Annotated in this window: 58 protein-coding genes and 2 tRNA genes; 16 read left to right on the plus strand and 44 right to left on the minus strand. The window is 60.0% G+C overall.

The window, feature by feature from the left end; genetic code table 11:
- Positions 1–106 precede the first annotated feature (106 nt).
- Genes folE through K3180_RS08795 form a run of 3 tightly spaced genes read right to left on the minus strand, consistent with a single transcriptional unit; the run spans position 107 to position 2,771 of the window.
- Entirely contained in the window at positions 107–718 is a 612-nt protein-coding gene (gene folE / locus K3180_RS08785) for a GTP cyclohydrolase I FolE (RefSeq protein WP_221540049.1), read from the minus strand.
- Positions 715–2,277: a phospholipase D-like domain-containing protein gene (locus tag K3180_RS08790; RefSeq protein ID WP_221540051.1), complete on the minus strand. Its 1,563-nt coding sequence runs from the start codon at positions 2,275–2,277 to the stop codon at positions 715–717. Before K3180_RS08790 ends, folE begins: the two co-directional genes overlap by 4 nt.
- A 2-nt stretch (positions 2,278–2,279) precedes the next feature.
- Positions 2,280–2,771, minus strand: a complete 492-nt coding sequence (locus tag K3180_RS08795; protein WP_221540053.1) for a hemerythrin domain-containing protein — start codon at positions 2,769–2,771, stop codon at positions 2,280–2,282.
- Positions 2,772–2,863: 92 nt separating this feature from the next.
- Between K3180_RS08795 and K3180_RS08800 the strand changes: the two genes are divergently transcribed.
- Positions 2,864–3,262, plus strand: coding sequence for a metallopeptidase family protein (locus tag K3180_RS08800; protein WP_221540055.1), 399 nt, complete (start codon positions 2,864–2,866; stop codon positions 3,260–3,262).
- Positions 3,263–3,408: 146 nt separating this feature from the next.
- On the opposite strand, the gene K3180_RS08805 is transcribed toward K3180_RS08800, so the two are convergent.
- Positions 3,409–3,485: transfer RNA gene (locus tag K3180_RS08805), tRNA-Arg, on the minus strand.
- A gap of 44 nt (positions 3,486–3,529) precedes the next feature.
- Entirely contained in the window at positions 3,530–3,952 is a 423-nt protein-coding gene (locus tag K3180_RS08810; protein WP_221540057.1) for a (deoxy)nucleoside triphosphate pyrophosphohydrolase, read from the minus strand.
- Between the two features lie 47 nt (positions 3,953–3,999).
- Between K3180_RS08810 and K3180_RS08815 the strand changes: the two genes are divergently transcribed.
- Both K3180_RS08815 and K3180_RS08820 read left to right on the plus strand, forming a co-directional pair.
- A complete protein-coding gene (locus K3180_RS08815) occupies positions 4,000–4,215 on the plus strand; it encodes a Flp family type IVb pilin (RefSeq protein WP_221540059.1) in 216 nt (71 codons plus the stop codon).
- Positions 4,216–4,345: 130 nt separating this feature from the next.
- On the plus strand, positions 4,346–4,528 hold the full coding sequence (locus K3180_RS08820; RefSeq protein WP_221540061.1) for a Flp family type IVb pilin: 183 nt from the start codon (positions 4,346–4,348) through the stop codon (positions 4,526–4,528).
- A 92-nt stretch (positions 4,529–4,620) separates the two neighbouring features.
- Here the strand turns inward: K3180_RS08820 and K3180_RS08825 are convergent, their stop codons facing one another.
- From K3180_RS08825 to K3180_RS08845, 5 genes are all read right to left on the minus strand, one after another.
- On the minus strand, positions 4,621–6,099 hold the full coding sequence (locus K3180_RS08825; protein ID WP_221540062.1) for a M48 family metalloprotease: 1,479 nt from the start codon (positions 6,097–6,099) through the stop codon (positions 4,621–4,623).
- A gap of 119 nt (positions 6,100–6,218) precedes the next feature.
- Positions 6,219–7,163, minus strand: coding sequence for an acetyl-CoA carboxylase carboxyltransferase subunit alpha (locus tag K3180_RS08830; protein ID WP_221540064.1), 945 nt, complete (start codon positions 7,161–7,163; stop codon positions 6,219–6,221).
- Positions 7,164–7,173: 10 nt separating this feature from the next.
- Positions 7,174–8,052 (minus strand): tyrosine recombinase, encoded by an 879-nt coding sequence (locus K3180_RS08835; RefSeq protein ID WP_221540066.1) that lies wholly within the window; start codon positions 8,050–8,052, stop codon positions 7,174–7,176.
- A 1-nt stretch (position 8,053) separates the two neighbouring features.
- The gene (locus K3180_RS08840; protein WP_221540069.1) at positions 8,054–9,901 is read right to left on the minus strand and encodes a hypothetical protein; all 1,848 of its coding nucleotides are present in this window, start codon (positions 9,899–9,901) and stop codon (positions 8,054–8,056) included.
- Positions 9,898–10,038, minus strand: coding sequence for a hypothetical protein (locus K3180_RS08845; protein ID WP_221540071.1), 141 nt, complete (start codon positions 10,036–10,038; stop codon positions 9,898–9,900). Before K3180_RS08845 ends, K3180_RS08840 begins: the two co-directional genes overlap by 4 nt.
- A 70-nt stretch (positions 10,039–10,108) precedes the next feature.
- On the opposite strand from K3180_RS08845, the gene K3180_RS08850 reads away from it, so the two are divergent.
- From K3180_RS08850 to K3180_RS08860, 3 genes are read left to right on the plus strand one after another with little or no spacing between them, the layout of a single operon-like run.
- On the plus strand, positions 10,109–10,678 hold the full coding sequence (locus K3180_RS08850; protein ID WP_247710436.1) for a shikimate kinase: 570 nt from the start codon (positions 10,109–10,111) through the stop codon (positions 10,676–10,678).
- Positions 10,669–11,778: a 3-dehydroquinate synthase gene (gene aroB / locus K3180_RS08855; RefSeq protein ID WP_221540074.1), complete on the plus strand. Its 1,110-nt coding sequence runs from the start codon at positions 10,669–10,671 to the stop codon at positions 11,776–11,778. Before K3180_RS08850 ends, aroB begins: the two co-directional genes overlap by 10 nt.
- Before the next feature lie 11 nt (positions 11,779–11,789).
- On the plus strand, positions 11,790–12,266 hold the full coding sequence (locus K3180_RS08860) for a GNAT family N-acetyltransferase (protein WP_221540077.1): 477 nt from the start codon (positions 11,790–11,792) through the stop codon (positions 12,264–12,266).
- On the opposite strand, the gene K3180_RS08865 is transcribed toward K3180_RS08860, so the two are convergent.
- From K3180_RS08865 to K3180_RS08915, 11 genes are all read right to left on the minus strand, one after another.
- Positions 12,263–12,520, minus strand: coding sequence for a hypothetical protein (locus tag K3180_RS08865; protein WP_221540078.1), 258 nt, complete (start codon positions 12,518–12,520; stop codon positions 12,263–12,265). The two genes, K3180_RS08860 and K3180_RS08865, sit on opposite strands and share 4 nt — an antisense overlap.
- Before the next feature lie 181 nt (positions 12,521–12,701).
- A complete protein-coding gene (locus K3180_RS08870) occupies positions 12,702–14,768 on the minus strand; it encodes an acetyl-CoA carboxylase biotin carboxylase subunit (RefSeq protein ID WP_221540080.1) in 2,067 nt (688 codons plus the stop codon).
- 82 nt (positions 14,769–14,850) lie between these two features.
- On the minus strand, positions 14,851–15,285 hold the full coding sequence (locus K3180_RS08875; RefSeq protein ID WP_221540083.1) for a hypothetical protein: 435 nt from the start codon (positions 15,283–15,285) through the stop codon (positions 14,851–14,853).
- Between the two features lie 135 nt (positions 15,286–15,420).
- Positions 15,421–16,203 (minus strand): heme-dependent oxidative N-demethylase family protein, encoded by a 783-nt coding sequence (locus K3180_RS08880; RefSeq protein ID WP_221540217.1) that lies wholly within the window; start codon positions 16,201–16,203, stop codon positions 15,421–15,423.
- Between the two features lie 118 nt (positions 16,204–16,321).
- Positions 16,322–17,332 carry a biotin synthase BioB gene (bioB, locus tag K3180_RS08885; protein ID WP_221540085.1) on the minus strand — a complete coding sequence of 337 codons (1,011 nt, stop codon included), beginning with the start codon at positions 17,330–17,332 and terminating at the stop codon, positions 16,322–16,324.
- Entirely contained in the window at positions 17,329–17,547 is a 219-nt protein-coding gene (locus K3180_RS08890) for a hypothetical protein (RefSeq protein ID WP_221540088.1), read from the minus strand. The genes bioB and K3180_RS08890 overlap by 4 nt, the downstream gene beginning before the upstream one ends.
- The gene (gene scpA / locus K3180_RS08895; protein ID WP_221540089.1) at positions 17,544–19,706 is read right to left on the minus strand and encodes a methylmalonyl-CoA mutase; all 2,163 of its coding nucleotides are present in this window, start codon (positions 19,704–19,706) and stop codon (positions 17,544–17,546) included. The genes K3180_RS08890 and scpA overlap by 4 nt, the downstream gene beginning before the upstream one ends.
- A gap of 117 nt (positions 19,707–19,823) precedes the next feature.
- Positions 19,824–20,273: a methylmalonyl-CoA epimerase gene (gene mce, locus K3180_RS08900; protein ID WP_221540090.1), complete on the minus strand. Its 450-nt coding sequence runs from the start codon at positions 20,271–20,273 to the stop codon at positions 19,824–19,826.
- Between the two features lie 160 nt (positions 20,274–20,433).
- Positions 20,434–20,691: a hypothetical protein gene (locus tag K3180_RS08905; RefSeq protein ID WP_221540091.1), complete on the minus strand. Its 258-nt coding sequence runs from the start codon at positions 20,689–20,691 to the stop codon at positions 20,434–20,436.
- 9 nt (positions 20,692–20,700) lie between these two features.
- Positions 20,701–22,233 (minus strand): acyl-CoA carboxylase subunit beta, encoded by a 1,533-nt coding sequence (locus tag K3180_RS08910; RefSeq protein WP_221540092.1) that lies wholly within the window; start codon positions 22,231–22,233, stop codon positions 20,701–20,703.
- A 67-nt stretch (positions 22,234–22,300) separates the two neighbouring features.
- Positions 22,301–23,038 carry a TlyA family RNA methyltransferase gene (locus tag K3180_RS08915; RefSeq protein WP_221540093.1) on the minus strand — a complete coding sequence of 246 codons (738 nt, stop codon included), beginning with the start codon at positions 23,036–23,038 and terminating at the stop codon, positions 22,301–22,303.
- A 49-nt stretch (positions 23,039–23,087) separates the two neighbouring features.
- Between K3180_RS08915 and K3180_RS12970 the strand changes: the two genes are divergently transcribed.
- Both K3180_RS12970 and K3180_RS08925 read left to right on the plus strand, forming a co-directional pair.
- Positions 23,088–23,648, plus strand: coding sequence for a hypothetical protein (locus K3180_RS12970; protein ID WP_282098553.1), 561 nt, complete (start codon positions 23,088–23,090; stop codon positions 23,646–23,648).
- Positions 23,649–24,049: 401 nt separating this feature from the next.
- Positions 24,050–25,129: a branched-chain amino acid aminotransferase gene (locus K3180_RS08925; RefSeq protein ID WP_221540094.1), complete on the plus strand. Its 1,080-nt coding sequence runs from the start codon at positions 24,050–24,052 to the stop codon at positions 25,127–25,129.
- On the opposite strand, the gene K3180_RS08930 is transcribed toward K3180_RS08925, so the two are convergent.
- Complete coding sequence (locus tag K3180_RS08930; RefSeq protein WP_221540095.1) at positions 25,126–26,055, minus strand: LysR family transcriptional regulator; 930 nt, start codon at positions 26,053–26,055, stop codon at positions 25,126–25,128. The two genes, K3180_RS08925 and K3180_RS08930, sit on opposite strands and share 4 nt — an antisense overlap.
- 106 nt (positions 26,056–26,161) lie before the next feature.
- On the opposite strand from K3180_RS08930, the gene K3180_RS08935 reads away from it, so the two are divergent.
- Positions 26,162–26,878 (plus strand): pirin family protein, encoded by a 717-nt coding sequence (locus tag K3180_RS08935; RefSeq protein WP_221540097.1) that lies wholly within the window; start codon positions 26,162–26,164, stop codon positions 26,876–26,878.
- Between the two features lie 15 nt (positions 26,879–26,893).
- Entirely contained in the window at positions 26,894–27,487 is a 594-nt protein-coding gene (locus K3180_RS08940; RefSeq protein WP_221540099.1) for an FMN-dependent NADH-azoreductase, read from the plus strand.
- A 60-nt stretch (positions 27,488–27,547) separates the two neighbouring features.
- Here K3180_RS08940 and K3180_RS08945 read toward each other — a convergent pair whose 3' ends face one another.
- The 5 genes from K3180_RS08945 to K3180_RS08965 form a co-directional block, all read right to left on the minus strand.
- Complete coding sequence (locus tag K3180_RS08945) at positions 27,548–28,435, minus strand: DMT family transporter (protein WP_221540101.1); 888 nt, start codon at positions 28,433–28,435, stop codon at positions 27,548–27,550.
- Between the two features lie 12 nt (positions 28,436–28,447).
- On the minus strand, positions 28,448–30,514 hold the full coding sequence (locus K3180_RS08950; protein WP_221540103.1) for an NAD(+) synthase: 2,067 nt from the start codon (positions 30,512–30,514) through the stop codon (positions 28,448–28,450).
- On the minus strand, positions 30,514–31,032 hold the full coding sequence (locus K3180_RS08955) for a CinA family protein (RefSeq protein ID WP_247710437.1): 519 nt from the start codon (positions 31,030–31,032) through the stop codon (positions 30,514–30,516). The genes K3180_RS08950 and K3180_RS08955 overlap by 1 nt, the downstream gene beginning before the upstream one ends.
- Positions 31,033–31,128: 96 nt before the next feature.
- Entirely contained in the window at positions 31,129–32,142 is a 1,014-nt protein-coding gene (locus K3180_RS08960) for a sensor histidine kinase (protein WP_221540106.1), read from the minus strand.
- A gap of 130 nt (positions 32,143–32,272) precedes the next feature.
- A complete protein-coding gene (locus tag K3180_RS08965) occupies positions 32,273–33,274 on the minus strand; it encodes a DNA topoisomerase IB (RefSeq protein ID WP_221540108.1) in 1,002 nt (333 codons plus the stop codon).
- 94 nt (positions 33,275–33,368) lie between these two features.
- Between K3180_RS08965 and yghU the strand changes: the two genes are divergently transcribed.
- Together yghU and K3180_RS08975 are read left to right on the plus strand one after the other, a co-directional pair.
- On the plus strand, positions 33,369–34,220 hold the full coding sequence (gene yghU / locus K3180_RS08970; protein ID WP_221540109.1) for a glutathione-dependent disulfide-bond oxidoreductase: 852 nt from the start codon (positions 33,369–33,371) through the stop codon (positions 34,218–34,220).
- A gap of 63 nt (positions 34,221–34,283) precedes the next feature.
- Positions 34,284–34,358, plus strand: a tRNA-Gln gene (locus K3180_RS08975).
- Between the two features lie 651 nt (positions 34,359–35,009).
- Here the strand turns inward: K3180_RS08975 and K3180_RS08980 are convergent.
- The 16 genes from K3180_RS08980 to K3180_RS12920 all read right to left on the minus strand — a co-directional run bounded on the left by K3180_RS08980 (position 35,010) and on the right by K3180_RS12920 (position 48,327).
- Entirely contained in the window at positions 35,010–35,408 is a 399-nt protein-coding gene (locus K3180_RS08980; RefSeq protein WP_221540111.1) for a response regulator, read from the minus strand.
- 26 nt (positions 35,409–35,434) lie between these two features.
- Complete coding sequence (locus K3180_RS08985) at positions 35,435–36,475, minus strand: sensor histidine kinase (protein WP_221540113.1); 1,041 nt, start codon at positions 36,473–36,475, stop codon at positions 35,435–35,437.
- Positions 36,476–37,067: 592 nt separating this feature from the next.
- Entirely contained in the window at positions 37,068–37,253 is a 186-nt protein-coding gene (gene ccoS / locus K3180_RS08990) for a cbb3-type cytochrome oxidase assembly protein CcoS (RefSeq protein WP_221540115.1), read from the minus strand.
- The gene (locus K3180_RS08995; RefSeq protein WP_221540118.1) at positions 37,250–39,367 is read right to left on the minus strand and encodes a heavy metal translocating P-type ATPase; all 2,118 of its coding nucleotides are present in this window, start codon (positions 39,365–39,367) and stop codon (positions 37,250–37,252) included. The genes ccoS and K3180_RS08995 overlap by 4 nt, the downstream gene beginning before the upstream one ends.
- An 8-nt stretch (positions 39,368–39,375) precedes the next feature.
- Positions 39,376–39,825, minus strand: a complete 450-nt coding sequence (locus K3180_RS09000) for a FixH family protein (RefSeq protein WP_221540120.1) — start codon at positions 39,823–39,825, stop codon at positions 39,376–39,378.
- Positions 39,822–41,432: a cytochrome c oxidase accessory protein CcoG gene (gene ccoG, locus K3180_RS09005; RefSeq protein WP_221540122.1), complete on the minus strand. Its 1,611-nt coding sequence runs from the start codon at positions 41,430–41,432 to the stop codon at positions 39,822–39,824. Before ccoG ends, K3180_RS09000 begins: the two co-directional genes overlap by 4 nt.
- A complete protein-coding gene (gene ccoP / locus K3180_RS09010; RefSeq protein ID WP_221540124.1) occupies positions 41,419–42,330 on the minus strand; it encodes a cytochrome-c oxidase, cbb3-type subunit III in 912 nt (303 codons plus the stop codon). The genes ccoG and ccoP overlap by 14 nt, the downstream gene beginning before the upstream one ends.
- The gene (locus K3180_RS09015; RefSeq protein WP_221540126.1) at positions 42,320–42,499 is read right to left on the minus strand and encodes a cbb3-type cytochrome c oxidase subunit 3; all 180 of its coding nucleotides are present in this window, start codon (positions 42,497–42,499) and stop codon (positions 42,320–42,322) included. Before K3180_RS09015 ends, ccoP begins: the two co-directional genes overlap by 11 nt.
- Positions 42,496–43,248, minus strand: a complete 753-nt coding sequence (gene ccoO, locus K3180_RS09020) for a cytochrome-c oxidase, cbb3-type subunit II (protein WP_221540128.1) — start codon at positions 43,246–43,248, stop codon at positions 42,496–42,498. Before ccoO ends, K3180_RS09015 begins: the two co-directional genes overlap by 4 nt.
- An 11-nt stretch (positions 43,249–43,259) precedes the next feature.
- Positions 43,260–44,936, minus strand: coding sequence for a cytochrome-c oxidase, cbb3-type subunit I (gene ccoN / locus K3180_RS09025; protein WP_221540130.1), 1,677 nt, complete (start codon positions 44,934–44,936; stop codon positions 43,260–43,262).
- A gap of 87 nt (positions 44,937–45,023) precedes the next feature.
- On the minus strand, positions 45,024–45,773 hold the full coding sequence (locus tag K3180_RS09030) for a helix-turn-helix domain-containing protein (RefSeq protein ID WP_221540132.1): 750 nt from the start codon (positions 45,771–45,773) through the stop codon (positions 45,024–45,026).
- 76 nt (positions 45,774–45,849) lie between these two features.
- Positions 45,850–46,347: a group III truncated hemoglobin gene (locus K3180_RS09035; protein ID WP_247710438.1), complete on the minus strand. Its 498-nt coding sequence runs from the start codon at positions 46,345–46,347 to the stop codon at positions 45,850–45,852.
- On the minus strand, positions 46,344–46,682 hold the full coding sequence (locus K3180_RS09040; protein WP_221540134.1) for a TehB family protein: 339 nt from the start codon (positions 46,680–46,682) through the stop codon (positions 46,344–46,346). Before K3180_RS09040 ends, K3180_RS09035 begins: the two co-directional genes overlap by 4 nt.
- A gap of 1 nt (position 46,683) precedes the next feature.
- Positions 46,684–47,019: a DNA-binding transcriptional response regulator gene (locus K3180_RS09045; protein WP_221540136.1), complete on the minus strand. Its 336-nt coding sequence runs from the start codon at positions 47,017–47,019 to the stop codon at positions 46,684–46,686.
- A gap of 29 nt (positions 47,020–47,048) precedes the next feature.
- Positions 47,049–47,738 (minus strand): alternative oxidase, encoded by a 690-nt coding sequence (locus tag K3180_RS09050; protein WP_221540138.1) that lies wholly within the window; start codon positions 47,736–47,738, stop codon positions 47,049–47,051.
- Positions 47,739–47,847: 109 nt separating this feature from the next.
- Positions 47,848–48,327, minus strand: a complete 480-nt coding sequence (locus K3180_RS12920; protein WP_247710439.1) for a hypothetical protein — start codon at positions 48,325–48,327, stop codon at positions 47,848–47,850.
- On the opposite strand from K3180_RS12920, the gene K3180_RS09055 reads away from it, so the two are divergent.
- The 4 genes from K3180_RS09055 to K3180_RS09070 all read left to right on the plus strand — a co-directional run bounded on the left by K3180_RS09055 (position 48,295) and on the right by K3180_RS09070 (position 53,672).
- Positions 48,295–49,368 carry a sensor histidine kinase gene (locus tag K3180_RS09055; protein ID WP_247710440.1) on the plus strand — a complete coding sequence of 358 codons (1,074 nt, stop codon included), beginning with the start codon at positions 48,295–48,297 and terminating at the stop codon, positions 49,366–49,368. The genes K3180_RS12920 and K3180_RS09055 overlap by 33 nt on opposite strands.
- Positions 49,358–49,981, plus strand: coding sequence for a response regulator FixJ (fixJ, locus tag K3180_RS09060; protein WP_221540141.1), 624 nt, complete (start codon positions 49,358–49,360; stop codon positions 49,979–49,981). The genes K3180_RS09055 and fixJ overlap by 11 nt, the downstream gene beginning before the upstream one ends.
- A 220-nt stretch (positions 49,982–50,201) precedes the next feature.
- Positions 50,202–52,454: an adenosylcobalamin-dependent ribonucleoside-diphosphate reductase gene (locus K3180_RS09065; protein WP_221540143.1), complete on the plus strand. Its 2,253-nt coding sequence runs from the start codon at positions 50,202–50,204 to the stop codon at positions 52,452–52,454.
- A gap of 21 nt (positions 52,455–52,475) precedes the next feature.
- Positions 52,476–53,672 carry an NnrS family protein gene (locus K3180_RS09070; RefSeq protein ID WP_221540144.1) on the plus strand — a complete coding sequence of 399 codons (1,197 nt, stop codon included), beginning with the start codon at positions 52,476–52,478 and terminating at the stop codon, positions 53,670–53,672.
- Between the two features lie 236 nt (positions 53,673–53,908).
- Here K3180_RS09070 and K3180_RS09075 read toward each other — a convergent pair whose 3' ends face one another.
- Positions 53,909–55,924 (minus strand): site-specific integrase, encoded by a 2,016-nt coding sequence (locus tag K3180_RS09075; protein WP_221540146.1) that lies wholly within the window; start codon positions 55,922–55,924, stop codon positions 53,909–53,911.
- Positions 55,925–56,090: the final 166 nt, after the last annotated feature.

Below are 56,090 nucleotides of genomic sequence, written 5' to 3' on the forward strand. Positions count from 1 at the left end.
CGCCTCAACAAGCTAAGCTCAGTTCAAATTATCCCTTGCCAACGGAGAGCCGTCCACACAGGCGTCGTTAGCGGACAGTCCGCAATCGGCCCCGCGCCCCGCCTTTTCAGCCGTAGCCCATCAGTTTGAGCACTTCCTCGCGGCTGCGCGGATCGTCGAGGAAGGTGCCCATCATGCGGCTGGTGACCATGCCGACGCCGGGCGTGCGCACGCCGCGGGCGGTCATGCAGCTGTGTTGGGCATCGATGACCACGGCCACGCCCTGCGGCTTGAGATGTTCCCAGATGCAATCGGCCACTTCGGCGGTCAGCCGTTCCTGCACCTGCAGGCGCCGGGCAAAACCGTGGAGCACGCGGGCCAGTTTCGAAATACCCACCACCCGGTCATTCGGCAGATAGGCGATCGCCGCCTTGCCGATGATCGGCGCCATGTGGTGTTCGCAATGCGACTGGAACGGGATGTCTTTCAGAAGAACTATCTCGTTGTACCCGCCGACTTCCTCGAACACACGGTCCAGGTGCACGGCGGGATCCTCGTCATAACCGACGCAATATTCCTTCCACGCACGCGCGACGCGCTGGGGCGTATCGAGAAGGCCTTCACGGGTCGGGTCGTCCCCCGTCCATTCGATCAGGGTACGGATTGCATCCTGAACGTGCTGCGGCACGGGCGGTTTGCCGCGGGGATCGTCCTCATCGGGTCCTACAAGGCTACTCACTTGCCGTTTTTCCTCCTGAACCTGGAGCGAAAGCGCTCGAGGCGGGATCCCTTGCGGAAAAGACCACCCTTTGCAAACGGCTCGAACATATCATCCGGATGTTCGGGGTCGAGCAATCCGCTTTCGGCGAGCTTTTCTTCGGCGCCATTGAGCTCCGGTGGATGATAGCGGAGGAGGTTGCGCCCGTCCTCGGTAATCGAATGATCGATGACGGCCGCCATCGAACCGTACCGTTCGAGCAATCCGCCGATCTCGCCTTCGTCCAGCCCGCAATGTTCGGCCAGCAAGGACAGGCGGATCTTCTCGATCGCCGCGGAGGCATGCTCATTGCCTTCGCGATCGCAGTCGACAAACACGTCGCATTCGCTGTCCAGCCCCATCGAACGGTTGTTCATGTTTGCCGACCCGATGCGGAATATCCGGTCGTCGACGATCATTATCTTGGCATGGACGTAGATCGGCGTCGTGCCCGTGTAAGGGTTCCAGATGCCGAACCGGCCCTTGTGATCGGCTTCGGATATGCTCCTTACGAATTCTGCGCGCGCATGATCCATCGCCTGCTGTTCCAGCCAGCCGTCGGCATTGCGGGGATGCACGATAACGATTTCCGGCGGGTCATCCTCGGTCATCCTTTCGCAGATGGCCTCGCATATGGCGCGCGAGGCGAAGTACTGGCTTTCGGCATAAATGAACTTCCTTGCGCGCCTGATGTGTTCGACGAACAGGTGCTCGATCTCCCTGACCGCTTCCCAGTCGCGATAGGCTGCGCGTGTGCGCGCTATGCCGATTTCCACATTCTCGAAGTCTGCTTTCAGGCCATCGGGCCACAGACTGTCCTCACGCGCCTGGATCGGCACGAGCGGCGTGCCTCCGGCGCGGATCCACCGATCGCGCCCCAGATCGCTCAACGCGTCGGCGATTTCGCCTTCCATCATCATGGATGCATCGTGCCAGGGTCCGTATTCGTGACCGTTCGGCGTAGTGCGATGTTCGTCCGTTTCCTTGTGATCGCGCGTGTCCCAGCGCTTTATCGTCATGTCGATCCCGCCGCACACCGCAAGCCGGTTGTCGAGGACGGCAATTTTCTGGTGATGGCTGCATCCGGTCGGGTGGGCGCTGTCGAACTTGAAGTCGATCCGGCGATGGCGGGCCCAGCGCACGAGATCCCACCACATCGATCCGCGCACCACGAATTTGAAAATCCCGAAGCTCCATTTCAGGATGCGGACTTCAAGCGTCGGCCGATGCCGCACCAGCCAGCCGATGAAGCTGCCAAGACGTACGGGGTATTTGTCCGAGTAGCTTCGCTGCCACCAGCGCCGCCCTTCTGCCAGGTGGATGCGCGTGTCGAAATCCCAGCCGATCAGGAATATGCGGTGGCGCGCGTTCAGCATCGCGGCCTGCATGGCGGCGAAATAATCCGCCGCGTCGATCAGTACCGCTGCGCGCTCCACCTTCGCATAACGCCAGACGCTGGACGATTCGCCGTCCTCAAGACGGGATACCCGTTCCGGATTGGGCGTTTCCTCGCCCGGCTTTTCGGCCCCCTCCTCCAGCATGCCTATTCCTTGGCATCCTCTTTCTTTTCGGGAGTGATCTCCGCCTCGGATTTCTCCTCTTTCTTGCGTCGCTCGAAGACCGAGCGCATGTGCTCCATGTCTTCTTCGGTCAGATGTTTGGCGAAATCGGGGAAGTGGTCTTGCTCCTCCTCGTCGATATGGTGACGATAGTCGTGGTCGAAGGTCTTGAACTTCGTCAGCCATCCGCCTTCGGACATATCGGTTGCGGCAAGATCGTTCAGCGCTTCCTCGATCTCGTGATGCTCGGCCACCGAATGCCGCGTTTCGTCCGTGGTAGGCGGCTTGCGCAGCATGGTCGAATAAAGCGCCTGCTCTTCGGCCGAAGCGTGGCTCTTGAGTTCCTTCGTCAGTTCTTCGAACAGGGATTTGCGCTCGCCGCTGTCGCCGCTCGTTTCAAGCAACTTGTCGAGCAGGGCGCGATGCCTGTCATGATCCTGCTTCAGTCGATCGAAGATTTCCCGAGAGTCGGTCATTGATGCTGTTCTCCTTTGCATTGAGAACAGGCAGGGGCTCGCCGGGTTCCGCTGTTCTTGAAGCGAGGTGCAGATAAGCTCATATCCCCGGCATGATGCACTCGAAAGACGGCCCCACCCCGGCGCAGATGCAGCAGATGGCCGAGGCGGTCGTGGCTTCGCTACCGGACGAATTCCGCGCGCAGATGGGGGACATCGTACTGCGGGTGGAGGATTTCGCGACGCCGGAACAACTGGCGGCTGTGGACCTCGACGACAAATGGGAGTTGAGCGGGCTTTACGAAGGGGAGGCGCTGCCCGACCGGTCGATCTGGCAGAGCCACCGCATGCCCGCCCGGATCTGGCTGTTTCGCGAACCGCTGATCGCCGAATGGCGCGAAACCGGCGTGCGGATGGACGATCTGGTGCGGCACGTCGTGATCCACGAGGCCGGGCATCATTTCGGATTCAGCGACGAGGACATGCACGCGCTGGAACAAAGTGCGGACTAGGGTTTGCGCTTTGGAAAGGGGAAGGATTGGGCCGGTCGCTTCGCGCCCCCCCCTCTCCGCCACAGCACGGCTTCGATTCCGAATTTCGAACTTTCCATACGGCAGAACCATTAAAGGCCACCCCTTTTGCAAGGGATGGCCTTTAATGGCGCGCCAGGAAGGATTCGAACCTCCGACCGCCTGATTCGTAGTCAGGTACTCTATCCAGCTGAGCTACTGGCGCGTTGGAGGGCGGCACATAGGCAGGTGCTCCGCCCTTGGCAACACCTAATCCGGCATTTTTGCAAAGAGAGATTGCACCAGCTCACGGTCGAGCGGCGGCTTGTCGAGAGCTTCGATCTGTCGCGGAGTAAACCAGCCGATCGTCCCCCCTTCCATCGCCCGGGGCTCGCAGCCGGGCTGGCGGCATGTGTAAAGAAGAATGACAATCGGGCATTCATGGGCCGCACCCTCTTCCTGGGCGAATGTCGCGGGCGTCAGGAGATCCGCCTCTAGGGCTATATCGAGCTCCTCGCGAATTTCGCGGACCAGCGCATTTACAGGCGTTTCGCCGGTTTCGACCTTCCCGCCCGGGAATTCCCAGAGCCCGCCGTGATGCTTGTGCTTCGGGCGCTTGTGCATCAGCCAGCGCCCTTCGGCATCGCCAAGAGCAAGCGCGACAACGGGTGTCCATGTCGGATTATTTTCCAAAACGATCCTGCCTCGCAACTTTTTCTTAAGACCTGCCGGATTACCCAATGAGTGTCAGCTACGAATTGACATTGGGGGCAAGTCGAGTGGTCCAATTTCTGAAAAGACTGGAACGCGATGAAACCGGCGCCACCGCTGTCGAATACGGGCTGATCCTCGCGCTGATTTTCTTCGCGATAATGGGAGCAGTCGAAGCCTTCGGACAAGAGACGATTGAAATGTGGAACAACATTTCTTCGAAAGTCCAGTCGGCGGGAGTTTAATTCCCATTTGGTCAAGAATTGCGCTGATCTGGTTACGAATTGTCAACCAGTCTGCGTCAGAACGAGGATAGCTCAAGCCGTCTGGACGCGGCGAGAGTCGGGTACCGAAGACTGAACCAGGAGACTACACATGAAGTTCATCAAAAAGCTGCGCCAGAACGAAGAAGGTGCAACCGCTATCGAATACGGCCTGATCGCTGCACTGATCGCCGTCGCTGCCATGACCGCCATGGGCGCTCTGGGCACCGAGCTTACCGAAACCTTCGAAACTGTTTCGAGCACGATGTCGGCTGCGAACAACGCCAGCGTCTGATCGGCTGGCCTAGCCAAAAAGAAAGGCGGCGGGGGAAACCTCGCCGCCTTTTCTCTTATTCGCCTACAATTCGCGACGAACAGTGTGTGATATTACCTTCCCCGCACCACGATCTTGACCTTCTGTCCGGCGCTGACGCCCTGGCCCGATGACAGACCGTTGAGGACACGGAAGCGTTCCTCCTGCGCATCCGAATAGGCCATGCGGCGGGCAAGCGAGCTTACGGTGTCGCCGCGCTGCACCGTCACGACATCCAGAACGCGCGGCACCACATTTGCAGCTTCCTGCGGCGTGATGCGGCGCATGGAAGCGAACATCTGGTTGAACGTACTGGCCCGGCCGGCCGGGGTAATCGCGAGGAAATGATAAGCCCGGTCGTTCGAGAATTCATAGGCGAAGACCGTCACGTCAACCTGCCCGCTGCTGCCGTTGACGCGCGCAGTACCATAAGCGGCCGGCAGGCCGTTCACCGTCGTCGTCTGGATATTCGCCGGACGGATCTGTTGCTGCTGGCTCAGGCCCGCAAAGACGCTGTTCACATAGGTCTGCAAATTGCCGTTATACTGGGCCATCGTAAACTGGGCTTTGCCGCCCTGGCCGTTGACGGTCACGGCAGTGGTGCCATTGACCATGTAGAAGCCTTGCGGTGCCTGGAAAGACAGGCGCAGATCCGGATGAATAAACTGGCGGCCCTCGACGATACCCTGTGCGGGATCGTCGCCATAGGTCAGCCCGTCGATCCGGCTAAGGAACGTGTCACGATTGGTCACCCCGGTCATACCCTGTGCCCGGCTGAGGGCGGATTGCACCCGGCTGGCGGGATCGGGGTGGGTCGACGCCCATTCGGGCATCCGCGCATCGTCGCGACCTTGAAGCCGCGCATCGAGCGCATTCTGTGCGGCCAGGCTGGCGAGCACTGTCGACATCGCACGAGGATCGTAGCCGGCGGAGTTGAGATACTCGATGCCTTTTACATCAGCCTCGAGTTCCTGGCTGCGGGAAAACTTCAGCGTCAGCATCTGCGAGCCTTGCAGTGCGGCCTGGCCGATTTGCTGACCAAGCGGGTTGCTGCCGAGCAGCACGCTGGAAAGGATCGCCGCACCAACACCGAGTAGTTGATTCTGCGTGGCAGTCTGCTGTCGGCGCTGCGAATGCCGCAGCGCCACGTGGGCGACTTCGTGGCCGAGCACGCCCGCCAGTTCCGCCTCGTTGTTCATCAGCGCAACGAGCTGGCGCGTGGTGTAAACATACCCGCCGGGAATCGCGAAGGCGTTGTTTACCGGGCTGTTGACGAGACTTACCGTAAAGCTTGATCGCGCATTGCCGAGACCGGACTGGACGGCGATATTCTGGCCGACCTGCTCGACATATTGTGCCTGCGGGCCGGTCATCGCGCCACCGAATTCCGCGAGCAGCTGCGGGTGCGCTTCCGCGCCGATCTGGGCTTCGCTCTGCGTGATCGGTTCCGATGCGCCGGGTATATTTCCGCCCCCGGGCAGGGCGGCACAGCCCCCGAGAGCAAGCGATAGCGTGGCGGTCGAGGCGGTGGCGAATGACTTGAAGCTGGGCATTTAGGTAAGCTCCCCTTTTTGCAGACGCACGGACAAATGCCCTCACGCCCGTAAGTTCTGTCTATGGAAGGAGAAACTTGGCGGGCGAACGCTTGTTCCCGTCGCCTGTCTGCCGATGTTCAGCCTGCGATCTGCAGGAAACGTTCCTCGCGCATCCGCTTCAGCTCATCGCCGGAGTTGCGCGACAACATATCGAGTTCTTCGCCGATTGCATCGCCAAGTGCCTTGGCCGCTGCCCGCGGATCGCGATGGGCACCGCCGACGGGCTCTTTCACGATACGGTCGATCACGCCGAGCTTTTCGAGGTTCTGGGCGGTGATCTTCATCGCTTCGGCAGCATCGGGTGCCTTTTCGGCCGTACGCCAGAGGATGGAGGCGCAGCCTTCGGGAGAGATAACCGAGTAAACGGCGTGTTCGAACATCAGTACGCGTTCGGCACTTGCCAGCGCGACTGCGCCGCCCGAGCCGCCCTCGCCCACGATGCTCGCCACCATCGGGACTGGCAAGGCAAGGCAGGCTTCGGTCGACCGGGCGATTGCCTCGGCCTGTCCGCGCTCTTCGGCCTCAACCCCGGGGAATGCCCCCGAAGTATCGACCAGCGTGACGACCGGCAGGCCGAAACGCCCGGCCAGTTCCATCAGCCTGATCGCCTTGCGATAGCCTTCGGGTTTGCCCATGCCGAAATTGTGCCGGATACGGCTGGCGGTATCGTTCCCCTTTTCGTGCCCGATCAGCACGACCTTGCGGCCATTCAGCTTCGCAAAGCCGCCCATGATCGCTTCGTCTTCGCCGAAGGCACGGTCCCCGCCCAGTGGCATGAATTCTTCGAAAGCATGCTCGACATAATCGCGAAAATGCGGGCGCGATGGATGCCGCGCGACTTGCGTCTTCTGCCACGGTGTCAGCGATTCGTAGGTGCTTTCGAGCAGCGCAGCGCTCTTCGCCTCGAGCCTTTTCAGCTCGTTAGAGATATCGACTTCGTCGCCTTCGGAAGCTGCCCGCAGTTCGGCAATGCGCTGTTCGAGTTCGGCGACCGGCTTTTCGAATTCAAGATAGGAAATCATCGCAAGTCCGCTAGTCGCTGCGGCGCAGCTGTGCAAGCGGGTGACGCTCATTGACCAGCTTCACCAACCGTGAAGCATCGACATGGGTGTATATCTGCGTGGTGGCAATATCGGCATGGCCGAGCAGCGTCTGCAAGGCGCGTAAATCCGCCCCTCCCTCGAGCAGGTGCGTGGCGAAGGCGTGGCGCAGCACATGCGGGCTCAGCTTTTCGGGCGGCAGGTCGGCACGCACTGCCAGCTGCTTCAGCAACTGGTAGAGACGGATGCGCGTCAGGTGGCTGTTGCGCGATGGGAACAGGTAGCGTGAACCCGATGGACGGATCGCCAGCCATCGTCCGAGCGCGTGCCGCGCCCGTCTGCTGACGGGGACCAGCCGGGCCTGCCCGCCCTTCCCGGTCACGGTCAGGAAAGGTTCGTCCCGGGGGACGGCCGACAAGGGGAGCGAGACCAGCTCGGTCGCGCGCAGGCCCGAGCCGTAGAGAAGCTCTAGCATTACGAGCAGGCGCACGGCATCGGGACGGTCGCTCGCAGCCTCGTCTTCGGCGCGGAGGAACAATGCCTCGACCTGCGCGTGGGTTAGAATCTTCGGCAATGGCCTGCGCGGCACCGGGCGTGGCAGGGCATGGGTCGGATCGTCCTCCCGTTCGCCCTCGTCCACCAGAAACCCGAAGAACTGGCGAAGCGCCGAAACCTTGCGCGCCACCGTGGAAGGCGCCAGCGATGACCAGCCCTGTGCCAGTTTCGCCAATTGTGCAGGTGACGCTTCGGCCAGTTTCGCGCCCAGCATTTCTTCCGCCTGGGCAAGGTCCCGCCCGTAGGCGAGCAGCGTGTTTCGCGCTGCTCCACGCTCTGCAGCGAGCATGGCGAGGAAATCGTCGATCCCGCTCACGCTAGGCGCGCGCGACCGCCTCCGCGGCGATCATCCGGGCCTCTGCTTCGAGCCCCACGCGATTGAGGGCCGACACGATGTGATAGAGATGGCGGGATGTCATCTGTTCCCAGCCGGTGCCCTGCATCCCCAATCCCGCGAGGATTGCGACCAGCGCCGGATTGTCGGCCTGTGCCGCCTTGTCGATCATCACCGTCCAGGCGGTCGGCGCCGAAAGGTTCACGCCGAGGCGGTCACTGTATTCGCCGACATTTCCGGAACCGGTCCGACCGAGCCCTGCGAGCCCGGCAAGCAACATGCGGGATTTCCGCTTGTTCGACGAATCGTCGTCATCGACGAAACCATCGAGCGCGCCATCGGAAACTTCGCCGCCATCGGGGTCGGCCAATGCGAGCAGCGCCCAACCGAGCGAACCTTCATCGACCACGTCAGTCCATCGCAGCGCATCGCGTTCAAGTCCGGCAGTCAGCATGGAGGCGATGAGGCGACCGGCGTCCTCTGCGAAGTCGTCGCTAGGCGTGAGACGCGCGGCTGCATAAGCGGTCAGGACCATGCGCCCATAATCCGCATTGTCTCCGCCCCAGACATCCTTGATCGCAGCCAGCCGGGCTGCGGGCGAAGGATCGACATAGGCGTCGCGCAGGCGCGTGGCCGTGGTCAGCCCGGCCCCTTCGGCCTCTTGCCCGCGCTGGGCGTAAAGCTGCGAATAGAGATCGACCATCGCCTTGGACGAAAGAATACCCGAGGCTGCGGCAACTTCCGCGCCGCGCAACCTCTGGCGAACCGGCAGCGCAGGGATGAGCGCGGAGGATTTCAGATAATAGGGATCGAGCGTTTCTGACAGGCCTTCGGGAATCGGCTCTCCCAAGGCGTTCGCGAGTGCAAAGCGCCAGGGGTTCATCTGATTGATGCCGTCCCATTCGATGGTCACTGCCCGGCGCCCCTGCCCGGCGGCCCCGGCAAAACGCTGCGCCAGCAGCACATCGATCCGGTCTTCCTCGGTCTGGTTCAGCAAGCGGCGCAGATCGTTCTGGGCGGAGGACGATTCGCCAGCGTAGGCGGCACAGATGCCTTCGAACATCGACCACTGAAGGCCCTCGCCATCGACGCCTTCGAGGCGAACGACGGGACATGCGCCGACGATATCCGCCGTGCCGAGATACGCGCCGAGGGCCGCGTTGGTCAGCGCACCGCTATATTCCGCCGTATCGACATCCTGCACCAAGGCGCGCGCTGCAGCATGTTCGCCCATGGTATTCAGCGTGCTCGCCCGGAGCGCCGCGAATTCGACCGGATCCATGCCCGCGGGCGCGTTGAGACGGCTGGCCAGCGCACGCCGGAGGAGAATATGCCCCCAGCGGGAGATCATCGGCCCTTCGGTCGCACCGAGCGCGGCCCGCACAATCGAAGCCGGCTGGCGCGCGAGAGAACCGGTAGGGAACCCGCCTTCGCGAGGTCCGATCACGCCGATTTCGGTGGTGGCGCGGCGGGCAGCGGGCGGAATGTCATAGCGCGGTTTCAGGCCGAAGAGTTCGTCCAGTTCCTCGGTGGTCATCGCCTCGAGTTCGGCGACGGAGGGAATGTCTGACAGTTCGACATCCGTGGCTTCGATGGGATCGGATTCGACCGGCAACGGCTGTACCACCTCGCCGCTTCCGGCAGGGGCGGCTGGCACGGGTGAGGACGCAGGCGCTGGAGCCGGAGCCGGAGCCGGTGTGGGTGTCGGCGAAGGACTGGGCGCAGGAGTATCGAAACCCGGCGGCAGGATGCTTTCGGGCGAGCGCTGGGCGAGGACCACCGTGGAAGATAGCGCGAGCGCCGCGCCCGCCAGCAAAATGCCGCGCGTCATAGCGTGCCCTCCGGAATTTCCACCGGCTGGCTGATAGTCCGCAAGGGCTCCTCACCTCCGTCGATCCATGCGGCGATGAGGATTCCGACGATTACCAGCAATCCGACCCACAGAATGCCTGAACGTTTGACGGCCAAGTTTTTCGTATCCTCGTGCAATAATCCGATGGCTTGCCCGCGCCCTAGCGCATCTATAGGCCGAGCGGCAATGAGCAACGCGCACTCTATGACCGGCAACGGGGGGCTCGCCGCTTCGGCAGGGCGGATCGACCGACCGCTGGTGCTCGTCGGCCTCATGGGTGTAGGCAAGACGACGATCGGACGCCGGCTGGCGAATGCGCTGGGCCGCAGTTTCGTCGATGCCGACGAAGAGATCGAGCGTGCAGCCGACCGCAGCGTTTCCGAGATATTCGAAGCCCACGGAGAGGCCTATTTCCGCGACGGGGAACGGCGGGTGATCGCCCGGTTGATGGAAGAAGGTCATGGCGTGATCGCCACCGGCGGCGGAGCTTTCGTGGATGACGAGACCCGGGCGCTTGTGCTGGAAAAGGGCATTGCCATCTGGCTCGATTGCGAACTCGATACATTGGTCGAACGAACGTCGCGCAAGGATACGCGCCCGCTCCTCAAGAGCGGTGATCCGCGCGCCATCCTGCGCAGCCTCAAGGAAAATCGCAGCCCGGCCTACGCGCAGGCGCAAATCCATGTCGTCACGGACAATGGCCCGCACGAGGCGACGGTCAACCGTATCCTGGAGGAACTTGCCGCATGGCGCTGATACCGGTCGAACTGGCAGGGCGCAGCTATGAGGTGCGCATAGGGCGCGGATTGCTGGCCGATATCGCCAGCGAGGCCGCGCCATTCCTGCGCAAGACCCGGGTGCCGATCGTTGCCGATGCCAATGCGAAAGCGCATTGGGGCGCAGCCATCGAGCGTTCCCTGTCGGCGTCAGGGAAGGAGCCGCACTGGTACGAGGTCGAGCCCGGCGAAGGTTCGAAAAGCTGGGAAAGCCTGGCGAAGCTGACCGACTGGTTGCTGGCCGAAGGCGTGGAGCGGGGCGACCATGTCCTTGCGCTGGGTGGCGGTGTTGTGGGCGACCTCACCGGTTTTGCCTGCGCCATCCTCAAGCGCGGCTGCGGTTTCGTGCAGCTGCCCACCACGCTCCTCGCCCAGGTCGACAGTTCGGTCGGCGGCAAGACCGCGATCAATACGGCGGCGGGCAAGAATCTCGTCGGCGCCTTCCACCAGCCGTCGCTGGTGCTGGCGGACCTCGGCAGCTTGTCCACTCTACCTGCGCGTGAGCTGCGCGCAGGCTATGCCGAAGTGCTCAAATATGGTGTGCTGGGCGATGCCGATTTCTTCGGCTGGCTGGAGGAGCACGGCGAACGTGTGCTGGCTCTCGATGCCGATGCGCTGGAACAGGCGGTCGCGACCAGTGTGGGCGCCAAGGCACGCATAGTCGCGCAGGACGAACGCGAAACCGGCGGTGCGCGCGCGCTGCTCAACCTCGGACATACTTTCGGGCACGCGCTCGAGGCCGAAACGGGATTTTCCGACCGGCTGCTGCATGGCGAAGCGGTGGCGCTGGGGATGGTGCTTGCGGCGCGCTACTCGGCGCGGCGCGGCGAAATATCGCTGGACGAGGCAGAGCGCGTGACCCGCTGCGTCGATGCTGCGGGCCTTCCCGCAGAGATTTCCGCCCTTGGCCTCCAGAGCACCGGCCGGAGACTTGCCGATCACATGCTCCACGACAAGAAAATGGATGCAGGCACCCTCCCCTTCATCCTGCTGCGCGGGATTGGCGAGGCCTATCTGGCGCGCGACGTCGAGCTTGCCGACGTGGCGGCATTTCTCGACGAACAATTGCAGGTGCATTGAGAAGCGCGATCATGGAAATCCGTGAAGCATCACTCGATGACGAAGAGGTCCGCGCGCTGATCGCCTTCCACCAGCAGGATATGGAGGAAATGTCGCCGCCGGGGACCAGCTATGCACTGGACCTGTCGGGGCTATCGGGTCCGGAAATCACCGTTCTTGGAGCATGGGAAGGCGACACGCTGATCGCCATAGGTGCCCTGAAACGGCTGGACGAGCAGTCGGCGGAACTGAAGTCGATGCGCACGCTGCCCACACATCTAGGCAAGGGCGCCGCGCGGGCGATCCTCGAGGGATTGATTGCGCTGTCGCGAAACGAAGGCTTTCTCCGGTTGAGCCTCGAAACGGGGACGAGCGTGGAATTCCTCCCCGCCATAACCCTGTACGAACGTCACGGCTTTGCCCGCGGAGAGGCCTTCGCAGACTATGCGAACGGCTCCCACAACCAGTGCTACCACCTCGACCTGCAAGCGCCCCGTGAGGGGTCTTAGCTTGCGAGCGACTGAAGCCGCGTGACCTTTTCAGCGCCGACTGGTTGGTATTCGGCCAGCATCGCATCATGTTCGGCAAACAGCCGCTCGATCTCGCTCCGGCGTTCGAGCAACATATGTGCGATACCCGGCGCGAGACTTTCGCCATCCCCGATCTTGCCCAAAATGCTGGCGAGGTCGCTGACTGTCGCCTCTTCGGGGGTTTTGAAATAGTGCCCCCGCGTATCGAAAAACCCTGTTCCCCTGTGTGCCATCCGATTGCTCCTGCATGTCCGTTCAACATGCGACTCGAAGGCTATCAGTATCTCCGCAGAGGCGAGTCGTTAAAAGCGCGTTTACCTAGAAGGTCCCGGACAGGTTCAAATTCGCAAGATTCAGCTATGCAACCGCGCAAGCTGTTGCGCAGATATTTCATAAACGGAACGCCGCTGACGCCTATTCGAGTTCGAGAATGACCTCATCGACCGCCAGGGAGTCCCCTTCGGCGGTATTGATCCTGGCGACCACTGCCTGCTTCTCTGCGCGCAGGATGTTCTCCATCTTCATCGCCTCGATCGTGGCGAGCGGCTGGCCGGGCTGGACTTCCTCGCCCTCCGCCACATGGAGCTTCACCAGCAGACCGGGCATGGGACAGATCAGCATCTTGGAAAGATCGGGCGGTTCCTTCTCGATCATGTGGCTGGCGAGATGGGCGATGCGTGTCTGGAGGATACGTAGGTTGTGGGTGGCACCACGCGTGGTCATGGCATAGCCGGTGCGCGTGGGCTTCAGCTGGATCGTATAGACGTCGAGCGGTTCGGCATCCTCACCCGTATCATCGCCGTAGAGCGCGACATCGATCATGCTTTCGCCGGGCGTGTACTGCATCTCGATAGTGACCTGCTCGCCATCGACGGTAAGCGCGTCCTCTTCGAGCCGAACATCGTGGCTGGTCGAGCCGTCCTCACGCTCGCCGATGCGGATGGTCCAGTCGCCGGGAGCGTAGAGATCGTCCGACAGCTGGCCTTCGATCCGCCGAGCACGGTCGGCATCGGCGGTGGCGATCACGCCGCCCACTGCCGCCAGCACGCGGGTAAGATCACCGCTTGCCGGGGCGCCTTCGAAACCTTCGGGATACTCCTCGGCGATGAAACCGGTGGTCAGCTCGCCCGAACGGAAGCGCTCATGCTGCATGATCGCACTGAGGAAATCGACATTGTGGCCCAGCCCCTCGATGCGAAAGGCATCGAGCGCAGCGACCTGCAGGTCTGCTGCCTCATCGCGCGTGTCGCCCCAAGTGACCAGCTTGGCGATCATGGGGTCGTAGAACATCGACACCTCGCCGCCTTCGAAGACGCCATCATCGACACGGATTCCATCGACGCCGCGCCTTCCATTCGCCGCTCCGTCGTCGGCCCAGGGTTCTACCGGCGGCTGATAACGCACCAGGCGGCCGGTCGAAGGCAGGAAGCCGCGATAGGGGTCTTCGGCATAGACACGGTTTTCGATCGCCCAGCCGTCGATTTTCACGTCTTCCTGCGTGATTTCGAGCTTTTCGCCCGCCGCAACGCGGATCATCTGCTCGACCAGGTCGACGCCGGTAATCGCCTCGGTTACCGGATGTTCCACCTGCAGGCGGGTGTTCATTTCGAGGAAGTAGAAGCTCTCGCCCGTGGGGTCCGCGCCCGAGACGATCAGTTCGACCGTCCCGGCGCTATGGTAATTCACCGCCTTGGACAGGGCGACGCACTGCTCGCCCATGGCCTTTCGCATCTTGGGTGTCACAAAAGGCGAAGGCGCCTCTTCCACCACCTTCTGGTGGCGGCGCTGGATGCTGCATTCGCGCTCGTTGAGGTAAATCACGTTGCCATGCTTGTCGCCGAGGATCTGGATCTCGATATGGCGCGGGTTCTCGATGAATTTCTCGATGAAGACGCGGTCGTCGCCGAAGGAATTGAGGCCTTCGCGCTTGGTCGCCTCGAAACCTTCGCGAACGTCCTTTTCGCTCCACGCAAGTCGCATGCCCTTGCCGCCGCCACCTGCACTGGCCTTCATCATCACCGGATAGCCGATGTCGCCCGAGATCTCGACCGCATGGTCTGTATCGCGGATTTCGCCGACGAAACCGGGGACGACATTGACGCCCGCTTCCTTCGCCAGCTTCTTGCTCTCGATCTTGTCGCCCATCGCGGCGATGGCACCCGCAGGCGGACCGATGAACGTGATATTTTCGGCTGCCAGCGCTTCCACGAAGCTCGCGCGTTCGGACAGGAAGCCGTACCCTGGATGCACCGCTTCGGCCCCGGTCTGCTTGCAGGCAGCGATTATCTTGTCGGCAACCAGATAGCTCTCCGCAGCAGCGGCAGGGCCGATATGCACCGCCTCATCCGCCATTTTCACAAAGGGCGCTCGGGCATCGGCATCGGAATAGACCGCCACGGTCTGGATGCCCATGCGGCGTGCCGTCTTGATGACGCGGCAGGCGATTTCACCGCGGTTGGCGATCAGGATCTTGGAAAACAAATGGGCCTCCGGAGGCGGTCAAAAAGCGTGTTGCAACGCCCATGCCGCAGCGGAGGCCCGGTATCAAGTTATGCTGGCAGCATCATTCGCCCACGTCGATATGGCCGATGTGGCGTTGCTCCTCCAGAATGGTATCGTTGAATTCCGCCCACAGCGCCTTGGCCTTGTCCTCGCCGCCGACCTGCTTGATGAATTCGGCCTCCCATTCCTTCTCGTAAGGATTTTCCTTCCACGCCATTGCGGCAGGTCCGTCCTTCATCTTGAAGGCGACGATCGAATGCCACTCGCCCGTCTGCATGTGAAAATCGATCACGTCGTCCCGGCCCAGTGCTTCGTCGACCTTTTCGAACATCTCGATGATTTCGTGCGCGCGTTCGCCCTTGCCGGACTTCCACTTAATCATGCTGATATTGTACCAGTCGACCTCGCGCATTTCCTGCGCGCTGGCGGCGGTCGGTGCGGATGCGGCGGACATTCCCATGCCGATTGCGGCAACGGTCAAAAGTAACTTCTTCATGCAGTCTTCTCCCCTGAAACAGGAATACGACCCTAAGAAGCGATCCGATTTTTGATAATGCTGATGTACCCCCAGCGCCGCGCATGGGAGGCCTGTTTCATTGGCCTGTCAAGCCTTCCGGATTCCGGTTCCGGTTCAGAGGCTTGCCGAATATCTAGTCAGGGCCTGGGCGTAGAAATCCGCGCCGCGGCGGTCGCCTTCACCGTCCAGCAGACGGGGCATGGCCTCCGCGAGTCGCGCAATGTTCTGTTTCGATAGCTTGCCCAGCGGAGCGACATAGATGCCGATGGTGAAGAGGACCGCGCCGGTTTCGGGCAGACGGCTCAGGGTCTGGCGTTCGGAGCGGACGAACAACGTTTCGCCCGCGTTTTCGGGCGTGACATGGGCGAAGGCCCGCTCGGGCGGCTCGGCCACCCAGCGGCGCTCCCCCGTAGCAGCGATGAACCAGTTGCAGCGCCCGTAGATCGCGCCGGGCTTCAGCTTCGCCATGAAATTGTCGACGCCGCTGCCGAGCTGCTCCTCATAGCCCTGGATCGGGGCATGCAGCGCGCGAAGCGGCAGGCCCAGCTTTGCGGCAGGCTCCCAGTCTGATGGCCAGGCCACCGCCGCGCCGATTAGCCGGTATTGCTCGTCGCCCGGGCGAAGGGTGAGCAGGCACATATCCTCGTGATGGGCAGCCGCCGCTTCGGGCAGGCTGCCGGAGATGCCGAGCATGGCAGCCAGCTCTGCGCCGGGTGCCTCGACCTCGGGCAATAGCTGGACGCCTTCGGGATAGGCAGCGAAGCCCTCGGCGCGCACGGCAAGGTCGGGATCGGGCTGGAGCCAGTCGCTCTCGTCCAGCTTGGCGAGCCCCATCTTGAGCACGCCCCCGCCACGCGCCTTTGGCAGCAGTTCGTCGACGGAGAAGCCGAGCACTATCCCCCCATTCCGTTCGTGCTGAGCTTGTCGAAGCACCGTCCTTCCAATCGACAAGCGCGGCGCTTGAAGAAAGTACGGCCCTTCGACAGGCTCAGGGCGAACGGATGGAGACGGTTGTTCACTCCGCCGGCTCCGCCACCTTGCAGGCCCGCATCGGCTCTTCCTGCTCCAGCGGCGTCAACCCGAGCTTCGCGAACAGTGCCGCATCGCTATCATCGCCCGCGTTAGGCGCGGTGAGCAGCTTGTCGCCGGTGAAGATCGAGTTCGCGCCCGCCATGAAGCACAGTGCCTGCGTGGCTTCGGACATGCTTTCGCGGCCCGCGCTCAGCCGCACCATGCTCATCGGCATACAGATGCGCGCCACCGCCACCGTGCGGACGAATTCGATATCGTCGATCTTGGCGAGCGGCGTATCGGCCAGCATGTCGCCCAGCACCGTGCCCTTAACCGGTACCAGCGCATTGACCGGCACGCTTTCGGGATGGCGTTCAAGCGTGGCGAGCGTGTGGACGAAACCCACCCTGTCGCTGCGCGTTTCGCCCATGCCGACGATCCCGCCGCTGCACACGTTAATACCCGCATCGCGCACGTTCTGAAGGGTGTCGAGCCGGTCCTCGTACTTGCGGCTGGAGATCACACGCTCGTAATATTCGGGGCCGGTGTCGACATTGTGGTTGTAATAATCGAGCCCCGCTTCCTTGAGTATGTCGGCCTGTTTCGGCGTCAGCATACCCAGAGTCATGCAGGTCTCGAGACCCATGGCGCGCACGCCCTTCACGATCTCGACGATCGCGGGCATGTCGCGGTCCTTGGGATTGCGCCATGCGGCACCCATGCAGAACCGCTGGCTGCCCGCATCCTTCGCCTGCGCGGCGCGCTGCAGGACCGATTGCACCTCCATCAGCTTGGTCGCCTCGACGCCGGAGTCCGCCTTCACCGACTGCGAACAATAGCCGCAATCCTCGGGGCAGCCGCCGGTCTTGATGCTCAAGAGCGTGCAGAGCTGGACCTGCTCGGGCGGATGGAACTCGCGATGGACGGTGGCGGCTTGGAAAAGCAGCTCGGTGAAGGGAAGGTCAAAGAGGTCCGCGATTTCCTCGCGGGTCCAGTCGGTGCGGATTTGGGTCAATTTTTCTTCCAGTTCTTGAGCCGCAACAGCAGCGCGACGTAAATGAGCACGAAGCCGATAACTGCCAGCCAAAAAGTCAGTGGAGAGGCCATATCGCAATTCGCGTCAGGCCCCATTCCGCACGGCAGCAAAATCACGAACAGCGCGATTATTGCCAATAGCCAATAAACAAACGACCCTAAGACCGCGACGAGCAATCGGACGCCGGAGCTCACGCCGCCGCCTCGTCCGAATCCTCGCCCGCGGGCGGCATATTGTGGCCGAGCAAGCGAAGCACGTCCGCCGCGCATTCGACCACGTTGCTGCCCGGGCCGTAGATGCCCTGCACCCCGGCATCGCGCAGGAAGTCGTAATCCTTCTGCGGAATCACGCCTCCGGCGATGACCTTGATGTCGCTGCGACCGGCCTCTCTCAGCAGTCCGATCAATTCGGGGATCAGCGTCTTGTGTCCGGCAGCCAGCGACGATGCCCCGATGGCATCGACGGCATTCTCCAGCGCCATGTCGCGCGTTTCGGCGGGAGTCTGGAACAGCGGGCCGGAGACGACCTCGAAGCCCATGTCGGCGAAAGCGCTGGCGATCACGTTCGCGCCGCGATCGTGCCCGTCCTGCCCCATCTTGGCGACCATCAGCTTCGGCGCGCGACCGAGGCGGCGCTCGACCGCCTTCACGCCTGCTACCACCTGGGCATAGCGATCATCCTCGGCATAGGCCTTGGAATAGATGCCGCGCACGGGCGTGGGCAGCGTGTTATAGCGGCCATAGGCGTCTTCCATCGCCTGGCTGATTTCCCCCAGCGTCGCATCGTGTCGGGCAGCCTCCACCGCGAGAGCGAGCAGGTTGCCGTCACGCTGCGCCGCTCCGCGAGCCAGCGCGTCGAGCGCGGCACGGCAAGCCATGTCGTCGCGGCCTGCGCGCACCTTCTCCAGCCGCGCGATCTGGCTCTGGCGCACGGCGTGGTTGTCGATATCGAGCGTGTCGATATCGTCTTCCTTGTCGCGGCGGTACTTGTTGACGCCCACGATCACCGTCTCGCCCCGGTCGACGCTGGCCTGTTTGGTGGCGGCGGCGCTTTCGATGGCTGCCTTGGGTTTGCCGCTGGCGACATATGCGGTCATGCCGCCCGCCGCCTCGACCTCATCGAGCATGGCCTTGGCCTGTTCCACCAGCGCGGCGGTGAGGCTTTCTATGTAGTAGCTGCCGCCCAGCGGATCGGCGACATTGGTGATGCCGGTCTCTTCCTGGATCACCAGCTGGGTGTTGCGCGCGATGCGGGCGCTGAAATCGGTCGGCAGCGCAATCGCTTCGTCCAGCGCGTTGGTGTGGAGCGACTGCGTGCCGCCGAGCACCGCCGCCATCGCTTCGATCGTGGTGCGGATGACGTTGTTGTAGGGGTCCTGCTCCTGCAAGCTGACGCCGCTGGTCTGGCAGTGCGTACGGAGCATCTTCGACTTGGGGTTCTGCGCGCCCAGCTCTTCCATGACATCGTGCCACAATGCACGCGCCGCGCGCATCTTGGCGATCTCCATGAAGAAGTTCATGCCGATGCCCCAGAAGAAGGACAGGCGCGGCGCGAAGGCATCGATGTCGAGGCCCGCTTCCATCGCGCGCTTCGCATATTCCTTGCCATCGGCAATGGTGAAGGCGAGTTCCTGCACAGCCGTCGCCCCGGCCTCGTGCATGTGATAGCCCGAGATCGAAATGCTGTTGAATTTCGGCATGTTGGCCGACGTATATGCGATGATGTCGGAGACGATCCGCATGCTCGGTTCGGGCGGGTAGATATAGGTGTTGCGGACCATGAACTCCTTGAGGATGTCGTTCTGGATGGTCCCCGAAAGCTTGTCCTGGCTCACGCCCTGCCGCTCCGCCGCGACGATGTAGAATGCCAGCACCGGGATCACCGCGCCGTTCATCGTCATGCTGACGCTCATCGTGTCGAGCGGGATCTGGTCGAACAGGATTTCCATGTCGCGCACGGTGTCGATCGCGACGCCCGCCTTCCCGACATCGCCGACGACGCGCGGGTGGTCGCTGTCGTAGCCGCGGTGCGTGGCGAGGTCGAAGGCGACCGACAGGCCCTTCTGACCTGCGGCAAGGTTGCGGCGATAGAAAGCGTTCGATTCCTCGGCGGTGGAGAAGCCTGCATACTGCCGGATGGTCCACGGCCGGCCAGTGTACATCGAGGCATAGGGCCCGCGCGTAAACGGCGCGATGCCGGGCACGCCGGGCTCGAGATCGGCGGTATCCTCGCTGGTATAGAGCGGCTTCACGTCGATCCCTTCGGGCGTGTGCCAGGTGAGGTCGCGGCCCTTCACCTCCTTGTCGGCGAGGGATTTCCAGTCGTCGTAAGTGGGGGTCTTATCTTCAGCCATAACATCCGTTCGCCCTGAGCCTGTCGAAGGGCAGTCCTTGCTTCTAGCGGTCCCGTTGTCCACAAAGAAGGACGGTGCTTCGACAGGCTCAGCACGAACGGGGTGAGAGGTCAGCGCCTAGTTCGACCAGTGCGCATTGTCCTTGGGCGTTTCCATGATTTCGGTCAGCTGCCCCATCATGTCCTTGGGGTGGAGGAAGAAGATCGGCGTGCCATGCGCGCCGATGCGCGTGGGGCCGAGAATGCGTTTACCCAGCTCCTCGAACCATTTGCGCGCGTCCTCGATATCCTCGACTTCGTAGCAGACGTGGTGCTGCGCGCCGGCGGGATTCTTCTCGAGAAATTTCGCGATGGGGCTGTCGGGGCCGAGCGGCTCGATCAGCTCGATCTGCGTGCCGTTGTTCCCGTCGAGACCGGGCGTGTCGACGAAGCAGACCTTAACCCCCTGCGCCTCGAGATCGAAGGGCTTGTGAAACGAGGTGGCGCCCATGACATCGCGGTAATAGCGCACCGATTCCTCGATCGAGGGCGTGGCGACGCCGATGTGGTTCAACCGTCCCAGTCTCATGCAACGCCTCCCCGCAATCCGTCATGCTGAACTTGTTTCAGCATCCATCCAGCCCCTCTCACCATCCGTCCCCGCGGCGAGATGGACCCTGAAACAAGTTCAGGGTGACGAGAAAAGACTGAGGACGTGGCGACGCCGATATGTTTGAGACGGCCGAATTTCATAGAAGCACTCCCAATGCCATTAGCACAGCGATGGCTGCGATTAGCCAAGTCAGCATGACGAGTCTGCGGTTGCTAGTCTGAACCTGCTTATTCAACGCGCTATGCAACGAAATCAGGTAAACCATGTCCTGCCGCAGATGGACAATTGAGCGCCGAATATCGTCGTCCTCGTATTGCGCAATGCCAGCGAATTGCTGCTCCCGGTCTATGACCCTCGCCTGCTCGACAGCAGCTTTCTCATCCCACCAGCTCATCTCATCACCTCATAACGGAATGTTATCATGCTTCTTCCAAGGGTTCTCAAGCTGCTTGGTCCGCAGCTTCCGTAGCCCCAGCGCAATCCGCTTCCGCGTCGAGTGCGGGTAGATCACCTCGTCGATATAGCCGCGGCTTGCCGCCACGAACGGATTGGCGAAGCGGTCTTCGTATTCCTTGGTCTTCTCGGCGATCTTGTCCGGATCGTCGCGGTCCTGGCGGAAGATGATTTCCACCGCGCCCTTCGCGCCCATCACTGCGATTTCGGCGGTGGGCCAGGCGTAGTTGAGGTCACCGCGCAGGTGCTTGGAGGCCATCACATCATAGGCTCCGCCATAGGCCTTGCGGGTGATCACGGTGATCTTGGGCACTGTCGCCTCGGCGTAGGCGAAGAGCAGCTTCGCGCCGTGCTTGATGATGCCGTTATGCTCCTGGCTGGTGCCGGGAAGGAAGCCGGGCACGTCGACGAAGGTCAGGATCGGGATTTCGAACGCGTCGCAGAAACGCACGAAGCGCGCGGCTTTCTTCGACGAATTGATGTCGAGCACGCCGGCGAGCACCATCGGCTGGTTCGCCACCACGCCCACCGTGCGTCCCTCCACCCGGCCAAAACCGCAGATGATGTTGGCCGCGTGGTTCGGCTGGATTTCGAAGAAGTCTCCCTCGTCCAGCGTCTTACGGATGACTTCGTGCATGTCGTAAGGCTGGTTGGCATTGTCGGGAATCAGCGTGTCGAGGCTAGGCTCCTCGCGGTCCCACGCATCGCTGGTCGGCCGCTCCGGTACATCTTCGCGGTTCGACAGCGGCAGGTAATCGAAGAAATTGCGCGTCGCGAGCAGCGTTTCAATGTCGTTTTCGAAACTGTTGTCGGCAACGGAGGTCTTGGTGGTGTGCGTCTTCGCCCCGCCCAGTTCCTCCTGCGTGACGACCTCGTTGGTGACCGTCTTCACCACGTCGGGGCCGGTGACGAACATGTAACTGCTGTCCTCGACCATGAAGATGAAATCGGTCATGGCGGGCGAGTAAACCGCGCCGCCCGCGCAAGGCCCCATGATGAGGCTGATCTGCGGGATCACGCCGCTGGCGAGTACATTGCGCTGGAACACCTCGGCATAGCCGCCGAGAGATGCCACGCCTTCCTGAATGCGCGCGCCGCCACTGTCGTTGAGACCAATAACCGGCGCGCCGACCTTCATCGCGGTGTCCATCACCTTGCAGATTTTCTCTGCATGCCGCTTGGAAAGAGAGCCTCCGAAGACCGTGAAATCCTGAGAGAAAACATATACGAGGCGGCCGTTGATCGTGCCGCTGCCGGTAACCACGCCGTCGCCGGGGATTTTCTGGTCCTGCATGCCGAAATCGACGCAATCGTGCTCGACATAACGATCCAGCTCCTCGAAACTGTCTTCGTCCAGCAGCACTTCGAGCCGTTCGCGGGCGGTCAGCTTGCCCTTGGCGTGCTGAGCGTCGATCCGCTTCTGCCCGCCGCCCATCCAGGCGGCTTCGCGGCGGCGTTCCATTTCGGCGATATTGGCGGACATAGACTCTCCGTGGATACGATTGCAGTGCGCCTAGAGCGGAGTGCGACGTAAGGTCAATCGCGCCTTGCTATTCTCTCAACGCGGATATCAGGAATTCGACATTGCCTTCCGGGCCGGTAATAGGGCTTCGGGCGATGCCTTGCACTGCGAAGCCAAGCCCATCCATCCATTCGCGGACCTCTTCGCACACGCGGGCATGGAGCGCTGGGTCGCGGACCACGCCGCCCTTGCCGACCTCTTCCCGCCCCACCTCGAACTGCGGCTTGATCAGTGCAACGACACGGCAATGACGTTCAGCCAGCTCGAAAGGACGCTCGAGCACCTTGGCGAGGCCGATGAAGCTCGCGTCACAGACGATCCAGGACACCGGGCGATCAATCATTCCCGCTGTGAGGATTCTTGCGCTGGTCTGTTCGAGAACAGTGACGCGGTCGTCCTGCCGCAGCTTCCAGGCAAGCTGGTTCGTGCCACTGTCGACTGCGAAGACGTGCTTCGCCCCGCCCTGCAGCAACACATCGGTGAAGCCGCCGGTCGAACTGCCGATATCCATGGCCGTGACACCGGTGGGATCAAGCCGGAAATGTTCGATGGCGTGTGCCAGTTTTATGCCGCCGCGGCTGACCCAGGGATGGTCGCGTCCGCGCACATCAAGTGGGGCGTCCTCCGGCAGTTGCTGCCCCGGTTTCACCAGCTTCTGCTCGCCCGAAAAGACTAGTCCTGCCATCACCAATGCCTGCGCCCGGGTGCGGCTTTCGACCAGTCCGCGGTCGACGAGCATCTTATCGAGGCGACGTTTCTTTGCCATGAGAGCCCTATTCCGTGAAACCAGAGCGCCTAGCGGGCATTAGTCTGGCATGAAAGTCTCGCATAATGCCATCGCCCGTGCCCTCTTGCTGTCGAGCGCCATGTTCGCCGCAGGCTGCGTGCCCGCGCCGGATTCGACGCCGGCCCCCACGCCCGCTCCGGTTAAGACGTCGCCGCCTCCGGCCCCTGCACCCAGTCCGATGCCGGCCCCGGCGCCGGAAAACTGGATAGATGCGGCGCGAACACCAGGGGACTGGACCTATCGCTCTGCAACCGGCGGTTCGGTCGCACTCTATGGAGAGGCGCAGACCGATGCACGGTTCTCTATCCGCTGCGACAGCTCTGCCCGTTCGATCACGTTTTCGCGGGCGGGTAACGCCGCATCGACCGTCCCGATGCGCATATTGACCGAAACCGCGCAGCGCACGCTCAACGCCCAACCGACCGGTGGCGAATTGCCTTACCTCACGGTTACCGTTCCCGCACGCGATCCGCTGCTGGACGCGATGGCACTGACCAAGGGACGGTTCGCTGTGGAAGTCGCTGGCACGCCAACGCTTTACCTACCCGCATGGGCGGAGGTGACACGGGTCATCGAGGATTGCCGTTGAACGACCCCCGGATAATGAGAAGGCCAGCTCCACGCCCGTAGGTGGAACTGGCCTTCGCATGGTCAGCGGCGGAAGTGCCGCTCACGAGGTCTCTAAGGGTAGGGTATTACCGATAGTACCTCGCGCGGAAACTTGCCGACCTCTCTGCTGAACCATGAGACATCGGATCACCTCCTTTCGCGCTAGTGAGCTAGAAGCCTTATCAAGGGCCCCAAGACCGCGTTCGCCGCTGATCTTGGGTCTAATTTGAGTCGTTTCGAGATTGAAAACAAGGCTTGTAAAAAAGTTTTCCCACGTCAGAATTGGTGTTTGTGGCTCGGGAGATTTCCCGGGCCTTTTTCGATCGGGACGCTTGCAACCAGACCTTGCCCTCGAAGCGCTCTCCCATTAACCGCGCGGACATGGATTTCGAGCACCTCCCCCACCCCGCCCCCGTCCCCGGCGAGACACGCCAGCAGGCGCTTCAGGACCCCGGCTTCGGCAAGCTCTTCACCGACCACATGGTGGTGATCGATTACGACGCCGATAAGGGCGGATGGCACAAGGCGACGCTCGGCCCGCGCGAGCATATCAGCCTCGATCCGGCAGCGGCTGTGCTGCATTATGCCCAGGAAATCTTCGAAGGCATGAAGGCCTACAAGCAGGCCGACGACAGCCTCGCGCTGTTCCGCCCCGAACAGAATGCGCGCCGTTTCAACGAGAGTGCACGGCGGATGGCGATGCCCGACCTGCCCGAGGAAATGTTCCTCGAATCGATCCGCCAGCTGGTGGCGAAGGATCGCGAATGGGTACCTTCCGATCCGGACGGCTCGCTCTACCTGCGCCCCTTCATGTTCGCTTCCGAAGCCTTCCTCGGCGTGCGCCCGGCGCGGCAATACAAATACATCCTCATCGCCAGCCCCGTCGGCCCCTATTTCAAGGGCGGCGCCAAGCCAGTGAAGATCTGGGTGAGCCGCAACTACACTCGTGCTGCACCCGGCGGAACGGGTGCGGCCAAAACCGGCGGAAATTACGCCGCGTCACTCGTCCCGCAGGCCGAAGGGATCGAGAATGGCTGCGACCAGGTGGTTTTCCTTGATGCGGTCGAGAAGAAGTGGGTCGAAGAACTAGGCGGGATGAACCTGTTTTTCGTCTTCGACGATGGCACCGTCATCACACCGCCGCTGACCGGCACGATCCTGCCCGGCATAACCCGCGACAGCCTGATCCAGCTACTGCGGGAGGAAGGCCTGCAAGTGCGCGAGGAACCCTACAGTATCGACCAGTGGCGCGCCGATGCGACCACCGGCAAGCTGCTCGAAACGATGGCCTGCGGCACGGCTGCGGTCGTCACTCCCGTCGGCACCGTGCTGGGCCCGGACGGGGAGTTCACGATCGGTAGCGGCGGAACCGGGCAGATGACCCACAAGATCCGCGAAAAGCTGGTCGGCATCCAGAAGGGCGCCGTCGAGGACACGCACGGCTGGGTGACGAAGCTCTAGGCTGCCCCGCTCACCGAAGGCTCTACCCCGCTGCACGCACCAAGCCGTTCACGGATTGCGTCGATCAGCCAGCTCGTCGCCGGTCCGGGGCGCGCATCGCGGCGCCACAGGGCGCTGAGCGTGTAATTTGCGCCCGGCTTTTCGGGCAGGTCGAGCAGGCATAGCCGGCCCTCGACCAGGTCACCGCTTACCATGTGACGCGGCATATTACCCCACCCAATCCCTTCTTTCAAAAGAGCGTGTTTCGCGCCGAGATCGGCCAGTCGCCAGCTTTGCGGCGACAAGACCGAGAATTCGCGGCCCTCGGTCAAGGGGGAGCGATCCGAGAGAACAAGCTGGAGGTGTTTGCGGCTTTCGCCCGGCGTAACACCGGATCGTGAAAGTGGATGATCTGGCGCGGCCACCGGGACCAGTTCGACCATGCCGATCGCCTGGCGTTCCAGTTCGGCATGGTCGGCAAGAACCGGCCCGCCGATCGCGAGGTCCGCGCCGCCATCGAGCAGGCAGGCGGCCACCGCGCCCAATGCCTCCACCTGCAGGCGCAGCGCGACGGTAGGAAACATTTCGCGGAAATTGCGCAGCACGCTTGCAGTCACTTCGCCAGGCAGCATGACGTCGACGACCAGCGAAACTTCGCTTTCAAGCCCCGCATGGAGGCTCTGCGTCTTGGCGAGCAGGTGGTCGATCCCGTCGGCCACGGCTTTCGCCTCTACCAGCAGCCCCCTGCCCTCCTCGGTCAGCACTGGTCTGCGCGAACCTTCCCGCGCGAACAGTGTCACGCCGAGTTGGTTCTCCATCTGGGATATGCCGTAGCTGACAGCAGACACCGCCCGCCCCATCTTGCGCGCAGCGGCGCCGAAGCTGCCCTCTTCCGCCACTGCGAGGAAAATACGCAGCTGATCGAGGCTTGGCTCACCTAGTTTCATTGTTCCGATTTCCTGAACATCTTGCCGTATTTTATCGCAGTTATCGGAACACGCGGCAAGGCCTATCTCCTGGTTCAACGAAGCCTTCCCATCGGGAGATAGACCAATGATCGAACTCAGACCTTTCGAAAGCATCGGTTCCGCCAACCACGGCTGGCTCGATGCGCATCACCACTTTTCCTTCGCCGGATATCACGATCCGAGCCGCGTTAACTGGGGCGCGCTGCGCGTCTGGAACGACGACAGGATCGCTCCGAAGAGCGGTTTTCCCACGCACCCGCACCAGGACATGGAGATCATCACCTATGTCCGCACCGGTGCAATCACGCACCGTGACAGCATGGGCAACGAAGGCCGCACCGAAGCTGGCGACGTACAGGTGATGAGCGCGGGCCGCGGGGTCGCACATTCGGAATTCAACCTCGAGGACGAGGAATGCACGCTGTTCCAGATCTGGATCATCCCCGACCAACGCGGCGGAGAACCCGGCTGGGGGGCACGCAAGTTCCCCAAGGGCGATCGTGCAGGCCAGTTCGTCCCCCTCGCCAGCGGCGCCGCAAATGACGACGTTTCTGGCGATGACGGAGCCCTGCCCATTCGCACCGACGCCCGTGTTCTGGGGGCCACCGTCAAGGCAGGCGAAAGCGTGACCTACACGCCTGCGCAGGCCGACCGGCACCTCTATCTTGTACCCGCCACCGGCAACATCCGTGTGGGCGATATCGAAGCCAAGGCCCGCGATGGCCTGGCCATCACCAAGGAAGACAGCATCACCATCACCGCGCTCGAGGACAGCGAACTCGTCCTCGTCGACGCGGCCTGAACAGGAGACCGTACAATGAGCACCATTCTTCACATCACCGCCAGCATTCGTAACGACGAATCCGTTTCACGCAGCCTGGGCAAAAGGCTGGTCGAGCGGCTTGCCGAGAACCAGGGAGCCAAGGTTGTAACGCGCGATCTGGCGAAGAACGATCTGCCCTATATCGATGCAGAGCGTTTCGCCGCCAATCTTGCGCCCTATGCCGAACGCTCGCCCGAGCAGCGCGACCTTGCCAACGTGGCCGACGAACTGATCGAGGAATTGCAGGAAGCCGACACAATCGTTTTCAGCGTCCCGGTCTATAATTTCTCCGTTCCCGCAACGGTGAAGGCGTGGGCCGATCTCGTCGCGCGCGCCGGCACCACCTTTCGCTATACGGAGAACGGTCCTGAAGGCCTGCTGACCGGCAAGAAGGTCTATATTACCGCCGCTTCGGGCGGCACCGCGATGGGCAGCGAGATCGACTTCATGTCGCCCTGGCTGAAGTTCTTCCTCGGCTTCCTCGGCATGACCGACGTCGAACTGGTGGCTGCCGATGGGATAATGGGCGAAGGCGGAGAGGAAAAGATCGCCGAGGCGCATCAGGAAGTCGAAAAGCTGGCGGCCTGATATTCCCGCGACAAAATTTGTGGGCGGTCTGCGAATGCGGGCCGCCCTTTTTCTTGCTCGTCAAAGACGCGGCCGGACCAGCAGTGGCTTGAAGACATTGCGCGTCGGCCGCAGCACGATGATCGCAACGCCGGTCACTGCAATCCCCGCTCCGAGCAGCAACGTCCAACCGATCTCGTCGCCTGTAAGCCACGCGCCAAGGGCGATGGTCATCAGCGGCGTCAGGAGCGTGAAAGGTACAACCACATTGGCATCGTGGGTCTGCAGCATCCGGTAATAGGCCGAATGGGCACCTACCGAAACGACAATCGACGCGAACAGCAGGCAACCGGCGACCGCCCAAGGCGCGCTGGCAAGGGCGGGCAGCTGATCGGTTTCCAGCATGAGCGACAGCGGAAGAAGTACGATTACCGAAGCAAGGCCCGCCCATGCCTGCATCTGAACCGCGCCGATTTCAATGCGCTTGAAAAACACGGCCCCCAGAGCGCCGACCACTGCCGACGCGAATACGAATCCGATCCCCGCCCCCGCTTCCATACCGGCGGGCGAGCCGACGGCAATCGCCACACCCACCAACGTCAGCGCAATGCCGAGCGCACGCCGCCAGCGTACCTGCTCGCGCAGGAAGAGGATGGCAAAGAGGACGGTCAGCGGTGCACTCGCCAGACTGACGATACCGGCTGCCGAGGGGCTGGCCGTTTTCAGGCCTACGAACAGCAACCCAAAGGACCCACCGCTTATCGCTAGTCCCACAAGCATGACGCGCCAGAGGTTTGCCGGGACCTTGCGCAACATCGGAAAGAGCGCCGCCATCACCAGCAGCGAACGCAGTGCAGCATAAAACAGTGGCGGGACGGACAGATCGTCGACCGCAATCTTGCTGACCACGACATTGAGGGCCCACACGATATTGCAGGCGAGCAGGATGAATATGGCGCGCAGCGTCACTGCGGCGGGGCCCTAAAGGGTGTTCGCCGGCAGATTGCGTTTCAGCTCGTCCAGCCAGACATCGGCAACCGCGTCGCTGGGCGCGCGCCAGTCGCCGCGCGGGGAAAGAGCACCGCCAGCGCTCACCTTTGGACCGTTCGGAATTGCGCTTCGCTTAAACTGGCTGAACCCGAAGAAGCGTTGCAGGAATTTTTCCAGCCATTTGGCAATAGTCGAAAGATCGTACCGATTCCGCATATCTTGCGGGAAATCGATAGGCCACAGACCTGCCTCAACGTCCTTCCACGCATGCCAGGCGAGAAAGGCAACATGGCTGGGGTTTTGGCCCCAGCGGATTATATGGTGGAGAAAGAAATCGTTGAGCTCGTAAGGTCCGATAATCGACTGTGTGCTCTGGATTTCCCCGTCCTCACCCGCAGGCACGAGTTCGGGACTGATTTCAGTGTCGAGGATAGCCTGGAGTACCGAATCCACGCCTTCGTCGAACTGGCTGGTCGTCGTCGTCCAGCGGATCAGATACTGGATGAGCGTTTTCGGGACGCCAGCATTAACGGCATAATGGCTCATCTGGTCGCCGACGCCATAGGTGCACCAGCCCAACGCCAATTCGGACAGATCGCCCGTCCCGACAACCCATCCGCCATGCTGTCCTGCCAACCGGAATAAATAATCGGTTCGCAGCCCCGCCTGCACGTTCTCGAAGGTCGTGTCGTAGACCGGGTGGCCATCGGCAAAGGCATGGCCGATGTTTTCCAGCATCATGGTTGCGGTGGGCTTGATGTCGATCTCTTCCGCCGTGATGTGGAAGGCATCCATCAACTTCCAGGCGTTGGACTTCGTACCCTCCGAGGTGCCGAAGCCGGGCATGGTGTAGCCGCGTATATCGCTGCGTGGACGCCCCAACCGGTCCATCGCCTTGGCGGCGACAAGCAAGGCGTGGGTGCTGTCGAGACCGCCGGAAATTCCGATAACGAGGCACTTAGTCCGGGTCGCCTCTATCCGGCGCATCAGCGCATCGACCTGAATATTGAATGCTTCGTAGCAATCCTCGTCCAGCTTCTCGCGCCGATTGGGGACGAAGGGGAACCGGCGGATCGGACGGATAAGCCCGATGTCGCCTTGGCGGTATGCATGTTCGAATTTGATGCGGCGATACCGATCCTCGGGACGATCCGCAGCCTCGGCGGCATCGTTGAACGTCTGCATCCGCATCCGGTCGTTCAGGATCCGCCGCGTGTCGATATCCGCCACGGAAAGCTCCGGCTCGAGATCGAAGCGCACACTTTCGGCCAGAAGATCGCCAAGCTCGTAGATCATTCCCTGACCGTCCCAGGCCAAATCGGTCGTGCTTTCGCCATGACCGCTGGCGGAATAGGCATAGGCGCAAACGCTTCGGCTTGAACTTGCGCGGCAGAGGAGATGGCGCTCGTCGGATTTGCCGATGGTAATATTCGATGCAGAAAGGTTGAGGATGATGGTCGCCCCCGCCATTGCGGCCAGCGTGCCTGGCGGCTGCGGGGCCCAGAAATCCTCGCATATCTCGATCCCGAAGATGAAACCGGACAGGTTTGCGGCTTCGAACAGGATATCCGTGCCGAAGGGAACGGCTTTACCGCCGAGCTCCAGCTGCATTCCCTGGATATTCCGGCCGTGGGCGAACCATCGCTTTTCGTAGAATTCGCGATAATTGGGCAGGTAGCTCTTCGGGACCACGCCGAGGATTTCGCCCCTCGCGATGACGAGTGCGCAGTTATAGATCCGTCCGTTGTGCCGTAGAGGCGCCCCGATGACGAGCACCGGCGAAAGCGTGCGCGATGCCCCGCAAACCTCCGCCAGATGACGTTCGACGGAATCGAGCAAGGCGGATTGAAGGTGCAGGTCGTCGATCGCATAGGACGAGAGGCACAATTCGGGATAGAGCAGCAGATCCACAGCGGCCTCATCGGCCTTGCGCGCCTGTTCCAGTATTCCCTCGGCATTGTAGGCGACATCGGCGGTCCGTACCCTAGGGGTTGCCGTTGCCACCCGGACGAAACCGTGAGTGTGCATGTCGAAGAAGCGGTGCGCAGTGTCGGTCATTAGCGAAGCGCGTTGTTCATCATAGTGAGCGCGACTTCAAGTGCCGCCAGACGAACGCCGTCGCGACCGACCGTGCCGAAATGCCGTTCTTCATGGTTTTCCAGCCCATTCCGGTCCAGGCAAGCGAAGTGCACCAGCCCCTCCTCGTCGTCCGCCTTCCCGGGCCCTGCAAACCCGGTGATCGACACGATCAAATCGGCTTCCGACTTCGCTAACCCACCCCGAGCCATCGCCAGAGCCACTTCCCGGCTTACCGCGCCGCAATGTTCGATTTCACGACTGTCGCAACCGAGCATCTCGCACTTGGCCTGATCCGAATAGGTCACGAACCCGCGTTCGAAAACATGCGACAGGCCGGAAACATCAGTGAGCAGGGCCGCAAGCAGTCCGCCGGTGCAGCTTTCTGCGGTGGCAAGCCGAAATTCCTTCCTTTCCGCACTGTTCAAGACTTCTTCGGCGAGGACCGACACATTCTTCGGCAGTATTGGATCGATCGTTTCGGTCATAAGCCTGGCCATATGTTGGGCACGCGAACGAGTGGCGCAGAGGCAATCATCATTCGCAATGTCGGTGTGCGCGCTGTGCAGGAGTTGTTCGGGATCAACCTGTAAACTTTATGCCGGTTCCTTATCCATCATGCGCATTTCCGTGCGAAACCCGTTGAGTACGGGCCCCGCGTGATGGGTCGCACCGGCTTGATGGGCGAATGCGGCGAGCAGCTTGCTGCCGATCCCGCCGGGTGAGTGCGAGACGGCATCCGCGCCGACGCCATCGTCTTCGATGGTAAGCCGCCACCGGCCATCGCGAACATGGAAGAACACCGCAAGCGTCCCTGCTCGCCCGCCGGGAAATGCATATTTGGCAGCATTTACTACCGCTTCGTTGAGATAAAGCCCGATCGCAACTGCAATCTCGCGTGAAAGCAAGACCTCGTCGATCTCGCGGTACATGCGGACGTTCGACGGCAGGGCAGATCCCTCGATCCGGTCGAGAAACTGGTCCAGATAGGGCTTCATCGCCACGGCCTGTCCATCACCCTGCTCGCTCGCGAGAGCGGAATAGGCTTCGGCGAAGGTTCGAACCCGGCCGATTGCATCGTCCAGCGGACCATGCAATTCGACCTGTTGGATGCGGCGCTTCTGTATTTCGAGCATACTCGCCACCAGCGCGAAGTTGTTCTTGGTGCGGTGCTCAAGATCGGCCAGCAAGGCGAGGCTCCGATCGGAAACCTCAGTAATCTGATCGACCGTTCGATGTGCTGCGCGGCGAAAAGCTTCGGCAAAGACCAATACGATCAGCGCGCTGGCCGCATTGAGCATGACACGCGCAGGATCGGTCGGGTCGGTGAAGAAAAACGAGTTTTGTTCGGGAAGTATGAAGAACCATGCCCACAGAAAAGTGGTCAGAAATGCCGCGATTCCAGCGCGCCAGTGCCCATAAAGCGTCGCGAGAAGAATGGTCGGATAGATAAGTGCGAAAGGCCCTGACACAGGAGCCCACAAATCGAACAGCTTGCGCACCCCGACCATCGCGGCGCAGCACAGAAAGCCGAAAACAATCTGTGCTGCAATCTTCCCGCCTCGCGAGACGAATTGACGGCTGACGTCGTAAGTTGCCAATCTGTGCATCGATAAACGCCTACGGGCGGAAAATCCGGCCAGAACAGCGCGCCGCCGCGCGTGCACTGAGGCCAACGGTATGGCTGGGCCACAGGCCTTATAAGCCTAAGCCCGTATTTTGCCTATGCTTTTTACCATATTATGCAGCTAGCAGGTCGCTGGCTCCTGGACAGTCGGCCAGCAGTTCAAGCAGCCCGCGCTCCTCGCAGGTCAGCCAGCGTGTCGCCCTGGGCAAGTGCAATGAGGCGCGCCAGCTTTCCTGATCGTCCAGCAAAGCGAGGACCGCCGGATGGATATAGCTTTTTCGCGTGACCGCCGGTGTATTGCCCAGCTGTTTGGCGACGTGTTCCAACAGCGCCTTCATCGGCATTTGCCCTTCACCCGCACGCAGGCATTCGAAGCCCATGACACTGGCGTGCCAGGTGCGGAAATTCTTGGCCGTGAACCGTTCTCCCATGCAGGTTTCGAGATATTCGTTCACATCGCCGGAATCAACGGCCTGGACCTCTCCGTCCTCGTCGACATATTTGAAGACATTCTGCCCCGGCAGATCCTGCATGCGCCGCACCATTCGCGCCAAGGTGCCGTCCGTCAGCGTAACCTCGCGCAGCTTGCCGGATTTTCCCTTGTACCGCAGCCTGAGCGTCTTACCGGTTACTTCGGCGTGGCGGCGGCGCAGGGTCGTAGCACCGAAGCTCTTGTTGCGCTCTGCATACCCTTCGTTCCCAACCCGCACCGCGCCTAGATCGAGCAGGCGAACCACGCTGGCCACTGCGCGTTCCTGGGTCAGCTTGCGACCTTTCAGATCCTCATCCACCTGCTTGCGAACCAGCGGCAGGAGATTGCCGAAGGCAAGGCATTTGTCGAACTTCTCGCTTTCCCGCTCTGCCCGAAAATCCGGGTGGTATCGGTATTGCTTGCGCCCCTTTGCGTCGATGCCAGTGGCGAGGATGTGGCCGTTGGGTGCGGGACAGAACCATGCATCGGTATAGGCCGGCGGCAGCGCAATTGCGCTGAGCCTTCGCTTTTCCGCCTGATCGGTGATCAGTGATCCCTTCGGATCATAATAAGCCCACCCTTTGCCCGCACCCCTGCGAGTGATTCCGGGCAGCTGATCGTCGACATAGATGAGCTTCGTCATGGCGAAGGGAAGAACCTTGGCGAGCAGCCGACGGTTCCCCACCTTGCGACGAACGGGAGCGTGCAATAGTCGTCCTTTGCAAAGGAGAAACAACTTGGCCGATCCGATCTATACCCCGCCTGCCGTGTGGAGCGCCGACACCGTCAGCGGTGGCAAGTTCGCCAATATCAACCGCCCGACTGCCGGTGCACGCGAGCAGAAGGAACTGCCGACCGGCGAACATGACTTCCAGCTCTATTCGCTTGCCACGCCCAACGGCGTGAAGGTGACAGTCATGTTCGAGGAACTGCTCGAGGCGGGGCATTCGGGTGCGGAATACGATGCCTTTACCATCAACATCAGCGATGGCGATCAGTTCGGAAGCGGTTTCGTCGAGATAAATCCGAACAGCAAGATTCCCGCCTTGCTCGACCGTAGCGGCGAGACCCCGATCCGCATCTTCGAAAGCGGTGCGATCCTGCTCCATCTTGCCGAGAAGTTCGATGCCTTTCTGCCGACCGATCGGACCCGCGGCGAGGTGCTCAGCTGGCTGTTCTGGCAGATCGGCAGTGCGCCCTTCATCGGTGGCGGGTTCGGCCATTTCTACGCCTATGCGCCGGAGAAATACGAATATCCTATCAACCGCTATGCCATGGAGGTTAAGCGCCTGTTCGATGTCGCCGATCAGCGGCTGGCGCAGAGCGAATATCTTGGCGGGAACGACTATTCCATTGCCGATATTGCGGCCTGGCCGTGGTTGGCAGGCTTCGTCGAAGGCACGATCTATAACGACGCCAGGACTTTCCTCTCGATCGACGAGTACGAGCATGTCGCTCGCTGGGCGAGGCAGATTGGCGAACGTCCGGCAGTGAACCGCGGACGGATCGTCAACAAAGCCTGGGGCGACGAGGACACGCAACTGCTCGAACGTCACTCGCCAGCAGATTTCCTGGGCAAGAAACTGTAAGGCATAAAGGGGCTATCGGCCCTTCACATTGTGGCTGGGCGCGCTATAGGAGCGCCCGCCTGCTGGGGTGTAGCCAAGTGGTAAGGCACCGGTTTTTGGTACCGGCATTCGCAGGTTCGATCCCTGCCACCCCAGCCACTTTTCTGATATAGTCCAAGCACCTGAAATCCTTCAGGTTTCCCTGCGAGTCAAAACCGCGTGGCACCCTGCCGTGGCACCCTGTCGCGGTCTCGATACAGCTACCATGATTCAGTCCGATTCGAGATGCAAGCGCGAACCGGCGCATCGCACAGTTTTTGTCTGACCTACCCACAATCGGATTGGCAGCGACCGAATGGCTGCAACCTGAGCGACCTTTCAATGAACCAATTCGAGGACAGCAACCTGGGGCCTTTTCGAAACGCTAAACAGAACAGCTAGGCGGCGTTTTGCTCGGCCTCCGCTCGATGCTGGGCTTGGGTCTTCGTCAGCATCGGTCATATCAGTAAAAAAAGGGCGGCTCAAAGAGCCGCCCTTGATAGGTGAGAACTCGTCGGGTTTCCCCCTCAGAGCCCTTCGGGTCGCACAGCATTTCTACCACCGCGATGTTTCAATGAATTGTAGGGTTGCGCCATAATCATAGGTGGAGGTTATTTTCCGCGCAACATTACGAAGTCATCGGGGCACTCGTTCGGCCCAGACAGTGTGCGCTGCGGTCCGAAGTTCGAATTTTCGGTTCAAACCCTTAAGCCTCGCTGTGCTTCAGTTGCGGTGCAATACGAAAATCTGAATCGGCTGCTATTTGCCTCCTTAATCGAAAAGATGCATTCCAGGTGGAGGCGGAGGGGGATTGCTAGACCCTCGGCGTTTCGCATCGGCGACAGTCAAACCGGCGATGATTTGATCGTCCGAAAGTGGTTTGTGCAGACACCCGATGGCGAGATTTTCGATTGCCGCACCCGGGCAGTTACCCGTGGCGAATACTACCGCAACTCCCATGGCATTCAGCTTTTTAGCGACGCTGACGCCACTATCGCCTCCGGCAAGACGCATATCCACCAGGGCGAGTTCTGGATTATGTCGAGCCGCCGCGAATAGCGCCGATGCTTCGTCATCCGCTATCTCCACGACATCGTAACCATTCTCTTCCAACACAGCCTCAATGCTCATCGCAATCAGGGCCTCATCTTCAACAATCAGAATTTTCATGATTTAGAAGTGCCTGCAGGGGCCTCTCATTTAAGTGGCATAACCAATGTGACTTCAGTGCCGCCTTGGCCGCTCTTCTCAGATAACGTGGCTCTAATCTGCTTACTCAAGGCGCGGATAATCTTGGTGCCGAGGCCTGTTTGACTAGAACTTTTCTCGGCTTGGGGGATCCCCACGCCGTCATCGTAAATCCTCACGGTTATCGCGCTATCATCAGAATTCAGATCGACACCGACGGTTCCTTTCTCCTTTTCCGAGAAGGCATACTTCAAGCTGTTGGTTAACAGTTCGGCAACAACCAATGCTAGTGGCACAGCACGGTCAATGCCGAGGGAAATTCCGTGCTGCAGATCGAGCTTTGCCGAAATTTGGTCCCGGATAGACAAGGACCGGATCGTAGCAGTAACGAGCTCCTCCAGAAATTCGGCGACATCGACCAGTGAGTGCTCGCCATTCATGTAGAGCCGTTGGTGAATCGCCGCGACTACCGCAATGCGATTTCGCGCATCGAGGAGTGCAGCTTTCAAATTGTCCTCCCTCACCTCTTTTGCCTGCAGTTGCAGCAAGGCAGTCACAACCTGCAGGCTGTTTTTGACGCGGTGGTTAACTTCCTGGAGTAGAACTTCGCGGCTGGCTAGAGCCTTCTCCAGCTCTTCGCCGCGTTCAACTAGAGCACGCTTAAGCGTGTTCTCATGGGTGATGTCACGGATGGCTGCGAAGAAAATTCGCTCGTCATCCTGCCGCAAAAGCTGAAGATGCACCGAGACATCGTATAGACTGCCATCCTTGCGTTGATGAACAGTCTCGAAAACGAGATCCCCGCTATCGCTTTCCAGAAGTGGTCGCACTTTCTCGCGAAACTGGGCTTCGCTGAGCTCGGGTTTGAGATCCCAGGGGGTCAGATTTCGGAGTTCCTCGAGAGTGTAACCCAGATTCTCACGCGCCCCTCTGTTGACGAGAAGAAAGGCAAAATCTGTGACCGAGAATATGTAAATTTCGCTCGCAGCGTCCTCAACGATAAGCCCGAGTTGGCTCGCAGTCATGGGCAGTGTTTCGCGAAGGGGCATCGTATAATCTCCTACCCGATGATGCAGCGGTGTCGGATACCCCGCACTACCTACGTCTTCGAATATCAGGGTTGTTGAAACATTGGCCCATTGCAATTCTTGAGTTGAAACATTCGATCTTTCAAGCCCTCGCGTCAATGAAGACGTTCGCCGCGCCTTCCAAAACGAACACCCAAATCACGACGCACGCAATCCAGCCCAAATTGAATAGTGCCAATGCCGTCCAGACTGCTGCCGGCGTCGCCCTCCGTCGCCCCGGCCCCCTCACCATCTGACCGGGTTTCTCGCCGCGAAAAAGACGTGCAACATCGGGGAGGTGGAGAAGGAGCCACATTCCCGCGGCCAGACTGACGACGGCAAAAAATGCAATGAGAGCAGGGAGGAACCACAAGGGCATAGATCAACTCCTATTGAACCGGATCAGACGGCTGAACTGGACCGACAGACGCATGGCTGGCGAAATTTATCAGACGATGTGCTGTATCGACATTTTGGCAGAGGACGCGGCGCCGAAGTGCTCCACGACCGAATAGGCTACGGACAGAGTTCGGACCGAGGCCGGAAGTATTGCAAGTAGCAGGGTCTTTAGCTTTCATCGAAGAGATTCCTCTTCTTCGGTCCTCGCCAACTGAGCGTCTTCCTCATCATCGATCAGGATGCGGTTGGCTGCACCGTCGAGATCTTCGAATTGGCCGTCACGCATGGCCCAGAAAAACAGGACCAGACCTGCACCGCCTAGAAAAAGAGCGACCGGTATGAGAAATACGAGAACGTTCATGGCGCGTTTCCGACCCGGGCGAGGCGCAGGGAATTGCCAACCACCACCAGAGAACTGAGCGACATGGCGATGGCCGCGATCAAGGGCGTCGCCAAGCCAGCGAGCGCCAGCGGCACGGCTAGGACATTGTAACCAATGGCAAAGCCGAAGTTTTGGCGCACGATCCGCATTGTTCGGCGTGCAACAGCAACAGCGAGTGCGACCGTTATAAGTGTTCGGCCCAAAAAGACCGCATCAGCAGCTTGCTGACTTACGTCGCTCGCACTGCCGGGCGCTATTGATGCGTGGGCAGCGGCGAGTGCGGGGCCATCGTTAATCCCATCGCCGACCATCAAAGGGCGATGACCTTGCGCTTTCAGCGACTCCAGCAGTGCTAGCTTGTTTTCGGGGCGCATCTCGGAATCGCCCTTGATATTTAAGGCACGCGCAAGAGCTCCAACGGGTGCTTGCCGATCGCCAGAAATAATTCGGCTTTCGACACCGAGAGCTTGAAGAACGGAGAGAGTTTCCGCGACATCAGGGCGTTCCGGGTCCAAAAATGGGATGGCGACCAAGCTTTCCCCGATCCGAAGGGTGGTGGACAATCCCTCGCCAGCGGTGGCGGTCCGCTCCAGGGCGACAGGAATTCCGGACCAATCTCCCTTGATGCCCTCCCCGCCCGCTTCGGATAGCAAGCCAACCGCAGCGGACCGGATCCCCCCTCCCTCAAGGGCGGTTGCCAGTCCCTTGCTCAGGGGATGCCGGCTGGCCTGGGCCAACGCCAGGGCGACGGATTTTTGTTCGCTCGACAAGCGATCGATCTGCGGCACCGGTTCTCCCATCGTGAGCGTGCCAGTTTTATCGAATAAGGCCGTATCCACCTCGGCGAGCCGTTCGAGCGCGCTGCCGTCTTTGACGAGTAGGCCGCGTTTCGCCAAGGCTCCCGATGCTACCACCTGTGCCGCTGGGACTGCCAACCCCATGGCACAGGGGCAGGTAATGATGAGCACGGCTATCGCGATTACCAGGGACTGGTGCAGACCGACGCCTGCGATCATCCATCCAAGGAAGGCCATCAAAGCGAGGGTATGGACCGCTGGCGCATAAAGCCGCGAAGCGCGATCGGCTATACGAACATAATGACTTCGCGACTGTCCAGCCTCATCCATCAACCGCGCGATTTCGGCTATAGCCGTATCTGAGGAAGCGGCAGTGACGCGCACGCGAATGGGATTGGACAAGTTTATCGCCCCGGCAAACACGAGGTCCTTATGTCCCACGGATTGAGGCGTGCTTTCGCCTGTCAGCATCGAATTGTCGATCGAACTCCGACCGTCTTCAATCACTCCGTCAGCCGCGAGAGCCTCGCCAGCCGCGACCAGCATCAACATATCGGGCTGGAGATCTGCCGCCGCTACCGTCGTTGTCGATCCGTCCTCAGCCAAGATCCTAGCTGACTTGCCCATGCGGGATAGCAGGGCACCGATACCCGCACGGGTCTTGTTTCGCATTGTCGCATCGAGTGCGCGTCCGGCTAAAAGGAAGAACAGCAGCATGACTGCACTATCGAAATAGGCGTGTTGGCCTCCAGTCGCCGTTTCGTATACGCTCAAGCCGGTCGCGAGCAGGACTCCGATGGAGATCGGCACATCCATGTTCGTCCGGCGATGCCGCAGAGCCATTGCCGCGCTCGAAAAGAACGGACGCCCGGCATAGGCAACCACCGGCAATGCGATCAGCGCAGAGAGCCAGTGGAACAACTCGCGCGTGACGCCGCCTGCTCCCGACCAGACACTAACGGACAACAGCATGATGTTCATCATGCCGAACCCCGCGACGGCAAGCGAACGCAGGAGCATGCGACTCTCAACATCATCCTGTCCGAGCGGATTGGTTTCCGCGGCCTGACCTTCGAAACCTAGTTTTCCGATGGCATGAACCAAGGCATCCGCGTCCAGCGATCGGTCATGCCGGACAGCGACCCGTTTCGCGGAGAAATTCACGCGCACCGCGTCGACACCATCAACCTTCTGCAAACCTCGCTCGATCTTGGCGATGCAACCTGCGCACCGCATACCTGGGACAGTGAAGCGGCTGTCTGTGAGCTGGATGGGTTCGTCCGCTGCAAGGTTCATCCGGACATTCACTGCAAATGCTCTTCCACCGACCAGGTCAGCCTATCGGGTGAAGTGATGGTCAGCCGCACAATCCAGCGCCCGGCCTTTAGTGGCTCTAGTGAAACGTGATTTCCGGGTGTCGCCTCGATAAAGCCAAGTTGCATCGTTTCCGGCTTACCGAGCGGCCGGCGAGCGACTGCGTTCACGGAGGAGCCATCAGGCACCGAGGTTGTTTCGACCACGAGGTGGTGGTTGTCGCTGCGCGACATTTTCGCGGTCCATCCCAGTGCTTCCTGACGTTCGGCAGCTTCAAGCCAGTCGTTGAACTCCTGACTAGCGACGTAGGAGTTCTGGACTACGACCCCTCCAAAGCCGCGGACGGCCAGCGTGGCCATGAACAGGTTAACCGCAATGATGACGGCGAAGCCGGACACAATGATCACGGCCATGTGCTTGCCAGTGAATTCGCCCTTCATTCGCTTCCTTCCGGCGTATCGAAGCGCGCTTCGGTTACAACGCTCTCTCGCTGTTCGTCGCGCGATGTCACACGGAAGCTGAATTCCTGCGTATCCGCGCCTTCCGGCACAATGACATATGCGCGAACTGCGAGCACCTGGTCTGTCGGCACCGTTTTGATCTGCATGCGTCCAGCCGCCTCGCGACCGATGGTGTCTGTCCACATCACCGCCCCTGGAAGACCCTGAAGCTCTATCTCCATCTCGCGCGGCCGGCTCTCCATATTGCGCAGCTTGAGAGTATAGGAATTGCGCACCGAGCCATCGCTCATCAGGATATAAGGCGGATTGCGGTCGGGCGTGACCGACAGGCCCACGTGGCTACGCACGCCTAGAGCGAACAGCATGGCAAGACCGATGCTGCCCCAGATGAGGAAATAGGCGATGGTCCTTGGTCGCAGCAGGGCTTTCCACGGCGGCCGTGTCGCTTCCCCGTTCGCTTCCTTCTCACAATCCTCGAGCGTCGCGTAGTCGATCAAGCCGCGCGGGCGCCCCACTTCCGCCATGACCTTGTCACAGGCATCGATGCACAGGGCACAGGTGATGCAGCCGACTTGAGGGCCTTCTCGAATGTCGATCCCCGTTGGACAGACGGCCACGCACTGCAGGCAGTCGATACAGTCCCCGAATTTCTCAGGATCCTTTTTAGCCTTCTTGACGCTGCCGCGCGGTTCACCGCGCCAGTCCTTGTAGGTCACGAGCAGCGACTTCTCGTCCATCATAGCCGTCTGGATTCGGGGCCAGGGGCACATGTAGATGCACACCTGTTCGCGCATGAAACCGCCGAGTGTGAATGTGGTGAGTGTAAGGATGGCCACCGTGATGTAAGCGGCAGAAGCAGCCTCCCCCGCCCAAAAATCGCGCACGAGGGTCGGCGCATCGGCGAAATACATGATCCACGCACCCCCCGTCCAGAAGCTGATGACCAGATAAATGGTGTATTTAAACGTCCGTTTCGCGATCTTTTTCGGTCCGAGAGGCGCCGCGTCCAACTTCATGCGCGCGTTCCGGTCGCCATCGACAAAGCGATCGATGTGTTGGAACAGGTCCGTCCAGACCGTCTGCGGACAAGCGTATCCGCACCACGCACGGCCCACCGCGCTCGTCACCAGGAAGAGGCCAAGTGCAGCCATAATGAGCAGACCGGCCACATAGTAGAACTCGTGCGGCCAGATCTCGATGCCGAACATGTAAAACCGACGATTGGCGAGATCGACCAGGACCGCCTGATCTGGCGCGTATGGTCCGCGATCCCAGCGAATCCACGGCGTGCCGTAATAGATCGCAAGCGTCACGAACATGACAAACCATTTGAAGCGGCGAAAGGGACCGTCGATGCGCTTGTTGTGCACCTTGGTTCGCTTCTCGAACAACTTGGTCGGTAGTTGCTGCCTGGGCGGCTCGTGTGGCTCGTGCCGAAGCGTGGTGGCTTCCGGCTCGGCTACGGCACCGGAAACCGGCTCGTTGGTCTTCGCGCGCCCGTCCTCTACTACGACCGACCAGTCGCGGTTCTCGCCTTCCCGGCGAGGACGTGCGCTCGAAGCGCGGCCGGGATCACGGTTCTTCATCAACCTCCACCGTGGGATCATCGGCGACTTCGACGAATTCCTCGCCGCCGCCGAGCGACCAGACATAGGCCGAGAGCATCTTGATCGTGACCGGATCGAGGCGACCGCTCCAATGCGGCATCCGGCCCATCTTGGGGTTCAGGATCTGCTGGCGAATCTGTTCGCGTGAACTACCGTAAAGCCAGATTGCATCGTTCAGGCGCGGCGCACCGAGTTCGCGGTTACCTTCGCCGGCAAGGCCGTGACAGACTGAGCAGTTATCTTCATAGGTTTGCGCACCGAGCGCGTTTCGGGATCCTTTACCGCTTAGCGAAAGCGTATGATCCACGAGCGCGTTGAGCTGAGCAGCTTCGAACGCGCCTTCGAACGGCGGCATGACGCTGGCTCTGGTGTCATCAACGCCCGGAGAGCGAATGCCATTCACCAGCGTATATTCGATCGCCTTGAGATCACCGCCCCATAGCCAATCATCGTCGTTGAGGTTGGGATAGCCCAGCGTCTGGCTTCCTGCGGCACCCGAGCCGTGGCACTGTGAGCAGTGAACTTGAAATGCCGATCTGCCGCCAGCCACTGCCTGAGCGAACAAGCCGCTATTCTCAGGGAGGCGTTCAATCGGAATTCGCGACAATTCCTCTCGCACAGTAACGCGCGCCTGATCGACGGCACTCATTTCTTTGGCCAGCTCGCCGCGGCTACTCCAGCCGAGCACGCCTTCAGTTGCCTTGTCCACGAGTGGCCATGCCGGGTAGAGGATCACATACACTATGCCCCAGACGATGGTCAGATATAGCGTCCAGAGCCACCACCTCGGCATCGGGGTGTCGAGCTCCTCGATTCCGTCCCATTCGTGACCGACGGTTTCGGTGCCGGTGGGCTCGTCGATGCGCTTATTCACCATCGTCGCGCCTCTTGATCTCATCTTCCTTGAAAATGGAACGTGCTGCCTCCTGATTGTGCTCCTTTGCACCTGGTCGAAACACCCACAGACACAGCCCTAGGAAGAGCACAAGAAGCGCGATCAAGCCGTAGCTGTCAGCAAAGTGCCGCAACTGATCGTAGAGGCTCATCGGCCCTTCTCCTCTGCAAGCCGCTCCTGAGCTGCCGCACTGTCGACATCGACCAATGTTCCGAGCATCTGTAGATAGGCGACGAGCGCGTCCATCTCGGTCACCCTGCTCGGATCACCGTCGAAATCACGGACCTGCGCTTTGGGATAACGTTGCTGGAAATCCTCGACGTCCCCCCCGCTGTCAGGATCGGCCTGCAGGATGATGTCTGCCATGGCCTCGCCGATGTCCCGGTCCGTATAGGGAACCCCCACGCGCCGCAGCGCGATCAGCATCTCGGCGGCGTTGTCGGTTTCAAGAGAGGCCTCCCCGAGAAAGGAGTATTGCGGCATGATGCTCTCTGGCACCACGCTTTGCGGATCCTTGAGATGCTGCACATGCCATTCGTCCGAATAGCGGCCACCGACTCGCGCAAGATCGGGGCCAGTGCGCTTTGAACCCCATTGAAACGGGTGATCATACATGCTTTCCGCCGCCAGACTGTAGTGTCCATACCGCTCCACTTCATCGCGAAACGGGCGGATCATCTGGCTATGGCAGGCATAGCATCCTTCGCGAACGTAGATGTTACGTCCCGCCTGTTCGAGCGGGGTATATGGCCGCATTCCGTCGACCTTTTCGATCGTGTTGTCGATCCAGAAGAGCGGGGCGATCTCAACGATGCCGCCAATCGCCACGGCGACGAAGGAACCAATTGCGAGCAGGTTGATGTTCTTTTCCAGCTTCTTGTGCTGGGAGGCGAGACCCATGACGCGCTATCCTATTCAGCTGGTTCGGGGTTTGCGGAGCGCACGATGGGTCGGTCCTTTTCCGGATCGTATTCCGGCATGGCGCCCATCGGAGCTTCCTCGCGGAGCTTGCCGGCGATGGTCATCCAGACATTGTAGCCCATGATGATGGCACCGCTGAGATACATGACGCCGCCCAGAGCTCGGATGATATAGAGCTCGTGCAGCGCTGCGACAGTCTCAGCGAAGCTGTTCACGAGGTAGCCGTCGGCGCCGTATTCGCGCCACATCAAACCTTGGGTGATACCCGCCACCCACATGCTGGCGGCGTAGAAAACGATCCCCAGCGTCGCGAGCCAGAAGTGCCAGTTGATCATACGCAGCGAATACATTCGCTCCCGCTTCCACAATCGCGGGACGAGGAAGTAGACTGCGGCAAAACTGATAAGACCGTTCCACCCGAGAGCGCCCGAGTGCACGTGTCCAACCGTCCAGTCGGTGTAGTGTGACAACGAGTTCACCGCTTTGATGCTGAGCATCGGACCCTCGAACGTCGCCATGCCGTAGAACGCCAGCGCCATGACCATCATGCGGATGATCGGATCTGTGCGAACCTTGTCCCAAGCACCGTTCAGCGTCATCAGTCCATTGATCATGCCTCCCCAGCTGGGCATCCAGAGGATGACCGAAAACACCATGCCAAGTGTCTGCGCCCAGTCCGGCAACGCTGTGTAATGAAGGTGATGCGGCCCTGCCCAGATGTAGAGGAAGATCAGGGACCAGAAGTGAATGATGGAGAGCCGGTAACTGTAGACGGGTCGTTCGGCCTGTTTGGGCACGAAGTAATACATCATTGCCAAAAACGGCACAGTCAGGAAAAACGCTACGGCGTTGTGGCCATACCACCACTGCGTCAGCGCATCCTGGACGCCCGCAAAGGCGGAGAACGAGAGAGAGCCGTTCCAGGCGACTGGCACCGCCAGATTGTTGACGATGTGCAGCATCGCGATGGTGATGATGAAGGAGAGGTAGAACCAGTTTGCCACATAGATATGCGGCTCGGTTCTACGCGCCAGAGTGCCGACGAAGACGATGAGATACGCGACCCAGACAATCGTCAGCCACAGATCCACATACCACTCGGGCTCGGCATATTCGCGGCTCTGCGTGACGCCAAAAAGATAACCAGAAGCCGCCAGAACGATGAACAACTGGTAGCCCCAGAATACGAAGCGAGCGAGCGTCGGAAAGGCAAGCTGCGCGCGGCACGTGCGCTGCACAACATAGAAACTACTGGCGATGAGGATATTACCGCCAAAGGCGAAAATCACTGCAGACGTATGCAGCGGCCTCACCCGCCCGAAGTTGAAATAGGGCTCGAAATTGAGCTGCGGGAACGCCAGCTGCGACGCGATAAAGACGCCGGCAAGCAGACCCACGAGAGCCCAGAACATAGTGGCAAGGACACCCCAGCGAACCGGATCATCGTCATATAGCGAGGCGCCTTGCGGCATACGAAAAAAACCGCGTGCTTTCCCCATTGGATCGAACCGCGCGGCCGACATCCACATGAGCACGAATGAGACGATCGCGATGATAATCGCATGAGCTGCAAAGCCCGTGTCCCGCGCTGTAGCTGCCAAAACAATTGAGATGACAAGAACTAGGAACCACAACCCAACCCGTCCGAGTGCGACTTCTGCCCGCATTATAACTCCGATCCCCTTTTACGCGCCTCTATGCAGCTTTGACGAAAACCGCATTGATCCAAATCAAATTATAGAAATTTCATTTCGCTACTTACTCCGGGAGGCTAATCGGCGGAGCTGATCGAGGTCAAGGATCACTAGTTCCGACCTTCCGTTGGTTTGCAGAATACCGTGTTCACGCAGTTGACTGAGTTGACGGCTAACTGTTTCTATAGTCAATCCGACGGTATCGGCTATTTCGCGCCGGGACATCGGTAGCTCGATCACAGCAATACCATTTTTGATGGCTGCGATCCGCTCGGTCAGGTCAAGAAGGAAACTGGCCACTCGTTCCTGGGCGGTCATCCGTCCGAGCAAAACCAGGCGTTCTCTCGAATCTTCGAGCGCAGATAAGAGCTGCGTAATCAGTCTTTCGGCGCAATACTCGTCTTTGGTGAGCGTTTTGGCGAGCTCGGCGAGCGAACATCCGACAATCTTACAAGCTGTCAGCGCCTGGAGTTCATAGGGCACACGGGAATTTTCAGACAGCGCGATCATCTCCTCGCGAAATCCGAAAGCGATGATCTGCTCACGATCGAGACCAACCTGCGCAGTCAGCTTCACCGCGCCGCTAGCAACGAACACAATGAGAGGTTTCTCGGAAGAATGGAATTTTGCAATTTCCCCAACAGGAACGTGCAGGAATTCACCAAGTTGCTGAACCTCAGAACTCAACGGGCCCATCGGCTCGTCAGAAAAAGAGGTGGCGAACTTACGAAGCGCCGATGCGGCTGGCATTAGAAGGGATCCTTGATTGTCATGAACGCGGCCACTGGCTGGCTTCAAGATTTCGTTCATTGATCTCGATCAATTGAATTTCGTCAGACACACTCTCACCGGAGGGACACGCGCTGGTGATGAACCGGGCTGCGGATCAGACATAAGGAAGGTCCTTCCCTGCGCGCCCTCCAGTCAATCCGTCACGCTTCATTGTGATGCCTGTAAGCAGGCTGTCGGCGATCATCCTCGCGCGGGTTCCGACAAGTTGGGTGGCGCTATGATGGCTTTCGATTTCGCCCAGCGTCTCATAGAAAATGTGCAGCCAGCGCTCGAAATGACGCAGTTCGAGACCGGGAATGGCAAGGTGTTTCAGCATGGGATTGCCGGAGAACTCGCCGCTGTTGTGCAGCACGGATCTCCAGAATGCCTTCATTCGGGCGAGATGTGAGGGCCAGTCCGAGATTCGCTCAGCGAAGATCGGTCCCAAAAGCGCATCGTCACGGATCCTAGCGTAGAACGTTTCGACGAGATGACCGATGAAGTCCGCGTCGATCCCGATTAATTCGGCCTCAGCACGCTTCTCTTCTCGTTTGCGTTTCGCATAGGATATTGCTTCCGGATCCGCGCGGCTCATGGGATTGTGATTGTTCATGAGTTTGCACTTTTCCTGGGGCTTGTGACTGGCCCGACATCACTCGGAGCACGGAGAAATTCGACCTGGAATTCAACCGACCCCATCGGTTCAACGCGGTGGAGGATAGTCGGCTCAACCACTCCAGGCTCGGTGCCGGGATGCAGGACGTATTCTTCCGGTTCGCGCCGGGGATCGGTGATGAAGTAGCGGAGTCTGCCTTGGGTGACATGGATAAGACCCCAAACCCCCTCCTTGGTCGAATGTTCGGCCAGCAGTCCGGCCGGCACGCTATTCTCCGTAAAAATCGACGTGCGCTTGTAGCTTTCGAGAACGGGCATTTCGGCAGGTTTCATCTCAGGCCGCCTTTATAGGATTGTGGAAGCCACCGAACGCCCGGCCAATCTCGTCACCCATCAAGGGTTTCTCCACAAGGACTGCGCCAGCAATGGCAAGCCGGCTTCTTAGCCTCCGGTTAGGATGGGTAGCCATAAAGACGGCGGGTGCACTGTTTCCCTGCGCTCTCAGATCTTCGAGAGCTTGCGCACCATCCCCGCGATATTGTTCGTCTATAATTAGGGCTGCGAGGTCATGATCCCCCACGTCGAAACCTTCGATCGAGAGCGAAAACTTCAGCGAAGCGAGGACGGATGGATCTTCAACCAACAATCGTATGGCGTGATTTTGAACCATGATCCGTCCTCCTTCATCTAGCCGGCCGATCAGGCGGCCCTCTTCCAGTTCGGCTCGAGCGTGACATGCGGCGGGCATTCGGCGATGCTACCAACCGGCAGACCGGCGAGTTCATTCGCAAAGCCGTGATTTACATCGCGGTGATGGGCTTCGTCGGCCCGGACCACCAAGACCACGTCGCGTAGCGTCGCACCCTCTGAGAGCCCCCAATACCGCTTTGCGATCTCGGGAGCCGGCACGTTCGGGCTACGACCTTCGTCGATCTCTGCGAGATAGTGCGTATAGCTGATCACGGCTTCTTCCTCGAAGTAGCCAACTACGCGGTGCGCAGTTTTCGAGCTGACAAGGTAGAGCGCGAAGAAGAAGAGATAGAACACCCATTGCACGCCGATGATGACAGCGCGTTCGAACATCGTCGGCTTGGAAACCTCGATGAAGGTCATGAGGTGCATGCGCTCGTTTTCGGCTTCGTCCATGAGCGTCTTGATCCAGCCCTTGTCGTCGCACATGCGGCGCAAGCAGGCGAGGTGGTTGATTGTCGCTCCGACCATACCGGGCACGGCGGCCACCGTTTCCAGAACGACGGCGCGGTGCCCGTAGCGCTCTGCAAAAAACGTGTCAGCGGTCCAGCGTAGCGCCTTGGTAAAGCCGAACGCGATCCTGTCCGACAACCCCTTGGGTTGATGGTGAACGCCAAGATCGATGAGCGGTGCAGTCATTGAAACTTCTCCATTCGGCAGCCATTGGAAGGAGAGTGCTGCCGATGCCCTCCATCTATGACGATGAACGGAACCGCGAAATTTGGATGATCACCCTACGAGAAGCAACCTACGGGATTTCACGGAGGTGCGTGGGCAGAGCTTCGTAAGCCGCTTTCTTCCGCGGCTTTCTTTCGCAAGTGCTGTTCTCGGAGCGCTGCTGGCTATCGGTCTTGCGGTAATTCTTCGTCTTGCTTTTGCGGACGAGCTTGGGCAGCGCGCCACCTTTATTTTCTTTGTTCCAGGCGTCGTCATTGCCAGCGCTCTGTCCGGACTTAGGGCCGGCGCATTCGCCTCGGTCGCGGGTGCGGCGGCGGGACTCGTATGCGATCGTTTGAGCGGTCCAATCGAAAGCGGAAGCATCATCGCTGCCGTTACCTTCGTGGTGATCGGCCTCGCGGTCGCGGTCGGCGGGGAATGGTTTCAGCGCGCGCGGCTCGAAACCGAAACGGCTGCGACTGAACTTGCAAGACGTGAGGCACACCTGAGTTCGATCCTGGATACGGTGCCTGATGCTATGGTCGTAATCGATGAAGCCGGTTTGATCCATGAGTTCAGCCCCACGGCGGAAAGGATGTTTGGCTGGAGCGCGGATGAGGTGAACGGTCGAAACGTCAGCGTATTAATGCCAGATCCCTATCGCACGGCACATGATGGATACCTGGAGCGATATTATCGGACGGGCGAAAGGCGAATTATCGGGAAGGGACGCATCGTCGTCGGCGAACACAAGGATGGTTCCACTTTCCCCATCGAACTGGCCGTCGGCGAAATGCAGACCGAAGGTCATCGGTATTTTACTGGTTTCATCCGTGATTTGACCGAGCGGCAACAGGCTGAGGACCGGCTCCAGGAATTGCAGAGCGAACTCGTCCATATCTCGCGTCTGACGGCTCTCGGCGAGATGGCATCTGCTCTTGCTCATGAGATCAACCAGCCGCTTTCAGCCATTGCGAATTATCTGAAGGGCAGCCGAATGCTTCTTACTCGCGAAGACCCGCCGCTTGATCGGATTTCCGATGCGGTGGAACAGGCGTCGGGACAGGCTCTTCGGGCAGGCGAGATCATCCGGAGACTGCGCGATTTCGTGGCGCGGGGAGAAACCGAAAGGAGCATCGAAAGTCTTCCCAAACTTGTCGAAGAAGCCAGCGCGCTCGCATTGGTTGGAGCAAAGGAACATGGCATTCGGGTGCTCTACGACTTCGACCCTAAAATTGATCTCGTTCTGGTCGACAAGGTTCAGATACAGCAGGTAGTGCTTAACTTGGTTCGCAATGCGGTGGATTCGATGGCCGAAGCGGCATCATCGGAACGTCGACTCATCATTGCGATCGATGGATCAAGCGAGGAACTTGCGCGGGTCGCTGTCAGTGATACGGGTCCAGGTATCAGACCTGAAATTGCAGATCGACTATTTCAGCCTTTCATTACAACCAAGCGGACCGGTATGGGCGTCGGCCTTTCGATCTCGCGGACAATTGTCGAGGCTCATGGGGGACGTATATGGGCCGGCCCATCCGCCGAGGGGGGCGCGGAGTTCGGCTTTACAGTCCAAAGAGTTTCCAAGGAGGAATTTTACGATGGCGAATGACGCCACCAAAGATGCGATCGTTTATGTCATCGACGACGATGAAAGTGCGCGCAATTCTTTGGAATTTCTACTCGATGTAGCAGGCGTTAGGGTTCGATCCTTTTCTTCAGGTGACGCATTTCTGAAGTCATCGCCCCCACTCACCGGTGCCTGTGTCATTACCGATATTCGGATGCCAGGTGTCGGCGGGATCGAACTTACTGAACGCATTAAGCAAAAGGATCCCTCGGTTCCAGTCATTGTGATTACTGGGCATGCCGACGTGCCATTGGCAATCCAGGCAATGAAGGCGGGCGCTGCGGATTTCATCGAAAAGCCTTTCGACGACGACATCATTCTCTCGGCAATCGAGCGGGCGGTTTCTCAGAAAACGGAAGAGGATGCACTAATCCAGGAACGCCGAGAAATTGAATCGCGTCTATCGTCCTTGTCTGGCCGTGAACGGGAAGTGGTCGAAGGCTTGGCGGACGGTAAAGCCTATAAGGTAATTGGATTTGATCTAGACATCAGTCCCCGAACTGTTGAAGTCTACCGTGCCAATGCGATGATGAAACTTCAGGCGAAGACCCTATCCGACCTGGTGAGAATGGTGACTTTAGCCCGACTTCCCTGAGCAACCTCTCGTCCGAATGCTGTAAAGCAACTTCAAGGTTCTCTGCATTCGTTCCGAGACCGCGTCGAGGGGTCCTATTCGGTAATAGCAAAACCTTCCGATCGCCGATCGCTAGAAGAGTGCTGCTGATTGCAGCTTTTTTTGTCATTTATCCTGCGGTGTGATCTAGGTCATTCGAACGGTCTTTCCGAACGCTATTCAGCGAGGCGGAGGTGATCTTATGAGCTTTGACGTTCCGATTGCGCAGGATATCTGGTCTGCGAAATACCGCTTTAGTGGCAATGAGACGTATGCGGGCGATACGGACTTCACGGACACCGCGCGTCGAGTAGCTAAAGCTGCTGCCGAAGCTGAGTCCCAGTCTGATCGTTCGGTTTGGGAAGAACGCTTCTTTGAAGCGATCGAATCTCTGCAGTTCATCCCTGCCGGCCGGATATTGGCCGGTGCTGGGACCGGCCGCGCAGTCACCCTTTTTAATTGTTTCGTTATGGGAACGATCCCCGATAGCCTTGAAGGCATCTTCGACCATTTGAAGCAAGCGGCGCTTACCATGCAGCAGGGAGGCGGGGTGGGAATGGATTTCTCCACGATCCGACCTCGCGGCGCGGAGGTCAAGGGCGTTGGATCTGATGCTTCAGGACCGCTCTCTTTTATGGACTGCTGGGATGCGATGTGCAGGACAGTCCATTCGGCAGGCGCGCGCCGTGGAGCGATGATGGGCTGTCTGCGCATCGACCATCCCGATATCGAGGACTTCATCGACGTCAAACGCCAGCCCGAACGGATGCGGAACTTCAATCTTTCGGTTCTAGTCACCGACCCCTTCATGGATGCTCTCGAAAATGATGCCGACTGGCCGCTCGTCTTCGCTGGCACGACCTATCGCACAGTTAAGGCGCGTGAATTATGGGATCGGCTGATGCGCGCGACTTACGACGTCGCCGAGCCGGGCGTGATATTCGTCGATCGGGTTAATGCACTCAATAATCTTGTGCATTGTGAAACAATCAGCGCCTCCAATCCATGTGGCGAACAGATGCTTCCGCCCTACGGGGCATGTCTGCTCGGCTCGATTAACCTGGCTGCGCTGATCGAACGTCCATTCGAAGAGCATGCACGGCTCGATCTCGGCGCGCTGAGCGAGCTCACTTCTACGGCTATCCGCCTGCTGGACAACGTCATCGACATCAGCCGCTACCCTCTTTCCGAGCAAGAGGCTGAAGCGAAAGCCAAGCGCCGCCTCGGTCTCGGAATAACGGGCCTCGCCGATGCTCTGCTCTACTGCGGCGCGGCCTACGGATCGGACGACGCTGTGGCTTTGCTCGAGGAGTGGCTGGGAACGATCCGGACCGCCGCCTATCGCGCGTCGGCCGAACTGGCGCGCGAGAAAGGCGCTTTTCCGCTTTACGACCCTTCCATGCTCATACGTCCCAATATTGTAGCCTTGGACGAGGAAACACGGAACCTGATTGCAGAGCACGGTCTGCGAAACGGATGTCTGACATCGATCGCACCGACCGGCACTACGTCACTCCTGGCAGGCAATGTCTCTTCGGGCATCGAACCAGTCTTTGCCTACAGCTATCAACGCAGGATCCTAAATCCTGATGGTTCGGCCAGACATGAAGCGGTCGAAGATGATGCGCTGCGTCAATGGCGCGCCCTACGTGGTGACGAAGAGCCCCCGGCCGAACTGTTCGTCAGTGCGCAGTCCCTGTCTCCCGCCGATCACGTCGCAATGCAGGCATGTGCACAATCGATGATCGACAGTTCGATCTCCAAGACGGTAAACGTGCCGGAAGATATCCCATTCGCGGACTTCCAGGAAGTCTATCGCGAAGGCTATGCTCGCGGGTGCAAGGGATTGACCACTTATCGCCCCAATGCAGTAACAGGTTCCGTGCTCAGCGTGGAAGCTCTCGCAGGTAGCGAAAAGAAGGTTCCTGCGAGCCCAGTTCATGCCGAACCCCCGAAACGAGAGGAGATGCTCGATGGCACCACCTACAAGCTTAAGTGGCCGGACAGCGCACATGCCCTCTACGTGACCATCAACAATATCGACGATGGCACGCATAAACGTCCCTTCGAGATATTCATCAACTCCAAGAACATGGACCACTATGCGTGGACGTTGGCTTTGACTCGAATGATTTCCGCCGTCTTCAGGCGCGGAGGCGACGTCTCGTTCGTCGCAGAGGAACTAAAGGCGGTGTTTGATCCACGCGGAGGAGCATGGGTCACCGGGAAGTTCGTCCCTTCCCTCCTCGCCGCAATCGGCGACATTATCGAGCGGCACATGGCACAATTTGCGCCGGCCCAGCTGGACTTGCCGATCGGGCCGACTTCTGATTCCCCAACCTCTTTTGAGGCAGCGCCGATGGGTCCTTGCTGTCCTCAGTGCGGGATTCCCGGCATGATACGAGAAGAAGGGTGCAACAAATGCCTGTCCTGCGGCTTTTCCAAATGCGGTTGAAAACAGTATAGTCAAAGTCTGATGGACGGAACCAAGCGCCTGGCTCTCCGACGCGAACGGGAAGCGAGAGCACCAATCGTGCTCCAGGCCGGGTTTCGGCCCTTTTTTCTCGCTAGCGCAGCGTGGTTCCCGATCGCGATGGGGTTTTGGTTGGCGCTCTTGTCGGGCAGGGTCCAACTCGAATCGCATTTTGATCCAATTTCTTGGCACAGCCACGAGATGATCTTCGGCGGCGTCGGTGCAGCGATGACGGGTTATCTGCTTACGGCTACTCCGAACTGGAGCGGTCGTCTTCCGGCGATCGGCGGCCCCCTGCTCGCCATGTTGAGTTGGTGGTTTCTCGCGCGATTGATCAACGCCACTGCCGGCTGGGCTGGTCCGTGGCCCGCAGCGCTAATTGACTCAGGCTACTATTTCGTTCTGGCAGCTGTTGTTGGCAGAGAGAGCTGGCACGGAAAAGGCCGAGGCGCCTCGACAGCAGTGCTCACGGCACTGTTCGCAATCGCGTGCGGTGCGCGTCATCTTACTGCTGCCGAGGGTTGGTCGGATGAGGGAAGTTCCACTCGCGCAGGCATTGCGATCCTCGTTATGCTAATTTCGCTTGTCGGCGGAAAGCTTATTCCGTCTTTTACACGAAATGCCCTTCCACGAGATGTTCGCACGAAGGTCACTGCTCAGGAAACGCGGTTCGACGCCATTGTGAACTGGGTTACAGCTATAGCCTCACTGGCTTGGATCGTGGATCCGAGAGGATTGGGGCTGACCATCCTGGCTCTCGCCGGCCTGTTGCATCTTGCTCGCGCAATCCGCTGGCAGCCGTGGCGGATAATCCATGAGCCCTCGGTGATCTCCCTACATCTTGCTTATCTACTGCTTCCTCTTGGATTGCTTGGCTTTTCGCTCATCGGGGAAGGCGGTCAATCAGATATCATGCATCTGCTTACAGCGGGAGCGATCTCCTGCATGATACTGGCCGTCATGGCGCGTCTGAGTATGACCCAGACTGGTCGCCATCCGCGCTGGCGGCTTGGGCCTCTAGCGGCAGTTCTGTTCGTCTCTTTCGGCGCCATACTCCGCGTCTTCTCCGGGACTGCTTCGATACCGTTGCAGGAGGGCTGGTTGCTCGCCGGATTGCTGTGGATGTTTGGGTTCGGTATTTTCCTTGTTTTCTTCGCACCGATGCTCGTTCTTGCGCGGGTGCGTCGCGGATCGCACTAAGTCAACGTTCCCTCCCGGCACGCATCCGTTCTCCATGGTCCTGAAATTCCCCCCGCGCGATCACCCCACGCACCCGATCACGCCATGCGGTTTGTCTTTTTGATAAATTGAAATCCGTCTGTGTAGCTCGCTTGTCGAGGTCGACCATCGACATCGACAAGCAAGGGTTACTGGATCATGCCGGATTTCGCCTGGATTCAGATCCACTGTCGCCCAGATCTTCGAAGATTTTTTGCCTACCCCTCCTTCCGCTTTGGCCGTGCCTTCCGGGGAACCCGGAGACGATCGGGAAGCAAATTTACCGGAGCCGGAACGAGCCCAGCGGTAACCTTCGGTATGGTTTCTGCAGCCTCTCGCAGCAGGGTCATGTGCGCATCGGAATACCGCCCCTCGGTTTCCGACAGGAGCTTATGACCGGCAAAGTCTGCGCGTATTTCGCTCGGAATACGGGCGGCTTTCATCGCATCGATAGCCGTATGTCGAAACGAGTGATTGGCCTGACCCTTAACCAGAAACGGAAGCTTCTTGGCCAGATGAGTCCAGCGTGTTTTATAAAAAGCATCTCCGAGGGTCCCTATGCCGCTCTCGGGCAACAGTTCGGGAAAGAGCAGCCATTCATCCGCCGCTCTCAGCGCCTCTACATATTTATCAAACCCTAGACGGAGCAATTCGCTCGCGACCGGCAGCACACGCTCGGAGCTGTCTGTCTTCAAACCGCGAAGCGAGTTGGGTTTGACCTGGATTTGCAAATGCCCACCCTCGTATTCGATCTCATCGAGCTCGAGACTGCTGATCTCGTCGAGCCGCATTCCGGTATACCAGGCGATCATTGGCACCCAATACCAGGAATCGTGAACGACCAGGGAGCCGGGCTGCATGCGCCGCTGAGGTGAAGATGCGCCCGTCCAGGGCGGCAGGCTGAAGATTATCTGGCCCTGCTCTTCAGTATACCCCGACCGGTCCTTTCGCGCGTTTTGGCGCTTCTTCATGATGAAAGCGCCGTAATCCAGAGGCGCAATCGGCTGGTGACCAGAGAACCAGTTCGTCAGCTGTCGCAAGAAGCCGAAATGCCGGTTGGTCGTGACCAGCGAGAGGCCCAGTTCCTTGCTTGTCAGAGGTTTGGGCGCATTCGGGTTTTCCTGAACCTCCTTCAGCTTCTTTCTGCGCTGCGCGAGGGGCACATCCTCATCATCGACAATCTGGGATTCGTATTTCTTCACGATCTCGAAGATGGTCATCGCCTGCTGCTTCGGAGACCTGAGGAAAGTCTCTCCGTGCACCTTCTCGAAGCAATCGTTGAGTGTCACGAGATCGTCGTGCGTCATTTGCGCCAGTGGACGTCCCTGCAAGACCTGTTCGAGAAGGCGCGCTGCTACGAGTGCCTGTTTGCGGGTTTTCGCCGTCCAGGCAGCTCCGTTCTTTTTCCGCGACTTGCCATCCTTGCCGCCGGTCTTCGGATTGTGCGCGAAGAATTTCTCCATTGCCTCCGTGGGCGTCATGTTTGCCCATGGGCCTGCTACGGCCGGCTGCGCGGGAACAGGCGTGACTTGTGTCGCTGGCGCGGCCAGGTGCTGGGGCGCTGGTTCGTATTGGCCGATCGGCACCGGCGGGTAAGCCGCACCGGGATTGGCCAGCACCTCGCGAAACTCTCGGATCGCCACGATCCGCGCCTCGTTGACCACCTTGCGGGCCATGGCCTCGCGCAGCGCGGATTGCTCCAGGCCGATTTCCGCGAGCCGCGCCGCTGCGGCTTCCTCGGCTCCCTCGTGCTCGATCGATTGAGCGAGGTCCGACCAGGCCACGATCACGATCGGCTCGTCATCGTTCTCGGGATCGATGCGGGCCACCAGGAAGTCCTCGGTCTTGCCCTGCATGGCCCCGTCCTGTGCGGCCATCTCGCTCGCGCCGAGGCGCAGCGTCAGAGCCTTGCCTATGTCCTCGTGGTCATCGGGCGGAAGAATGTGGAGGCTGGCGTGCATCGCCTCGAGCCGGTCGCGCTCGACCAGCATCTGGCGCCGGTAAATCTCGGCCCGCTCGGCGCCGGTCAGCCCGTCGCGCCCCATCTTGCTCATCATGTTCATCGCAACCCTCTCGCAGATCAAGGTCAGTGCCGGCGCGAGCAAGGCTGCACGGCGGCGGCTGGTTGTCTTCAGGGAAAGGCGTAACCGGAAAGGCTTATCAGGTCCTAAACGTATGAGTTTGCGGTAATAATAGGTTCCGTGCTTGCGAGTGACGTTCTGAATGCCGCACATGGCGTGGTCTCCTGCCGTGGCACCCTGCCGTGGCACCCTCTCGTGGTCATCCGCGGCCGAGCTATAGGGGGAAACCTTTCATTTCAGATGCTTGGCTCGTTTTCGGCTGGGGTCCCTGCCACCCCAGCCAACTCCTTACATTTGCCAAAACGCCTTGCCCCGCTAA

Source organism: Qipengyuania huizhouensis, from assembly GCF_019711635.1.
Classification (GTDB): Bacteria; Pseudomonadota; Alphaproteobacteria; order Sphingomonadales; family Sphingomonadaceae; genus Qipengyuania; species Qipengyuania huizhouensis.

Bases quoted from the DNA above. Each gene is read 5' to 3' on its own strand.
- K3180_RS09045 (WP_221540136.1), bottom strand. From the start codon at position 47,019: ATGGTTCAAAATCACGCCATACGATTGTTGGTTGAAGATCCATCCGTC.
- K3180_RS08910 (WP_221540092.1), bottom strand. From the start codon at position 22,233: ATGTCCGCCAATATCGCCGAAATGGAACGCCGCCGCGAAGCCGCCTGG.
- K3180_RS09040 (WP_221540134.1), bottom strand. From the start codon at position 46,682: ATGAAACCTGCCGAAATGCCCGTTCTCGAAAGCTACAAGCGCACGTCG.
- K3180_RS08980 (WP_221540111.1), bottom strand. From the start codon at position 35,408: ATGAAAATTCTGATTGTTGAAGATGAGGCCCTGATTGCGATGAGCATT.
- K3180_RS08995 (WP_221540118.1), bottom strand. From the start codon at position 39,367: ATGAACCTTGCAGCGGACGAACCCATCCAGCTCACAGACAGCCGCTTC.
- K3180_RS08830 (WP_221540064.1), bottom strand. From the start codon at position 7,163: ATGATTTCCTATCTTGAATTCGAAAAGCCGGTCGCCGAACTCGAACAG.
- K3180_RS12970 (WP_282098553.1), top strand. From the start codon at position 23,088: ATGAAAGTCTCGCATAATGCCATCGCCCGTGCCCTCTTGCTGTCGAGC.
- K3180_RS08985 (WP_221540113.1), bottom strand. From the start codon at position 36,475: ATGCCCCTTCGCGAAACACTGCCCATGACTGCGAGCCAACTCGGGCTT.
- K3180_RS08935 (WP_221540097.1), top strand. From the start codon at position 26,162: ATGATCGAACTCAGACCTTTCGAAAGCATCGGTTCCGCCAACCACGGC.
- K3180_RS08940 (WP_221540099.1), top strand. From the start codon at position 26,894: ATGAGCACCATTCTTCACATCACCGCCAGCATTCGTAACGACGAATCC.
- K3180_RS08955 (WP_247710437.1), bottom strand. From the start codon at position 31,032: ATGGCCAGGCTTATGACCGAAACGATCGATCCAATACTGCCGAAGAAT.
- K3180_RS08905 (WP_221540091.1), bottom strand. From the start codon at position 20,691: ATGAGCTGGTGGGATGAGAAAGCTGCTGTCGAGCAGGCGAGGGTCATA.
- K3180_RS12920 (WP_247710439.1), bottom strand. From the start codon at position 48,327: ATGGATCAAACCGGCTTCATCGATTACGACCATAGCATCAGGCACCGT.
- K3180_RS08815 (WP_221540059.1), top strand. From the start codon at position 4,000: ATGAGTGTCAGCTACGAATTGACATTGGGGGCAAGTCGAGTGGTCCAA.
- ccoG (WP_221540122.1), bottom strand. From the start codon at position 41,432: ATGAAGAACCGTGATCCCGGCCGCGCTTCGAGCGCACGTCCTCGCCGG.
- K3180_RS09070 (WP_221540144.1), top strand. From the start codon at position 52,476: ATGGACGGAACCAAGCGCCTGGCTCTCCGACGCGAACGGGAAGCGAGA.
- aroB (WP_221540074.1), top strand. From the start codon at position 10,669: ATGGCGCTGATACCGGTCGAACTGGCAGGGCGCAGCTATGAGGTGCGC.
- K3180_RS09030 (WP_221540132.1), bottom strand. From the start codon at position 45,773: ATGAACGAAATCTTGAAGCCAGCCAGTGGCCGCGTTCATGACAATCAA.
- K3180_RS09015 (WP_221540126.1), bottom strand. From the start codon at position 42,499: ATGAGCCTCTACGATCAGTTGCGGCACTTTGCTGACAGCTACGGCTTG.
- K3180_RS08875 (WP_221540083.1), bottom strand. From the start codon at position 15,285: ATGAAGAAGTTACTTTTGACCGTTGCCGCAATCGGCATGGGAATGTCC.
- K3180_RS08825 (WP_221540062.1), bottom strand. From the start codon at position 6,099: ATGCCCAGCTTCAAGTCATTCGCCACCGCCTCGACCGCCACGCTATCG.
- K3180_RS09075 (WP_221540146.1), bottom strand. From the start codon at position 55,924: ATGTGCGGCATTCAGAACGTCACTCGCAAGCACGGAACCTATTATTAC.
- K3180_RS08960 (WP_221540106.1), bottom strand. From the start codon at position 32,142: ATGCACAGATTGGCAACTTACGACGTCAGCCGTCAATTCGTCTCGCGA.
- K3180_RS08860 (WP_221540077.1), top strand. From the start codon at position 11,790: ATGGAAATCCGTGAAGCATCACTCGATGACGAAGAGGTCCGCGCGCTG.
- K3180_RS08915 (WP_221540093.1), bottom strand. From the start codon at position 23,038: ATGGCAAAGAAACGTCGCCTCGATAAGATGCTCGTCGACCGCGGACTG.
- K3180_RS09000 (WP_221540120.1), bottom strand. From the start codon at position 39,825: ATGAAGGGCGAATTCACTGGCAAGCACATGGCCGTGATCATTGTGTCC.
- ccoN (WP_221540130.1), bottom strand. From the start codon at position 44,936: ATGCGGGCAGAAGTCGCACTCGGACGGGTTGGGTTGTGGTTCCTAGTT.
- K3180_RS09050 (WP_221540138.1), bottom strand. From the start codon at position 47,738: ATGACTGCACCGCTCATCGATCTTGGCGTTCACCATCAACCCAAGGGG.
- ccoP (WP_221540124.1), bottom strand. From the start codon at position 42,330: ATGGTGAATAAGCGCATCGACGAGCCCACCGGCACCGAAACCGTCGGT.
- fixJ (WP_221540141.1), top strand. From the start codon at position 49,358: ATGGCGAATGACGCCACCAAAGATGCGATCGTTTATGTCATCGACGAC.
- ccoS (WP_221540115.1), bottom strand. From the start codon at position 37,253: ATGAACGTTCTCGTATTTCTCATACCGGTCGCTCTTTTTCTAGGCGGT.
- K3180_RS08820 (WP_221540061.1), top strand. From the start codon at position 4,346: ATGAAGTTCATCAAAAAGCTGCGCCAGAACGAAGAAGGTGCAACCGCT.
- K3180_RS08850 (WP_247710436.1), top strand. From the start codon at position 10,109: ATGAGCAACGCGCACTCTATGACCGGCAACGGGGGGCTCGCCGCTTCG.
- K3180_RS08790 (WP_221540051.1), bottom strand. From the start codon at position 2,277: ATGCTGGAGGAGGGGGCCGAAAAGCCGGGCGAGGAAACGCCCAATCCG.
- K3180_RS08930 (WP_221540095.1), bottom strand. From the start codon at position 26,055: ATGAAACTAGGTGAGCCAAGCCTCGATCAGCTGCGTATTTTCCTCGCA.
- K3180_RS09065 (WP_221540143.1), top strand. From the start codon at position 50,202: ATGAGCTTTGACGTTCCGATTGCGCAGGATATCTGGTCTGCGAAATAC.
- K3180_RS08965 (WP_221540108.1), bottom strand. From the start codon at position 33,274: ATGACGAAGCTCATCTATGTCGACGATCAGCTGCCCGGAATCACTCGC.
- K3180_RS09035 (WP_247710438.1), bottom strand. From the start codon at position 46,347: ATGAACAATCACAATCCCATGAGCCGCGCGGATCCGGAAGCAATATCC.
- ccoO (WP_221540128.1), bottom strand. From the start codon at position 43,248: ATGGGTCTCGCCTCCCAGCACAAGAAGCTGGAAAAGAACATCAACCTG.
- K3180_RS08795 (WP_221540053.1), bottom strand. From the start codon at position 2,771: ATGACCGACTCTCGGGAAATCTTCGATCGACTGAAGCAGGATCATGAC.
- K3180_RS08925 (WP_221540094.1), top strand. From the start codon at position 24,050: ATGGATTTCGAGCACCTCCCCCACCCCGCCCCCGTCCCCGGCGAGACA.
- K3180_RS08800 (WP_221540055.1), top strand. From the start codon at position 2,864: ATGATGCACTCGAAAGACGGCCCCACCCCGGCGCAGATGCAGCAGATG.
- K3180_RS08950 (WP_221540103.1), bottom strand. From the start codon at position 30,514: ATGACCGACACTGCGCACCGCTTCTTCGACATGCACACTCACGGTTTC.
- K3180_RS09055 (WP_247710440.1), top strand. From the start codon at position 48,295: ATGGTCGTAATCGATGAAGCCGGTTTGATCCATGAGTTCAGCCCCACG.
- K3180_RS08865 (WP_221540078.1), bottom strand. From the start codon at position 12,520: ATGGCACACAGGGGAACAGGGTTTTTCGATACGCGGGGGCACTATTTC.
- K3180_RS08840 (WP_221540069.1), bottom strand. From the start codon at position 9,901: ATGACGCGCGGCATTTTGCTGGCGGGCGCGGCGCTCGCGCTATCTTCC.
- scpA (WP_221540089.1), bottom strand. From the start codon at position 19,706: ATGGCTGAAGATAAGACCCCCACTTACGACGACTGGAAATCCCTCGCC.
- mce (WP_221540090.1), bottom strand. From the start codon at position 20,273: ATGAGACTGGGACGGTTGAACCACATCGGCGTCGCCACGCCCTCGATC.